The following is a 57671-nucleotide window of genomic DNA, read 5'->3' as shown; positions in this document are numbered from 1 at the left end:
ATTCCAATGTATCCTCTCTCCTCATCTGAGAGTTTAATCTTGGTTTCTTCATTCATAAGCTGTTCAATGATTGGCTTAGCAGCAGAAATTGGAATAGCATATCCCATACCTTCTACAGTGTCTCCACCAATCTTATTTGAATTGATACCAATTACCTCGCCCTGAACATTAAGAAGTGCTCCACCTGAGTTACCAGGATTGATAGCTGCATCTGTCTGAATAAATTCCCTAGTGCTGCCATCATCAAGCTCTACCTGTCTGTTAAGAGCTGAAATAACGCCTGTTGTAACTGACTGGCCATATCCAAGAGCATTACCAATTGCTATGGCAGGTTCTCCAAGAACCAACTGATCACTGTCACCAAGAGTTGCAACCTTGATCGTACTCTTTGTTTCATCTGAAAGATCATCCAGCATAACAGCGATAACAGCCAGATCCATGTCGGAATTAGTTCCCTTTACTACAGCCTCAACTGTAGCATCATCTGAAAAGATAACTTCCAATGTATCAGCGCCCTCAATTACGTGATAATTGGTTGCTATCAAAAGTTCTGTGTCATTCTGTCCTACAATGATTCCACTACCAGATGCAGTAGCTTCCTGCTCCTGTACATATCCAAAATAACTAGCTGATGCTGTATAGTTGTTGTGGATAATAACCATAGCAGGCATAACCTCAGATACAACCGCAGTTACATCAGTAACAACTGTACTGGTCTGAGCTGAAACTGTTGTAGTCTTGACGCTATCCTGTGTCTGCGCTTCAGCTACCTGCTCTGACTCAGCCTGTGTTGTTTCCTGAGTCATTTCTATCTCTGTCTTTGCAGACTTATTTGCAATAGCAAAATATGAGGCACCGATTCCGCCAACCAAAAGTGCAAATATCGCAATAGCTGCAACTACAATTGCTCCGGTGTTTTTCTTTTTAGGAGCCTGTGTTGGAATCTCAGAGGTATTTGTACCATACTGATATGTACCATAGCTGTGGGCACTAGACTGGTTATTGTATGCATAGTTGTTATTGCCAGCATTGTAACCACCGTAGTTGTTCACACCACTGTTGTTACTGCCTGTACCAGCTCCTGCATTGTTATAACCGCCACTATAACTGCTATTCCCATAACCACTGAAAGGACTTGGATTCTGCTGTCCGCTAGCATAGGAATAAGGATTATAAGAATAGGTATTGTTGCTCTTTGCCTGTTCACTTCCATAAGAACTATGCTCATTTGCTGAATTCGCATTATCTGTTGAATTCAAATTGGAATTACTATTTACACCACCCTGTTCCATTTTGTCATCTTCATACATGATAACTACCTTCTTCCTTTATTTGGATTATGGCTCTAGTATAAAGAGATTCTGTGACGGAATTGTGTTTTAATTATTATAAAAATATAATATCTTTTTATAATTAGCCGGTTATGTATCAGTATTCCTCTTCAATCACCTGTATTTCCATATAATCAAAGGGAACCTGCTCTATAAAGGCATCCCTTGTAAAGCGGCATTTTGAGTGCCTTTGGAAGTCCCTGACTGTTGTATCTAGCCATATAGGTTTGGACAGATCAAGCTCATAGCATGCTTTTTCTATAGCGTTCATCACCTTGTGAGTCCTGGTATCCGTAGTATCATCACAAATGACTGTATCCTTTATTAGATGATTATCATCTATCAGCTTAACCCAAAGTCTAAACATTCTGATCCCCTTAAATACTTCTCTTTATAATGTAATCTCTATACCGCAATCAGACAGCCCCTTTAAAAAGCTCTCTTTGGTTCTATTTATAATAAGTTCCTGTGGAAAACCTATTTCCTCAAACATTTTCTGAACTCGCATAGTTTCTCCAATTTCCGGAGACATATGAGCATCCGTATTAACACAGACGGACACTCCAAGCTCAGCACACCTTATGGCAACATCTCTGCAAACCGACTGATGATGTCCCTCCCAGAAAAAGCTATGCTCATTTATCTCTATTGGCTTTTTAAGTTCCTTGGCAACTCTAAGGACTTCATCCATATCAAAAGGCACTCCGGCTCTTCCTATGTGTCCAATAAAGAAAACCTTGGGATTCTCCATAGCCTTTATATACATATCAGTATTCTCTGAAATACTCTTTCCAATTGTATGTCTCTTGGCATGCACTGAAGCTATGACAAAATCAATTCTCTCACATACCATATCAAGCAGTCTCTTCTCAGGATCATAAACATCACCAGTTACAGACTTGCTGATAATAATGTCATGTCCAAAAAGATTCCCATCCATATCTACAATATCTGCCTCGACACCTCGAAGAAGAGTAACATCATTCCAAACTCTTGGCCAATTATTTGAGCAAAAGAGATACTGATAATTTTTAACATTCTCATAATCGCCAAACAACATATCGCTAAAATGATCAGTGCTGGCAAGGAGCTTGATTCCTTTCTCTTTGGCTGCCCTGATATTTTCTTCTATAGTTGAATAAGCATGTCTTGAATATAAAGTGTGTGTGTGGGTATCACATTCAATCTGGTACATATTTCACCTCTATTATCTTATTTCAGATTTCCCCAAATCCCCCACGCTAAATAAATAACAATAAGTCATACGCCATAACAATAATTAGCTATCCCCGACATTTTGTCAAGGATAGCTAATCCTATTCCCATAATAATGGTTTATACTATATTACTCTTCATATCCGTTAGGATTCTGGCTCTGCCATCTCCAGGAATCAGCGCACATTTCCTTGATTCCATTCTCTGCCTTCCAGCCAAGTTCTCTCTCTGCCTTATCTGCATTAGAGTAGCATGTTGCGATATCTCCAGGTCTTCTTTCCTTGATCACATAAGGAATCTTGACGCCTGTAGCTTCCTCGAAATTCTTGACAATATCAAGTACGCTATATCCAACACCTGTTCCAAGGTTGTAGATATTAAGTCCACTGCCTGGCTCAAGCTTCTTAAGAGCCTTAACATGGCCAAGTGCAAGATCTACTACATGGATGTAATCTCTTACTCCTGTACCATCGTGTGTATCATAATCATTACCAAATACATTGAGCTGTGGAAGCTTGCCAACTGCAACCTGTGTAATGTAAGGCATAAGGTTATTAGGAATTCCATTTGGATTCTCACCAATTGTTCCACTCTTATGTGCTCCGATAGGATTAAAGTATCTAAGAAGAACTACATTCCATTCTGGGTCAGCCTTCTGGATATCTGTGAGAACCTGCTCCAGCATTGACTTGGTCCAACCATAAGGATTTGTACATGTTCCCTTAGGGCACTCCTCTGTGATCGGAATAAATGCAGGATTGCCGTATACAGTTGCAGAAGATGAGAAAATAATGTTCTTGCAGCCGTGCTGTCTCATTACATCAACCAAAGTAAGAGTTCCAGCAATGTTGTTTTCATAGTATTCCCAAGGCTTCTGTACTGACTCGCCTACAGCCTTAAGTCCCGCAAAATGGATTACGCTGTCAATCTTCTCACTAGTAAAGATCTTCTCAAGACCTTCTCTATCTCTTATATCTACCTTGTAGAAAGGTACCTTTTTGCCTGTGAGGGCCTCAACTCTTCCGATAACCTTCTCACTAGCATTAGCAAGGTTATCCATAACGACCACATCATAGCCTGCATTCTGAAGCTCTACTACTGTATGTGATCCAATATATCCTGCTCCACCTGTTACAAGAATAGCCATATTCAACCTCTTTTCTGTTATGTATCACCAAGTTTTTTGTTTACTATGGTTTAATTGTATTGATAGGCGTCACTAATTACAACACTCTTATGTTAGGAACACCTGTCAGAATGTTAGATTGTTCCATCACTCGTAAGCAGCTCGCGCCAGTAACAAATTCGCACATTCCTCAACAAATTGCATTACAGCTCAATACCGTTAAGCTTGCAAAGCTCTCTAGCTGACTCTACAGAATCAACGCCTTCTTTATTCTTGATAGGAGCAAATTCATGTTCTCTTACAACCTCATAAGGAAGGCATGTATCAAGCTCATGGATCATATCAAGAACAAGCTGCTCGAACTTGCATCCGTTAGGAGCTTCTGGCTTGATAAGATTTGCATTTTCATCAATATAAGGAATCTTCTTCTCAACAACATGCAGAGGAAGAGTTTTCTGAGCTATATCAAAAAGAGCCTTCTCGTTAAAGAGATAGTTAAGGATAACTCCATAGTTGTAAGCAGGATCGCCGTTTTCATCCTTGGCATCCATCATCTCCTGTGAAAGCTCGTAATACTCAACGATAGAAGGTCTTCCATCCTCAAGACACATTACGCCAACCTTCTCGTCTGGAGCATTCTTTCTAACAACCTTGGCGCCGCAGGAAACACCTGCATTAACTGTTGCACCAACAAAGCAAGGATCTGCGATTCTCTGAAGGACATTATCAACAGCAAAAATATCGATCCACTCGATTCCCTCTTTTAACAGAACATCTCTAAGTCCAGCCTTGAGCATAGAAGAATACCATCCAGCATTACCATTAGGAGATGTGGAAATTCTGCCCTTGCCCTCCATATATACTTTTCCATTGTAATCAGAAGCTGGAGCCATATCCTGCTTGAAGAAAGTAACCTTATCCTCTGGATATCCAAAGAAATTGTGCTCCTTGAGGAAGTTTACTGTAGCATCATTATTCTTTTCACTTGTCATGATGAAAAGATGAATGAAGGCACCACCTGCCTGAGCTACTGTATCCTGAAGGTTCTCGATTATTCTCTGGAAAATATAAACTGGCTTGGTAAGACCAATATCATACATTCCCTTTGGGTTGTCAGAACCAAGTCTGGTTCCCATTCCGCCTGCAAGAAGGACTGCTGCCACCTTGCCAGCCTTAATTGTCTCAACGCCAATCTTTCTAAACTCTTCTTCTCTTTCCTTAATCTCGGAAACCTGCATTGCAGCAAGAGGTGCAAACTGTCCTCTTCCCTCACTCTTTCCAAGATTCTTGCAGTTCTCTAAAACTGCAAAGTCTGTATCCTCTATCTGGGCAAGAAGCTCTTCTTTCTCAGTATCAGAAAGTTCATCATAATACTTAAGTACATGCTCCTGGCCATATTTAGCTAGTTTCTCCTGTGCACTTTGAAAATCCATTGTTCATACCTCTTTCATGATAATACGGGTTTCTGAACCCATGCCGTTACATTGTAACATAATTGTTTGCTTTATACTATTTTAATCAAATAAAAACCTGCGAAGGTATTTTCCCCCGCAGGTCCTTGATGTATCTGTTTATGTATCTGTTTCTATTACTGTGGAGTAGCAGGAGTTGCCGGAGTCTGAGCTGCAGCAACTATTGCAGGATCTACAGGAGCAGGTGTTCCTGGAACCCAGCCAGCAGGTGCTGCCAAAAGTCCGCCCTTGTCGAAAGTACACTCAACATTATCCAGAACAGCAGTTACGCCTGCAAGCATCTTGCCATTGTTGGCATCAAAGTATCTCCATCCATCAGGAAGCTGAACCCAGCCTACAACCATGTGTCCATCTGTAGGATCAAGGAAGTAAACTCCGTCCTTAAGTGGAGCCAGCCCTGTAGCCATAAGTCCATCAGCCCCAAAGTAGAAAGCTCTTCCGTCTATTGCATTCCAGCCTTTTACCATCTTGCCATCTGCGCCGAAATAATATCTGGCACCTACTTCACCTGTCCAGCCTGTAAACATTACTCCGTCATTGCCAAAAAGGTATACATCTTTATCAATCTGCTGAAGGCCTACATAAGCCCTGAAATCCTGTCCAAAATAAAATCTCTGTCCAAGTTCATTGGAAAACCAGCCAGAAATAGCAGCACCATCTGCGCCAAACATGAACTTTCCAACTTCAAAGGCCAGCATTCCTGTCTGCATTACACCCTTTTCATTGAAATAATAAAGCTTATTTCCAACCTGAGTAAGTCCCACGTGCATTAAATACTGATCATCAAAATAGTGAACACCATCCTCAAGAGGAATAAGGCCCTTCTGGCAGACACCATCTGCATTGGCGTAAACCAGTGCCCCGCCAACATCAATAAGGCCAGTACGTCTTACACCATTTGCGTCAAAGAAATATCTTGCCCCTGCAATATCTGCAAAGCCAACCTTGGCAAGTCCGCCCTGAGCTGGATCAAGGTAATATATTCCTGATTCATCCTGGAACCATCCTGCATTAATGATACCTGTAGTAGCATCTGCATGATATCTTCCATTCGAAAGGTTAAGCCAGCCATAGAGCTTTCTATAATTGTGATAATAATATATATTTCCACCATAACTGTTAAATCCCTCTGGAATCAAACGGCTAAAGTAATCTGAATAAAGATGATCGATATCTACTCTTCCAGGGATACCTGCAACCTGTCCATGGCTTGTAGACTGCCACATTGCATACTCTCCAGGATATTCGCACGCTCCGCTGTACTGAGCAACCCACTTAGGTGCAGAAACTACTGGCATTCTGCCCATGAACCAGTTCTTGCTGGCATATACCATAGGCTCATAACCGTTAGCATACATTATTCCGCAGAATGTATCTGCAATAGCCTGAAGCTGAGCTGGATTGAGCCCCTTCTGACATGAGTCCTCAATATCAATTGCTACAGGAAATGATACTGTATATGGCGCAATCCATGCGAGAACCTGATTGGCCTCTGCTGCGGCCTGCTCAGGATTTGTCGCATAAGAATAGATATAGATACCAGTTCTGATGCCTGCTGCATTAGCACCATTTATATTGTTGATGAACTGTTCATCCATTCCCTTTTTAGTTGTTCCAACTCTGATCATGGCGAATTTAACACCAGAATTCTTGACCTGCTGCCAGTTGATCGCGCCCTGATATTTAGCCACATCAACTCCCATGGCAATTTCCGGGCCTCTGGCACTGACTGTAGTCTCAGCTACAGGTGATAAAGACAGAAACGCTACTGCCCCCAGAAGCGCTGCTGCAGAAAGTAAAGCTTTCTTGACACTTTTAAACATACTATTCCCCTCATATGAATTTTAAGTTTTTCTTAACATTTTAATTATAACAAATAAAAGGCACCACCACAATTGTGATGATGCCTTAAAATCTTAGTATTTACTCCCTGTATCTTAGGATTCCGTATGCTCCGGTTCCAGCATGGGCATTAAATGTTATAGTAGCAGGGTCCTCATCCAGATCCGGCAGGATTTCATATACACCGCCACTTCTTACACATACCACAGCATAAGAGGCTCCTTCTTCCTTGAAATCTGCAGGTATTTCAATCATTGTTCCAACCTTCATCTCTTCATTGACCATTGGATATACCTTAGTGGAAAAGAGTCTGCTGACTGTCATCTGAAAAGATGCTCCAAGAGTAGCTTCTTCTGACTGTGCCACAATACTCATAGTGTCGATAGCTGCAGGAGCTGTCCTTGCATCTATGTCCCATGTAGTTACAAAGAAATACTCGAGTATCATAAAATTGGCTTGTTTTTGGAGCTCGTACTCTGGGGTTATAACAGCAAACCCAGGAACAGACCAGGCATAATAGTTGCCAGCTACAGTTGACTTTACCTGCTTGCCATTTGAATTAACCACATTATTCTGAGGAATAACAATCTTTTCTTCCTCTTTTTCCTCTTCCATGTCACCAGTTGAGCTCGTTATATCTGTACTCTGCTGAATACTTGTTTCCTCAGAAATATCCGCATAGGAGGTTGATAGCCCTTCTGTTGCCTCAGACTTCACAGGATTTAATACCAGGCTGCAGACACCTAGTGTAAGTCCTGCCAGTAAACCACCCAATCTTCTTATTTTCATGTCCTCTATTCCTCACATTCTCTTGTTTATTCTTTTATTACGTGTAACTCAAATCCAAGATACTTTCATTGTAGTTTATATATATCCCGAATTCAAAGGTAGATTATATTTTATTCCCAATTTTTACGATTATTGTAATTATCGCCAAAAGAAAGTGCGCATTTTCATACATTTTTACGTTTATGAAAGCGTTTACATCCAGTATTCATGCGTGTTATGATTTCCTTATGTTTTAGCTTGTGGAGGCAAAACTATACTTAACTTAATAAGGGAGGACAAGAAGGTATGTTCAAAAAACTGATCAAAAAGGTTGTTATCGCTATCACGACAGCTTCTGTGATAGTGGCTTCTTCTGCCATAGCAACCACAGCTCCAAAGGCAGAAGCTGCATCTAATATCATCTCAGACGGATGGTATTACATTAAGAACATCAACAGCCAGATGTATGTTGATGTTGCTAATGCTTCCGACGCAAACGGCGCCAATGTCCAGCAGTGGACAGGAAATGGCAATGCCTGTCAGAAGTGGTATGTTACAAACCTGGGTAGCAACTATATCACAATTAAAAGTGGTATGGCTGGTGGCCGTATGCTTGACGTAAACGGGGGCAAATCAGCAGACGGTACTAACATTCAGATTTGGCCAGCTAATGGCAAGGATTCACAGATTTTTAAGGTAGTTAAGATTTCTGACGGAGTTGTAGCTCTTAAGAGCAAATGTGGCTCTGAAAAACAGGCTGTAAGCGTATATAACGCAGCAGTAGATGCTGGCGCCAACATTGTTACCTGGAAGTACAACAAGAAAAACACCTATCAGCAATTCAAATTCGAAGCTTGCTCTAACGGATCAGGCTCCGGGGGTGGTTCCGGTAGCGGTTCAGGTTCTGGATCAGGCTCTGGTAGCGGTTCAGGAAGCGCAAGTGGCAGCACTATTACAGTTAAGAATGGTGGAACATCTCTTTCTTCTGCTATCAGCAAGGCTAAGAGTGGCACCACAATTGTTATTGACGGTACTGTAAAGAGTGGCTCCGTAAAACTTCCTTCCGGTGTGCATATCACTGGTAAGAACAATGCCACAATTGATTTTTCATCCACAAGCGGAAGCTCTGGAAGAGGAATCACCATCTCAGGAAGTGGCAGCAATCTTTCAAACTTTACAGTAAAAAATGCTGCTGACAACGGTATCTTTATCGATGGCAACAACAATACTTTTACCAATGTAACCTGCTGCTACAACAAGGATGCCGGTTTCCAGATCAGTAACGGCGGCTCCAACAACAAATTCTACAACTGCACTTCACATCACAATGCAGATCCCAAGGGTGAAAATGCTGACGGATTTGCTTGTAAGCTCCATTCAGGAACCGGCAACTATTTCGAAGGCTGCGTCGCCGAATATAACAGTGATGATGGATGGGATCTCTATGCAGCACATGGGGCTGTAACCTTTAAGAACTGTAAGGCAAACTACAATGGATATTGCGACGGTATCTACGGTGATGGTAACGGCTTTAAACTTGGCGGAGTTGATAACAAGACTTCCGGTGTTGCCGCTCACCTTGACCCACTTAATCATGTTTTGGAAGGATGTTCAGCAGTTGGTAACTACGCTTCTGGCTTTGACAGAAATAACCAGAGCGGAGTTGTAACTATGAAAAAGTGCACAGCAGACAGCAACAAGAAATACAACTTCAACTGGCCAAAGGAAGGAACACCTTCTGCTCTTGGCAAAAAGGTAACCTTTGGAACAGCGGTAATCCAGGATTGCACATCTAAAAACGGAAAGAATAACATTAAGGGTGCCACATTAAAGGGCAACTGTGTTGGATTCTAATATTATCAAAGGCCTGTATCCATCTGAGATACAGGCCTTATTATATTAGCAAATTTAAAAACCTTTATTTATCTGTTCTATTGTAACCTCTTTATCATTTTTTAAATCATAGAATCCGGTATGCACGCCTTCTTCATATAACCAACATAAGTCCGTTCCATATGGTGCATCAAATATTTCCTTTATGACCTGTGCTTTTTCAAACAACGTCTCCGCTGTTACTATTACAAAATTGTTGGAATCACTCACATATTCGTCATCATCTATATCTGAATAGATTGTCCATCCATTCAGCTCTTTTATGTTACTTTTTTCTCTGTAAGAATATCTGATAGGAATCCCGTTTAACACATTCTTAGAAACAACAAATCCCCCATACAAAGAATTATCAATCCTCATTTTTCATTTCCTCCGCTATCTCTTTTCGCCATGGAAACTGATTAGCGTAATCCACGCACGAATTTCCATAATTATCCTTCTCATGACACTTAACACCGTATTTTTTTAAAACCGATAATAAACTCTTAACCACACCATTACCTAGTTTTCCTGATATCAAGTAAGATAACGGAATAGCACCAAAAGCATCTTTTTGGTTAATATCTATCCCTGCCTCAAGTAAAGTATTAGTGATAGTTATTATGAATTCTTCATCCCTTATATTCAATGAAGAATATAATATATGCAGAGCATTGCGCTTATGTTTTCCACCTTGATAGTTAATATCAATTCCCTCGTCAATCAAAAAAAACACCATTGCCTTGCGTTGTTCATAATTTCCATCTCCACACATAATTGTTTGTAGTAAATTAAGTTTTGTATCCTCATTTATACAATTGACATCACCTTTATACATCTTCATTAATAATTCAAAATCACCCATTAATGCTGCATCAAAAATGGTTATCATATCTATCCTCCCTATTCATGTGCATGTCCTCTATTAGGCGAGGGTATTTCTATTCTAAAGTTTTCCGGATTTTCCTGAAAATCCTTTAATTCTTGCAAAGAAATATCTCTATCTCTGTATTTTAAAAACATATCGTTATAGCATTTCCCCTCTTCATGTCCAAAATCAACTATCCCTTGGCGAGGTTCCATTACTTCATGTGACATTATGTTCCCCCAGTTATTCCCATTTAGCATAGCCAAATATCACAATTCTTAGCCGCCTACAATTATAACAAATAGCACTCTTTTTTGTCTCAAATATTTAATAGCTGAAACTTCGCAGTCGTAAAAATATGTTTAAACCTTTCTGCAAAATTAAGCGATCTCGTAGGCAGGTTCTAGAAAACATTTTCATGTACGAAGTTTAAGTTAATTGAGTTATATCTCAAACTCAACAGTATAAACATTTATATTTTTCATCGCTCATTCCTTCACATTCGCTTAATTCTCTTATATTCTCTGCATATTCCGTTTTCAATCGTGAAGCATATATTATAGAAAATTTTATAGTGTTTTCCTGATTCATTTTTACTCATGAAATCTTAGCAATAAATGGCTAGAGACAAGAAACAAATGGTAAGAGAAAAGTAAAGAAATGCCTTACACTACATATCATTGAAATACTTATATACAGGAAGGATTTGTAAAATGAAAAATAAGGTATTAGCGGGGATATTAGTTATGGGATTATTACTTACAGGTTGTGGTAATGATATTGAGAAAGCAATTGCACAAGAAACATCTTACTCCGAAGAGGCTGACAGTGCTATTTCAGATGAAATATTATTGGAAGATGCAAGCTCAGAGAACACTGATGCCAGCAGTTCTTCTACTACAACACCACAGGAAGCCCATGCAGAAGTTGGAAATATGGTTCTTCCAAGATACACAGCTCTTCGTACTGATGAAGGCGCAGGCACTATAGAAAGGATCACCTATACAGCTCATGATTATGCCGGAGATGGCCATGAATTTACCAAGGAAGCAAATATTTATTTGCCTGCAGGATATAGCGAGGATAAAAAATATAATGTAATGATCCTGCTACATGGCATTGGCGGAGATGAAGATGAATGGGGAATGAATAAGAGCACTTCCAGAGTAAAGGCAATAATGGATAATCTTGCCTATTATGGCGATATAGAGTCCTTTATTGTAGTTACTCCAAATGGAAGAGCAGGTGATTATAAGGCAGAAAACGGTTCATCTGCCATAGATTCTTTCTATGTATTTGGTCAGGAGCTGAGAAACGACCTGATTCCATATATAGATTCACACTACAGCACATATGCTGATTACAAGGAAGGGTATGACCTTTCAGAAGCCAGAGCCCATAGAGCAATTGCCGGGCTTTCCATGGGTGGCATGCAGACTATCAACATTGGTATCGGAGAATGCGTTGATATGTTTGGATATTTCGGTGCCTTCTCAGCTGCCCCAACAAGCAATATTGCCTCCAAGACAGCTAGCATTCTTGAAGGCAATGAATATCCAATCTATTATTTTTATAACATATGCGGTCTTCAGGACAGAACAGCCTATTCTAGCCATTCCGCCGCAGCTAAGACTCTGCCCTCTGTATGCAACCAATTTGTCGATGGTGAGAACTACATGTGGCAGGAGCTTGACGGACAGCATGATTTCCGCATTTGGTATCTTGGCTTTTATAATTTTGCTCAGCTTGCATTCAGTAAAGAGTAATGCAAACTTTACGATCATGGATTTACAATATTTCTTGCTTCGCCCCTCTGGTAAGCCTGAACATTCTTTTTAACCTCCTCAAGGCATCTGCGGCGGGCCTCAGTGCTGGCCCAGGCAAGGTGAGGTGTGACCATGAGTTTTGTGCTATCCTGTATCTGCAAAAGAGGTGAATCTTTGGCCATGGGTTCTGGATATAAAACATCCAGACCTGCGGCCTTTATTTTATTATTTAAAAGAGCATTAGCCAAGTCCTGTTCGCTTACGACAGCGCCTCGGGCAACATTTATGAGGACTGCGGTATCTTTCATCTTATCAAAGACATCCCCGCTAAAGAGATTTCTAGTCCTGTCACTAAGTGGACAATGGATTGAGATGACATCACTTCTTCTCAATAGCTCATCGAATTCAACTCTCTCGTAGTCTGTGCAGGTGCTGTTACCTGATGCAGAGTAAAAGATAACCTTGGCTCCAAAGGCTGTTGCGATCTGAGCAACCTTTCTGCCTATATTTCCCATGCCAACTATTCCATAGGTCATACCATCAAGCTCGTGAAATGGAATATCAAGGCAACAGAAGTGTGGCTGATTTGCATATTCACCACTTTTTACAAATTCATCATAATGTCTCATACTCTCCATAAGGTAGAATAAAAGAGCAAAAGTGTGCTGCGCAACAGATGCTGTGGAATAATTGACCACATTGGCAACCTTGACCCCATGCCTGTTGCAGGCAGGAATATTTGCATTATCAAAGCCTGTTGCGAATTCGCAAATAAGCTTTAAATCCGGGGCATCATCAAGGATCTTATCAGTAATGGCACTTTTATTGATCATAAGTACCTCAGCTCCAGCAAGCCTTTCTTTGGCATTATCTTCTGTTATCTTATCATCATAATAAGTAACCTCTCCAAGCTCATCATAAATGCTATAATCCATATCTGATCCAACGCTGTCTTTATCTGCTACTACTATTTTCATATCTGTTCCTTTCAAAAAGAATATTTTCTGTATATTTATACACTCGCCTGTATATAATTCCATATGGTTCTGCGTTCAAATGATAACATATGCAGAATATGTGTGTAAATATTGATTTTTATGTACTATTAATCATTCTGCAAGTGTATCCGTCCTCCATATTTCTCCGTGATAATGCACAGATTCACTTGGGAAATTTTGTTTATTTTTTCGTATATATTTTACTAATATGTCCTAAGATTAATGTATATTTATTCCGATATAAAAAAAGACAAGGAGTGTCGTTTTAAGAGGATGGAGCCTATGGTAATACAACACAACATTTCTGGAATGAATGCAAATCGTCAATATGGCATGACTACTGTTTCCCAGCGGTACTCAGCAGAAAAACTTTCGACGGGTTATAAATTAACCGGTCTGCTGATGATGCGGCTGGTCTTGGTATTTCTGAAACAATGAGGAGACAGGTAAGAGGCCTCACTCAAGCATCCAGCAATGCTCAGGATGGAATTTCCCTTGTACAGATTGCAGATGGCGCTTTAACTTTTCAAACCTTAACATTCTCTCTAAAGCTGGAGAATCTGTTCTTGCCCAGGCCAATCAGTCAAATTCCGGAGTTCTAACTCTTTTGTCATAAGGAATGAAGAAATTTCCTATATCACAAAAAAGGGATGCATTTCTGCATCCCTTTCTATGTTTATCGCATTATGCAAATGGATTCTCTGTTGGGTATGGAAGAGAAGCTGGCTGATTGTAACCAATAACCTCTGCTCCAACATACTTAAATACTTCGTAAAGAGCCTTTCCGAAGTGACCAAACGCAACTGCTCCGTGGTGAGGGAAGTTGTGCTGGATGAGAATGTGTCTGTAGAATCTTCCCATCTCTGGAATAGCGAATACACCGATACCACCGAATGACTGTGTAGCAACAGGAAGAACCTCACCCTGTGCAACATAAGCCTTAAGATGATTATCAGATGTGCTCTGAAGTCTGTAGAATGTGATGTTTCCAGGAATGATATCTCCTTCAAGTGTTCCCTGTGTAACTTCCTCAGGAAGGTTTCTAGCCATAATTCTCTGGAACTTCATCTCGCAGCTTGAAAGCTTGCTTGTGCATGTGTTTCCGCAGTGGAAGCCCATGAATGTGTCTGTGTGCTTGTAATCGAACTTGCCCTTGATTGACTGCTCGTACATATCAGCAGGTACAGAGTTGTTGATATCAAGAAGTGTTACAGCATCATCAGAAATGCATGTTCCGATGAACTCTGAAATAGCACCGTAAATATCTACTTCACAAGATACAGGGATTCCTCTTCCTGTAAGTCTTGAGTTTACATAGCAAGGAACAAATCCAAACTGTGTCTGGAATGCAGGCCAGCACTTACCAGCGATACAAACGTACTTCTTACCGCCTCTGTGCTCTTCGATCCAGTCAAGAAGTGTAAGCTCGTACTGAGCAAGCTTCTCAAGGATTTCAGGCTTCTTGTTGCCAGCGCCAAGGTCTTTTTCCATATCAGCCTTAACTTCTGCAATTCTAGGATCTCCAGCGTGCTTGTTGAATGACTCGAAGAGGTCAAGCTCTGAGTTCTCTTCAATCTCAGCACCCATGTTATAGATCTGCTGGATAGGAGCGTTACAAGCAAGGAAGTTCATAGGACGAGGTCCAAATGAAATAACCTTGAGGTTTGCAAGTCCATCAAGAGCTCTTGCGATAGGTACGAACTCGTTGATCATCTTAGCACACTCATCAGCAGTTCCTACTGGATACTCTGGAATATATGCCTTAACTCCACGAAGGTGAAGGTTGTAGCTAGCATTGAGCATACCGCAGTATGCATCTCCTCTGCCATCGATAAGGTCGCCCTGTGACTCCTCTGCAGCAGCACAGAACATTACAGGTCCATCAAACTTCTCAGCAAGAAGTGTCTCAGAAATTTCTGGTCCGAAGTTTCCAAGGTATACGCAAAGAGCGTTACATCCAGCCTTCTTAACATCCTCAAGAGCCTCAAGTGTCTGAGTCTCACTCTCGATGATACAAACAGGGCACTCATAAACGTCCTTGTCGTTGTAGTTCTTCTTATAAGCCTCTACCAAAGCTTTTCTTCTGTTGACAGCAAGTGATGCTGGGAAGCAGTCACGGCTTACTGCAACAAGTCCAATTTTAACTTCTGGAATGTTAATCATAAAAATCCCCTTTCTTGCGCTATAGGCGCCTTCATAAAACTTTTATCTCCCAAGAACTATTCGTTCCAAGTGGTCGATACACACATGTGCAATGTAAAAGATCTGCCAATATCCAAGTTGAAAAAATACAACTTTGCACTTGTATACTTTTTCTGACGATACATATTATCTGTCATAGGCATCCAAATTACAAGCTATCAAAACGTAGAAAAATTGCATACAAAATTATTCAAATTGCTTGTAAGTTGTACGTGTTATGTTTCAAAACACGTACATGTTATCTATAGAGCAAAACCATCCTGCGGATCTGGCTCTGAGGTATGTCAAATAGTAAAGTCCACGCTTATGCACTTATGACCTGTAAGTTCCTCTGAGCGAGCATCTGGCTGCTGAGTACCTGCATAGAGTCTGAAGTTCTTGGCAAAGATAGCTCTTTTACCTTCCTCATCTACAGAAGTAAGGGCTCTCTCATTAATAGAAAGAGTAACTGTTACCTCTCCGCCTGCTGGAACATGAACTCTCTTAAATCCGCAAAGGCTTGGATTAAGTGTTGCAAACTCAGAATCAAGGTCCTTGATGTAGAGCTGAACAACTTCATCTGTATCGAACTTGCCATCATTAGCAACTGTCACTGTAATCTCTGCACCTGTTGCCTTATCCGCGTCTTCATACTTGACATTAAAGTTGAAGTCAGGCTTAACATAGCAGTCACCATATGTAAGACCATATCCAAATGGATAAAGAGGTGTGCCTGTAAAATACTTGTAGGTCCTGTTCTTCATGGAATAGTCCTTGAAGTCAGGAAGGTCATCAGCTGACTTGTAGAAGGTTACAGGAAGCTTACCTGATGGTGATACTTCTCCAAAGAGAATATCTGCAACATCTGCGCCGCCTCTTGCTCCAGGATAGAATGCCTGGAGAATTGCGTTGGCATCCTCCTGAGCCTTAGAAAGGTCAATAGCACTACCAGCCATGTTGATAACGATTGTAGGCTTGCCACACTCAAGAACAGTGTAAAGGAGCTGTCTCTGAGGAAGTGGAAGGCTAAGATTGATCTTATCTCCTGATGCAAACTGGTTGCCCGCATCTCCTTCTTCTCCTTCAAGGTTCTCGTCAAGGCCAACTACAACAACTACTACATCTGAGTGGTCTGCAACAGCCTGAGCCTCTGACAATCTGTCTGGAAGATTTGGATCTGCAAGGTTACTTATATTATTCTTAAAGATATCGCAGCCCTCTGAATAGAGTACGCGAACATCATCTCCTACCTTATCCTGGATTCCCTCAAGAACTGTTACATATCTTGAAGCTGTTCCATGGTAGTTACCTATAAGTGACAATCTGGAGTTAGCATTTGGTCCAACTACACCGATTGTCTTTATGTTGTCCTTATTAAGAGGAAGAAGTCCGTCATCCTTAAGAAGAACTACTGACTCTTTTGCTGCTCTCTTTGCAACAGCAAGGTGCTCTTTGCACTCTACCTTTTCAAAAGGAATCTCATCAAATTCTGTCTTATCAAACATTCCAAGAAGGAATCTTGTTGTAAAGAGTCTTACGCAAGACTCAGTAAGATACTTCTCATCTATAAGACCAGCTCTTACACCGTTCATAATGGACTGATATGTGCATCCGCAGTTAAGATCGCATCCCATTTCAAGAGCGAGCTTAGCAGACTCCTCAGGACTTGATGTGACCTTGTGGTTCTCATGGAAATCCTTGATAGCCCAGCAGTCAGATACAAAATGGCCCTTAAAGCCCCACTCGCCACGGAGTTTATCCACCATAAGTGGCTTGTTAGCACAGCATGGCTCGCCATTTGTTCTGTTATAAGCACCCATTACAGCTTCTACGTCAGCCTCTTTTACAAGGGCTTCAAAAGCTGGAAGGTAGGTCTCTTCAAGATCCTTCTTGCTTGCCTTGGCGTCAAAGAAATGTCTCTCGCCCTCAGGTCCAGAGTGAACTGCAAAGTGCTTGGCACATGCTGCAGCCTTCATGTATTCTCCGTCACCCTGCATTCCCTTAACAAAAGGAACTGCCAGAGAACTTGTAAGGAATGGATCCTCACCATAAGTCTCATGGCCTCTGCCCCAGCGTGGATCTCTGAAAATGTTAACGTTTGGAGCCCAGAAAGTAAGACCCTTGTAGATATCTCTGTCTTCTCTCTTAGCCTGCTCATTATATTTAGCGCGAGCTTCCTCTGCTATGATCTCGCCAACCTCGCCCATAAGCTCTTCATCAAATGCTGCTGCAAGTCCGATGGCCTGTGGAAACATTGTGGCTGTACCTGCTCTTGCAACGCCGTGCAGAGCCTCATTCCACCAGTTATATGCTGGTATTCCAAGTCTGTCGATAGCTGGTGCATCATAACGAAGCTGAGATGCCTTCTCTTCTACAGTCATCTTAGCAACAAGTTCCTGTGCACGCTTTTTTGCTTCTTCTCTGTTCATCAACTCATCCTCATAGTTTTCCAAAATAATACTTTCCGTATTATCTATTTTTACATAAGGAGGATTGATGTTCTTACCATTTTTTGCCCTATGCCTCTTAATACTTGCGTTTTATTTTTCAGCTACAATTATGCAGTTTGAAGCAGGGTATTCCACCACATTTCCATTCTCATCAAGAAGATTCAGGTACTGTCCAAGATTGTCAGGATAACCTGGCTCCAAAAGCTCTTTTGCTACTATCACCTTTGCTCCAAGCTCTTCAAAGAACTCCCTGTACTGCTCAAGAGTGAAATACCCAAACTGCTCCTGAACCTCATGGGCATAGCTTTCTATTCCCCATGTATATGTAAAAAGAAATTCCCTGATAAAGTTTATATCGCCTGCAACCGTGAGTTTATCCTCATCTATAAAAAGAACTTTCTTTTCCTCTGGAATGTCCTTAAGCCCCTTAAAGTCCTTCACATAATTTTTGAAGAAATCAAGTCCTGCCTCTGTTTTAAACCTTATTTTCCTTACAGCATTACCACTTGTTTTAACTCCGTCTCTTATAATGATCCTTCCGCCCTTGCCGAGGCTATCGTAGGCATTTCTAAGAGCAAGCTTGACGCTGTCTATATCAAATTTCCCATTTGTCCCTTCTGTATATGAATATATTTCATGAAGTATGGATGAAAAGATTATGCTTCCAACTTCTCTTTCCATGGTACTATCCACAAAGTTGTGCACAAGAACATTCCATTTGTGGCCTTCTCTGTGTTTCTTCTGATCAAGAGTTTCGATGACATTGGTAGATATATCCGTTCCTATGATCTGCTTGTCAGGGAATTTACCTTCAAGCTTATCAAGAAGAATTCCACCGCCTGATCCAACATCCACTACACTTTCTCCAGTGACATAATCAATGATGCTGTCTTTGGTGCTTGCAGAAACATTATTCATAGTCATCAGGTACTTGTCTTCATTATTGAGCCTGTCAAATGCATCTCTTCTAAAGCCAAACATGTCATAGAGAACAATTATGCTCTTTTCAAAGGTAAGAAGACCGCTCCTTTCTGCTTCCACGCAGAATTCAATAAGCTTTTCGCAGACCTTTGAGAACTTGAAATCCACAAAAGCACTCTTATTTTCTATCTTCACGTCGATATCCACATTCTGGACAGATGAATCCAAAAGATATTTTTCGATAATACGCTTTTTGTAGACATTTACATGCTTTTTGCCCTCATAATCATAGAGAAGGCTGTCTGCCAGAGGCTTAAAGTTAAGATGCAAAACCTCCTGCCCTGAGATCTCTATTTCTTTTACAGTATTAGTCAGGATTGTCCTGATCTGTCCCATATCAAAGCTGGAAAGAGCAGCTTCGAAATACCACAGCTCATACTTAGGAAATATCTCTTTTGCAAAAAAGTCCACATCACTTCCAAAGAATTCCATCTCACCAGGACATAGTCTCTGAAGCCTGTACTGAGGAGAAAACTCAGTAAGTTCTCCGGATACTATATTGTCTATAAGAGACTTGGTACTTACTTTTACTGAATCCCATATTTTGTCTGAAACAGCCCTTATGATGCATTCGTTGAGCACAAGTAAGAGCCTCTTCATATCGAGAGCATTATACTTTCGATATGCAAGAAGCTCTTTGTTTGCAGAAACAGAGATCTCACCGCGAATACACTGACCAATAACTCCATGAGTCTTGATCAGTGTATAGATAAGGCCATCATCTCCTGTTTCATCTTTATATATTTCAGCGGAGGCTATATTGTGGATATCTATTGGATAACCCTTTTTCCTCCATTCATTTCTCTCTTTAGACAAACCGCCCTTGGCAACCTCAGACCATTTAAGAACTGTTTCGATCACATCCTTTTCCTGCTTGTTAAGCTCTTTTTCTGAAGATATCTCATCAAGAATGTCCAAAGTGCGCATAACATACATTAAAGTCTCTTTGCCAGAAAGACTTCCAATACTGTCAAGTCGCTCAGCATTAACATATACATTATCTGTATCTGTCAGAAGCTTAAGCCATGTATTGCCTGTAAGAACCCCTTCTCTTATATTCCCATCCTGGTCAAAAAACTTATCAAAACTTGCTGACATATGACTCCTAACCGGTCACGAGCCTTCCAATACGGTCCGAGACGCCAATCTTGATCTCCATACCAGCATTGAAATCAATTGTGTCATCGATAATACCATCTGAAAAGACTACGCCGTTTTCACTCATGTCAGAAGTAACGATCAGCTTCTCGTCTCCGCCAATCTGTCCATAAACAATATCTGCCTGAGTAAATCTGCTAGGATAAGGCTCTCTTACCTGAAATGTCAATTGCCTCGCTCCCCAATCATATGATGGTTCCGGAACACTCCCCATGCCAAAAGCCCTGGCCATTCCTCTAAATTCCGCCATAACTGATTTGTGCCAACCAGTCATTCCAAATCCAGTAGAAATGATAATCCCTGATGAGGACTGATTTTCAACCTGATCACGGTAGTTAATGTGGTATCTTGCAGATGTGTGGTTGGATACGCCGATAAAAAAGTCATTAACCGCGTATAGGACCTGGCCATCCTTAGATTCCACTTTACCCATTGTAACACTTTTGGCATCAAAGCTTCCATCAATAACCTTGGGTAAAATACCCTTAATATCCCCTGTTTCAAATGGTAAAAGAACTCCATCCCATCTGGCAGGATCTGGGTTAACTCCGATCAGAGGCTGTCCATCCAGATATTTCATGGCATTGGCTACGAGTCCATCCTGGCCAACTGCGATAACTATGTCATCCTTGCCAAATATCATATTGGGCAGGTATTCTCTGTCTATTTCCTGAAGTCTGGCCATTGGGCGAACAAGGCTTCTCACACTTTCAAGAGCCGCGTTATAGTTTTTATCCTCTGTTTCATAATCAGAGAAATCTGCTCCCAGATGTTCAATGTAGAACCTGGCCTGTTCTACGGTATTATATCTTCTTTTCAGTTCCTCGTATCTTGTTCGGCGCTTTATGAGAACTACCTTATTCATCCCTCTGTCCATAATTTAAGTATCTCCTGCTTGCTTATTTCTTTTTCTGTCCCAGCACAGCATTTGCTGCGTCCTTCACTTTATCTGCTGTCAGACCTGCAGTTTCCCTTGCGATTCCTCCAGTTAATGTCTGCAATAGATCTGGCGTAAAGTTGATTGTCCCAATCTTGTCTGCGTTATCACCAATGTTCATGAAGGCCTTAGCCATAAGTGTGGCAGGATCCATCTGAGCCATTGCGCAAGCTTCAACAAGAGCCACGTTGAGCTGATTGTATGCCTTAACAATTCCTGCAAGTGCATATGCCTGCTGATCTGCCTTAGCCTTTTCATTTTCAACTTCCAGAGCAGTGTATTCACTGTTCTTCTTCTCAAGTTCTATCTTACCCAGCATTTCCTTATTTTCAATCTGAAGTTTCTTGGCAGCTGCCATCTCTTTAAGAGCGAATTCCTTTTCCTGTTTCTCGGTATTCATGGCAAGTTCGCTTCTAAGAGCCTTAAGGCGCATCTCCTGCTCTCTTTCCTCCTGCTCCTTCTTCATATCCAGGTCGCAGCGCAGCACGTACTGCCTCATCTCCTGCTCTTTTTCTTCCTTCTCTTTCTCTTTTTCAGCTACCTTGATCTCTGTATTGATCTCATTTTCCTTGATAACGCGTTCCTGTTCAATAGCAGCATTTCTACGCATATAAATTGCATCGTCCTGCTCCTTTAAGATCTGCTCCCTGGCTGCTGCCTCCAGAGCCTTTCTGGTCTCCGCTTTAGGATTAATTCCCAGGATGTTTATCGCAACTATGCTAACACCAAGTTTGGCTATAGACTCATCACTTGTAAGCGCTGTCTCTATTGTCTCTGCCATCTCATCTGCAAGTCTGATTATTGTACGAACATCCTTCTTGCTAACTTCTCTGATCACGATAGCTTTAATGATGTTGTTGATTCTCTTTTCCAAAAGAGCCATCTGCTCTGCAATCTTGTCATCTGTCTGGATGGGAGGCTGATACGCAAAATCAAGCATCTTGGCAGCCTTGTTATAATCCGTGATCATATATGTTGTAACCCCCTGAACACATACGCTCTGGTAATCACTTGTTACCACGTCATCAAAAGCGAATGCACCATCAAACGCTGTAGATGGCGCAACCATGATACTGGTTGTAAGGTCATTGTATAATACAGACAGTCCAAGTCCCTCTCTGACAACCTTTCCATTTTTAATCACCATTACATAATCATTTGGTTTAAACTTTTTGAATTTCATAGTGGGCCTCCCGATTTGATTAGTAGTTATTTGCTACTTTCTTTTGTTGATTTTATATTAGTAGCATTTTACTACTTTGTCAAGAAAAAAATAAGACCTGATCATTTCCAGTGATCAGGCCTGAAACGTATCTTTACTATCCTATATATCTATATTCTGCTGACATTTTGTTACTGATAATAGATTTTCTTTTTTCACAGGTAGCTTCTATCTTAGGAGCCACGAGTGCCCTAAAGTTAGTCTTGTACAGCTTCTTGCCAAGAACAAGCTCATAAATAGCCTGAAGATCCGGCAGTGTAAACTTTTCTCCAATCATGTTAAAAGATAAATCTGTATGCTCAAATTCAGCCTTGAGCTTTAAAATAGATTCAATGATGATCTCAATATGATCAAATGCAAGCAGCTCCTTGGAAGCTGGCGTCGAAACCAGGTTCTCGTAGGTTATCCTTCCATTTTTAAAAGACTTACTCTCTATAGAATACTTGATTTCCACATGTCTATTCTGATTGACAAATCTAATCTCGTCCTGATCGATAATCATATCAAACCACGCCGACTCCATAGTCTTATAAGTCCCATCCACTACTTCATCCCGGGTATCCGAAACAAGTGCCAGATAAGCTATACTCATAACCCAGGTCCTGGGATCTCTTCCAGGCCTTGTAAAGGTATAGATCTGATCAAGGTATGTATTTTCAAGGCCGGCTTTTTGAGATAGAACTCTCGCTGCTGCCTGATAAGCAGTTTCATCCTGATGGACAAATCCTCCAGGAAGTGACCACATATCAAGAAACGGATGCTCATTTCTTTTTACCAGAAGAATTCTCATATTTTTAAGATCAGGACTTGTCCCAAGAACAAGAATATCAGTAGATACAGAAGGTTTTTCATAGCCATCAGCCTTGTAATTTCGAAGGAATTCTTTTTCAGTTAACCCGTTTTTATCCTTTTTACTTGTCATGCATCTCGCTCCATGATAGGTATAAATCTCATTTTTTTATATCATGTAATACATTTTACCATGTAGACAGATTAATTTGTATGCAAGCATCCATTCGCTTGCCGGTCTTGTGCAACAAAACGGCGCGGCCAAAAAAGGCCGCGCCAGAAAAATCTGTCAGTATTTAGCTTTTATTATGGGAGCATATCAGCATCGCCGAAGTACTCTGCCCACTTCTGAGTACGCTCATCAATGATAGCCTGTCCACCTGCTGAGAGGTAATCTGAAAGGAAGCTATCCCATGTTGAGTCAAAGCTATCTACAGAAGCAACGACTGCGTTGTCATAAACCTGATCTCTCTTTGATGAAAGAGTATCACCAACACCAGCTTCTGCTGTGATCTCACCAACGTTAACATTCTTTGGCTCAAGACCATCTGCCATAGCAATCTTGTTAGCCTGATCTACAAGCTCAGGATCAGCTTCTGCATAACCATATGCAAGTGAAAGAGCTGCAAGCTTCTCATCGCCAAAGTATGTTCCGTTACATGTGATTGTGTAGTCAATGTTCTTACCAGAGTTCTGGATTGCATCACCTGTTGCTGCAATGATCTGGATAGCACCAGAATCAAGAACTTCATGTGTAACACCCTCATCACCAGCCTGGAGATACTTGATTGTATCTGGCTTTGAAATGAAATCAAGGTAAAGAAGTGATGCAAGAGGCTCTGTGTTTGTTGTAGGGAAGAAGATCTTTCTGTCTCCAGCTGAGCTGTAAAGCCACTTAGAATACTTGTTAGCTGAGTTCTGGAAGCAATCTACAGGAACAAACTTAGCATCTTCGCCAATATTTCTCTTAAGGTTGGCATTGATTGAATCTTCACCATTTCTAAATACATAATCCCAGTTGTGCTGGAAGGCACCAACGTAACCAGCCTTGATCATGTCATCCTCAGTTGTATCTCCGCTTCCATAAAGAGCGAAGTCTTTCCACATGAGGCCGTCGTTGTACCACTTATTAAGAAGTCTTACAGCTTCCTTTGTAGAAGCCTGTGTAACCATTCTGTCATCAAATCCGTTAATATAGTACTCTTTATCTGTGATAGCTGGATCCATGAATGAAGTGATGATATTTGAAGCTCTCCAACCGATATCATAGCTTGTTGAGAAAGGAACCATCTTGGAAGCATCAGCGCCAAGAAGTGTATCAGCGTTGTCTCTGAATGCTACAAGCATATCTTCAAACTCCTGAGTTGTTGTAGGAGCCTTTAAGTTCAGCTTATCAAGCCAGTCCTGACGAACGAAAGTAACGATTCTCTGCTGTTCTGCTCTCTTTCCTTCAAGTGCCCATACAGAGCCAGTCTTAGGATCCTTATCCCAGAGCATATTTGTGTCGCCAAGCCATCCCCAAAGGTTTGGAAGATCACCCTTATATGTCTCGATCATTTCGCTAAGATCGATAACACCGCCCATCTGAGCGTATGTAAGAACTGTAGGATATGAATATGTTACGCAGATATCTGGAGCTTCGCCAGCTGCAAGAAGGTTGTTGATATCATCAACCTCTGTCCATCTTGGAACCTTCTTGAAGGTAACTTCTACGTTGTGCTCCTCAAGCATTCCCTTTTTGATGTACTCTGTGTACATGTTGTTCTCAGGATCTGATCCGCCGTCATTTCCTCTGTCGTAGATCTCAACTGTGATCTTTCTTGTTTCAGCAAACTTACCATCTGTAAGCTCTGAAGAAGTCTCTGGTTCAGCTGGTGTTTCAGCTGCTGCAGTTTCTTCTTTTGTCTCCTGTGCAGGAGTAGTTTCATTTGATGCTGTTGTGTCAGCGCCCCCGTTTGATGATCCGCAGGCAACTACTGAAAGTGCCATTGCAGATGCAAGAAACATGGATAATACCTTTTTCTTCATAACTATACCTCCATTTTTATATACTTTTTCCCACCACGGGATTGGTACCGATTTCTCCGTTTTCCACAGCACATGCACTGTAGATCGGTAGCTCTGGGCATTCCGACGAGCCAATTCAGAGGAATTGTCTCGTCTCCATAGAGCTAAACTCACTCCAGTGCATGTGCTTGTGGAAAACTCCATTTATCTCACCACATATCAGCATGGTTTTATGCAAGCACAAAAAACTATTAGTCGGTTAGTTTTTCAGAGTGTGCTTCTTTTTGATTTCTCTTTTACCCTCTTTTTATTTACTTTACTCTTTTACTGCGCCGAGGGTTACTCCATGGATGAAGTATTTCTGCAGGAAAGGATAGATACACAGGATCGGAACTGTTGAGAACATTACGATTGCAGCCTTTAAGGATGCTGAAAGTCCCGGTGATGAGAATCCTTCCTGAGTTGCTACCTCAACCTGATTTATATTGTTGATGATGTTGTACAAAAGAAGCTGCAGAGTATAGAATCTGTCATCTCTCATGTACATCAGTGCATCTGAATAACCATTCCATCTTCCTACCGCATAAAACAAGGCAAGTGTAGCCATAACTGGCTTTGAAAGCGGAAGATAAATAAGTACAAGGATCTTAAAAAATGTTGCTCCATCTATTTCTGCGGATTCTCTAAGGCTATCGGGTATGCCATAGAAAAAGCTTCTCATGATGATCATGTTATAAACGCTCATAACACCTGGAATAATAAGAACCAGTGGGTTACTGAGCAGGTGGAGCTTCTGCATCAGCAGGTAGTTAGGAATTGTTCCTGCATTAAAGAACATTGTGATGGTGATAAAAATGTTTATTGCTTTTCTTCCCTTAAGATTCTCAAAGATCAGAGGGAATGCACAAAGTGTTGTCATTGTAAGAGAAAGTATTGTGCATACAATTGTCAAAAATACTGTCCAAAAAAATGCTCTGATGTATTTTGGATCCTTAAGTACTGTTGAATAAGCGTTAAAGTTAAAGCCCTTAGGCAAAAGATATACTTCATTTCTTACCAAAAATTCTGTTCCACTGAGTGACTTGGCAAGAAGGTTCAGCATTGGGATGACGCACATTGCACTTACTAAAAGGCAAAATATCACAAACACCACATCCCATGCTCTGTCTGCATTTGATTTGATCTTCATTTTCGTTTGTTCCCCCTTACCATATTCCTCTCTCACCGAGTCTGCGAGAGATAAAGTTTGCCATCAGCAGGAAGAACACACCAACTACAGACTGGAATAGTCCAACCGCTGTGGTCAGAGAGAACTGAAGTCCTTTAATACCAACTCTATATACAAAGGTTGCAATAACATCAGCCACACGCATTACAAGGTTATTCTGGAATGCAAATGGTCTGTCAAATCCGCCGCCCAAGATATTTCCAAGGCTCATGATAAGAAGAACTACGATAGTAGGCTTGATTCCTGGAAGTGTAATATGCCATATCTTGCGGAATCTTCCAGCGCCATCTACTGCTGCAGCCTCATAAAGCTCAGGGTTAATACCTGCAATTGCTGCAAGATAAATGATGGAGCCCCATCCAAAGTTTTGCCAGATTCCAAAGCCAATGTAGCTTCCGATCCAGTGAGTAGCATCATTCAAAAAAGGAATAGCTTCGCCGCCAAAGTTCTTTATTATCATATTTACAAGACCATCGTTAGGAGCAAGGAGCTGGAGCGCCAAGCTGTAGATGATGACCCATGACAGGAAATGTGGCATGTAAGCAATTGTCTGAACTACCTTTTTAAATTTCACAAAACACAGTTCATTAAGAATAAGTGCAAAAATGATTGGTGCCGGGAAACCAAAGAAAAGATCCAAAAGATTCAGTGTAAGGGTGTTTCTAAGGGCATATTTGAAATCATTATTCTTAAATGCCGCAATGAAATACTCAAAACCATGATTGCCAGCAAGTGGAAGTTCCCACACACTCTTTACTAGACTGTACTTTTTAAATGCGATCTGCACATAGATCATTGGCGCGTACTTGAAAATTAGTAGATATGTCAAAGGCAGAAACAGCATAGCATATAACTGCCAGTACTTTTTCATGTAAACGCCAAATTTAACCTTTGACTTCTTCCCTGAATTATTAGCCATTACTCCTCCTTAAGGTTAAATAACAACCCCTATTTTTCATACAACTTTATAATACTGTCTAGGATTTATATATAAATACACAAAAGGATAGAATTATTTTGCAATTTCCGATATAATGTTGCACAACAATGATTGCGTTTGTCATTTTTTGTTTAGAGGTTTTGTACATAATCTAGTGAGGGAAACTTAAATATGAAAAAAGCTCTGGATTGCCCATATAGCATGATAGATCAGGAAATAATTTGTGAACACAAGACAGCACGCGTAACTCCGTCCGATATAAAAACTGTACATAATCACGATGGCTATGAGATTGTTCTTTTTCTTAAAGGGGATGTAAACATAATGATCGAGCCTGATATTTATCAGATGAAGCGCGGTGATATGTTTTTGGTAAGTCCTCTTGTCTTTCACGGGCTTGACCTTGAAGACATCAGCGGATACGAGCGAATTGTCATAAATGTCCAATATGAAACCCTGAAAAGATTAGGCGACGAAGACACAGACTTTTCCACAATCTTTAGAAGTAGTGATTCTCCAAATATGAATCATGTGCACATTCCTAATGACAAGCTTCAGGGTTTTATCGAAATTGCAGACAGGCTTGAGGCCGCTTTAAACAGCGATGAATTTGGCCACACCATCCTCTCCAGAGCCCTTCTAGTGGAATTTCTTATTATGACTAATAAGTTTTCCACAAGTTCCACGCATCAGAAAAAGAAAAGTCTTATGCCTTCAGTCGTATCAAGGATATTTGACTATATAGACTCCCACATAGAAGAAAATATCACTATTAAGGATATGTCAGAGGCTCTTCACTATAGCAGTGATCACTTAAGCCGTGTGTTCTCAGAAGCAACCGGAGATTCTCTAAAGCACTATATCAGTGGAAAAAAAATAGTTCTGGCGCAGAAACTACTACTCCAGAACTATCCACCTTATGATGTTTGTTTCATGGCAGGCTACAATAACTACTCCAGCTTTTCAAGACGTTTTTCCCAGCAGATAGGAATGTCTCCCAAGCAGTATCAGCTCGCCAACAAAGAGCCCTCTGTAATGCCCGATAAAATTGGTGCAAAACTCTGGGCATAACAAAGCTCTAATAAATTGGCCTGTTTTTTTCATCAGGGATTCCGCTCTTACGATAGAAGTAGGAATTAACCTGATCGCACCACTCATGGGCATTATTGACCTGCAGTTCAAATCTATGCATTACGCAGTTATATGTACGCTCAGGGACTTTTCCTTCAAAGCTCTTCCAGCTTTCTAAAAGTTCCTGGGCTTTACTATAACCTTCAAAGTGAACATCATAGATGTACTGTATAAGGCTCTGTCCGCTCTTAAGCTTCCAGGTGTATGGAATATGATGGAAGAAAAGAAGCAGGTTCTCAGGGCATGTCTTTGGGTCATTGTACATCTGAGCATTCTCTGGGTAATACTGCTGGGCATAGCCTGTTCCTTTATCTGTTCTGTCTACGCCAAGTCCAAGATGATCTGCTCTGTGATAAGTTCCCCACCTTGAATACTCGTAGCCATCAACGCTTGGGCCATAATGATCTCCAGGAGTTACCATCCATCCAATTCCAAGAGGACTTGTATACTTCTCATAAATCTCACGGGAATTAAGAAGCATATCTACCAGCTTATCCTCAAGCTCTTTTTCTAAATTAAAGGTGAGTTTAACCCACTCTCTTGCAATTTCTTCAGAGTCAAGGTCGGTATCGTAGGCAAGTCGTCCAAAGCCGTAAAGATTAGCAGCCGCAAGGTCGTTGCCAGTCCAGTTGTAGTCGTTACCAGTATTTATGACTGCAGCCATTCCAGCAAGGCTGTTGCCCATGGTCCTACCACTTACAACATCAGCAACTGTATCATTTTCCTCAGCGCAATAGGTCTTAAACTCCAGGATTTCTTTAAACATAGGGATCAAATAGCAAAGATCTATCTGATGTCCTGTGTACTCCTGAGCAATCTGAACCTCCAGCATCTGATTGGTCCTGGTAAGTCCACCAATGAGTGGAGATATGGGCTCTCTTATCTGGAAGTCCATTGGTCCATTCTTTATCTGAAGTATGACGTTGTCATGATACTCTCCATCAAGTCCCTTGAAGTAGTCATATCCAGCCCTTGCCCTGTCAGTCTTGGTATCGCGCCAGTCCTGAGTGCAGTTATATACAAAGCATCTCCAGATTATGATGCCGCCATAAGGAGCAATAATGTCTCCCAGCATATTTGCGCCATCTGCCTGAGTTCTTCCGTAGGTAAAAGGTCCGGGTCTTCCCTCAGAGTCTGCCTTAACAAGGAAGCCTCCAAGCTCAGGAAGGTGTTCATATACCTCTTTTATCTTATTTTTCCACCACTCGGTAACTTCTTTATCCAGCGGGTCGCATATAGAAAGCCCTCCAATTTCAATAGGAGATGCAAAATTAAGTGAAAGATATAGCTTGATCCCATAATCTCCAAATATATCAGAAAGCTCTTTTACCTTGTCAAAAAATCTAGTGGTGATAAGGTCAGATGCTGCCCATTTAACATTTACATTATTGATGACAACACCATTTATACCAATACTGGCCATGAATCTTGCATAGTCAACAGTTCTCTCGTTAATTACAATATCATCGTTCTCATAGAAAAAAGATCTGCCTGAATAGCCTCTCTCTATGCTGCCATCCATGTTATCCCAGTGATCCATCATTCTAAAAGGATTAGATGGTGTCTTTATAGCGCACAAGTTATCAAGGTCCTCACCCATGAGCATGCTTCTGATAATATGGAACGCTCCGTAAAGTGCACCATTTTCATCTGCAGAAGAAACTACAAGTTCAGTAGTATCAGCGTCTACCTTTCTGTTATCGCTTCCGCCTATAACACCGCAAGCGCTATAGCCTTCCTTTTTGATCTCATCATTCCTGACAAAAGAGATCACTATCTTCTTGTCAGTATCTGCAAAAGCCTTATTTAGCTCTTTAACAGCGCTTTTAATAACGCGATTTTCAGGATCAAAACCTTCAAAATCTATTTTAAGTTTGTCTTCCTCTGCATTTTTTGCAGCGCCTTTTTTTGCTTCATAATCAAGCCACAACTGTGACCATTTTTTATCGCCCATAACTATCTTCTCCTAATATTTCCAAAATATAAGCGTTATTATTTTAATATGAATGTTTTCGTCTCAACTATTCATTTTCCGACAATTAATGATAAAATTACTACAACTTTTACTTAGTTTACGTAAGGAGCACCAATGATCAACGATATCAACGCGCAGTCAAGAGAACATATCTTTTACGATACCTTAAAGGGCGTCTTGTTATATCACAATGACCTGGCCAATTATCCACTCCACTGGCACAACGAAGTGGAGCTTATATTGGTTTTATCAGGTTCTCTTAAGGTTAAGTTTCACAATGACTCTTCTGCTGTCGTAAACTGTATGCCTGGCGATATTATGCTGATCGCACCAGGTACACTCCATGAATATATATCAGATACCCCAGGAGGAGAAAAGCTTATTCTCCTGTTTGATCTTGCAAACTATTCACAGGTTTCATCATTGATACCGCTCATAAAGGGTCTTCCACCCTATACGCATATCAGTCAGAATCTGTATCCGGTTGAAGTTGCTCGTCTTCAGAATTATTTCTGGGAAATTGACAGGCTCTATGGCCAGCAGGATGAATTCCTTCAGATTTCTGTTTATTCCCTGGTATCTCTGATCCTTGCCCAGATAGGCAGCATGCATCTTAACAATGCCGTCGCAGGCAAGGATACACCAGATAACCAGCGCAAGAATATCGATAAACTTGTTGAAGTCACCAACTACATCGACTCTCACCGCTCTGATGATCTTACAGTTGAGCAGCTGGCTGACCTTGCAGGATTCTCCAAGTTCCACTTCGAGAGACTCTTTAAGGCTTACATGGGAATCTCCTGCTATCAGTATATTACCAAACGCCGTGTTCTCATGGCCCAGGAGCTTTTAGGTGACACAGACCTGTCCGTTATGGACATAGCCCTTCAGTCCGGCTTCTTTAGTCTGTCCACCTTTAACCGCGTATTCAAGGATATAAATAAATGCTCTCCCACAGAATACCGTAAGCTCTACAGGACCGGAGCAGATCTTATTTCAAAAACCTAAATGAATCAAAGTCAAAGTCACTTCCTGGAAGGAACACAAAGGTAATGTCCCATTTTCCTTTTCTTTCTCCTATCTGGAAAGTGACTTCTTTATATTCAGAGCTTTGTGGGAACTCCAGGATTTCCTTTATCTCTGTGCCAGCTTCGTCATATGTTTCCATCGCACCTGTATCACCAGTTTCGGCGCTGGCATTTTCATTTATCTTAACAAGTCTCAAATGAATTGTATTGGCTGCTGCCCTGGCTCTTCCACAGATTGTGACTTTTCTTGTTCCCTCTGCTCCAAAATCTATGTCATCAAAGCCTACCGTTACGTTATTGCCAATTCCCTCAACAGTATTTTTTGTCCTTGTAAAGGTATCTCCGTAAATTGAATCAGCATCCAGGGCTCTTATCTTCGTAAATGCCCTAAGCTGCCTTTCAAAAGAAAAGCCCTTTATATGGAATTTGTTAAATGCCTTAAAGCTTATAGTCTGAACTCCCGTAAGCCTCTCTGAGAGTTTCCAGCTATCCTCCTGATATACATTCCAGATAGATTTTTTCTGATAAACTGCCGCCTTTAAGAGTGTCGCGCCATCCTCACCAGGAATACCCTTCCAGATTTCTATATCATAAGCATCGTCATTTAAGGTAAAGATAGGAACAGTGATCACATCAGATCCCTCTTTTCCAAAATCGATGCCTGCATAGGTTATAACAGTCTCCTCTCCTTTGGCAGAGGCTACACCAAACTCGTTGCCGCTTCCAACAAGGCCAATATATGAGGTATAAAGACTTCCAGGAATAAATCCATAAGGATCCAGGAATGCTGCCCCAAGCCCAGTAACCTCAAATTCAAGGCAGGACATGACAGCTACAGTATCTCTTCCATTTGACGCTTCGTATCTTAAGGTAAAAGAACCATCTCCAAGAGCTGTTATCTGGCACATACCGCTTTCTTCATCTATTACGCTGATCTTAGCTATATTAGTTTCAGTTCCGTTTTTATTTAGAGCTCTGAAAACAAGCTTCTTATCCGTAGCATCTGCAGGATAAACCTTAGCCTGAACTATGGCAGTCTTAGTATCACTATTTAAAGACCTTGTGCCCTCTTTTACAGTAAGCTCAACCTTTCTTACTGGAACTGTGGATGCTTTCTTAACTTCAATCTTCACGTTATCCACAGGACCCTCAGGCAGAACTATAGCAAGAAGTTTGCCATTAAAGAGTTTTCTGGTAGCTGCCTTGTAGCTGTCATAATCAGTACTGTCGCCGTTATCAAGGCCTATGAGTCTTCCACCAGACACAGCTACATCCACATAGTCAGATGCATTCTCTACAGGGTTTCCGTCCTTATCAATTGCACTTATTTCTGCAAATACAAGCTGTGCATCGGCAAAAGATCCCTCGCGATAGCAACTCTTATCAGATTTGCCGCATCCAAAGCCGGCTAATCTATCATCAATCTCAACCACGAACTTATCTGTATCCCCAAAGGACTTGTGGATATCTTTTGCTACTTCTTTTCCCGAAGCGTCATAGCAGATAGCTGTGATCTCGCCCTTTTCATAGGGCACTTTATAGTCTGCAAAAATCTTGTTGCCACTGTGAGGCTTATGTGTCAGTTCCTGTCTTCCAAGGCTCTTTCCATTTACGAAAAGTTCAACCTCAGGGCAGTTACTACAAACTCTCACATCAATAAGCTGACCTTCATTGAAATCCCAATATGGGAACACATGGACAAAGGGATCCTTGTCAGGGCTAACCCAGGCGGATTTCCAGGCATAAAAGGCGTCCTTATAAAAGCCTGCTGTATCAATAAGTCCAAAATAAGAATTCTTGGTATGGTAAGGTGTTGGCTCTCCTATGTAGTCATAACCTGTCCATATAAACTGTCCCATGGAAAACTCCATGTCTCTGTCCTTGCAGATACAGTTTTCTATGCTGTCAGCTCCCCAGCTGGTTGTGCTGTTTCCAAGAGATGAACACTGCTCATCTGTATCTGATAAAATAGGCGCAGAAAGAGGGAAATGATAAACGCCTCTACTCTGAACGATAGAGTAGGTCTCACTTCCGTAGATAACCCAGTCAGGATGCGCCTTGTGATGCTCTTCATAATAGTTTTCTGCATAGTTATAGCCTGCAACCTTAAGGATATCCGCGCACTTCTGAGCCATCTCCCAAGGCATATAGTTTGAGCCTATTGTTGCTCTTGCATTCTTTAAAGGATCATGCTTTTCCACAAGACTCTTTAGATCTCTTGTAACTTCCTGGCCTCTTTCGCTGGAATGTGTATCGTAAATCTCATTACCAATACTCCACATTATTACAGAAGGGTGGTTTCTATCTCTTCTAACCCAGCTGGCCACATCTTTGTCATGCCATTTTGGGAAAAATCTTGCATAGTCAAATTCCGTCTTGGCACCTTCCCACATATCAAAAGCTTCTGAGATCAAAAGAAATCCCATCTCATCAGCAAGTGCAATCACATGAGGATCATACATATTGTGAGTAAGCCTTATAGCATTTACTCCCATTTCACGCAGCTGAATAAGCCTTCTGCGCATAGCAGAGTTATTGTAGGCTGACCCTAATGCTCCAAGGTCATGGTGAAGGCATACACCATTTAACTTCATGTTTCTGCCATTTAGGAAAAAGCCCTTCTGCGGGTCCATGCGGACATCTCTAAAGCCTATCTTGATTTCTTCTGTCTGAATAGTTATTCCTTCTGATGACTGTAGTTCAACCCTCAGAGTGTAAAGGTGAGGCTCCTCTATATTCCACTCAGATACGCCCTTTACATTGTAAATTCCCACTTGAATGTCCGAAGCTTTATCCACATCTGCAGGTCTATTGACGCTTTCTATAGTAGTTGGAAGGAGATCTGCAAGTAGTTCGTCATTGTCGCAGGCTTCAAGAGTAATTTCTTTTCCCTCAGAATCAAAAAGAGAATAGCGCACCGATGCCTTCTCATTGTCTGCAGAGCAGATTTCTGAAGTTACGATCATTTTATAATCACAAAGACCTGTTTCCTGACTCTCTGCGTCTGGCAGCTTCTGGCTGTGAACATATATACCATTTTCAGGAATATAGGTCTTTTCATAGTCACAGATCCATACATTTCTGTATATTCCCGCTCCTGAATACCACCTTGTATTTGGGAATTTGCATCTTGCGGCCACAACTATTTCATTAAGTCCTGTCCTTACAAACTCCGATATTCCAAGGATAAACTGTGAGTATCCATACTTCCACTCACCAGCGATGTGGCCGTTTATATAGACAAGGCTATCCATATAGATCCCGTCAAAGATAAGAAAAAGTTCTTTTGACAGATCCTTCTCTGTTAGCTCAAAGCTCTTTTTGTACCATCCTGTACTGTCCCTATAAAGGTTCTTAGGATCAGTTATCATATAGTCATGGGGAATTACCACATCTTCAAATTCTGAAACATGGCTCATAGCCTCCTCGTAACTTACTCCATATTCTGATTCCCAAAACTTCCATCCGCTGGTAAATAGTTTCTTCATTCCTGCCCTTTCCAAAGCTCTTACTCAAGCTGGTCTTTTGCTTTTTTTATCCTCGTCGTTTCCTGTTCCTTCTATAATTTCCAGAAATGGTCCCATAGGTATTTCTGTCTCGTTTGTTATAAGTCCCCCGCTGTAGGTGTTATCGCAACACCACATTATCTCTTTGGCCTCTTCATAGGCCTCTTCGTTCTCGATGTAAACTAGTAATCCCCCGTTGTCTGTATCGATTATCACTTTTGATTGTACCTTTTCTTTCTTAGTAATTACAAATAAATCTGTTATTTCTGTTCCTTTTCCGGCATCCATGACCTTGAGGCCACCCGCATGAGATAGCTTCACTTCTATGGCCTTTTTGCCATTTCTATCTACTTTCTTTTGGGCACTTACAACTTCAGGTCCCATATACTCGCCGTTATAACCATATTTAAGATGTGATGCCCAAAGAGCCAGCCTCTTTCCAATAGGCTCTTTTGTAACAGGATGAAGATCATTATCTTCGCCAAGTCCCAATGTCACAACAAGTCCCGTTCCCGGAATATCAAGAATCTTTCGCTGGGTTAGCCTGAACCTTCCCCAGTCATCATCTACAGGGCAGTCAATTGTAAAGTTTGGAAGCTGAACCCCGATAAAGGGCAGGTTTTCTTCATTCCAAAGCTTTCTGTAGCCTTCTATCTGACGCTTTGTCAGCTCATTGTAGTCATAGCCGTCCTCTACGTTGGACTCACCCTGATACCATATCACTCCATCTATCGGGAAATTATGGCAAGGGTATGTCATGGCGTTATAAAGGCCTGTAGACTTCCAGTTAATAAAATCTGTAGGAGGGATCATGTCACACTTTGCGCCAATCCTGTATTTCCAGTGTTTGTCCCAATTCTCAGTTGTCTGACCATCAAAGCTATCAAGTCTCACTGAGCATTTATCATTAAAAATCTTGTAATCCTTACCAGGAGTAAATCTTCCAAGACCTGTTTCTACACATACTCTTATGACTATTGTGTTATCTTTTTCCCTGGTAAGACCTTCTGGAATATCATATTTGCGTGGCGGATACTGATAAGGAGTATCTCCGACTCTCTGTCCGTTAACAAATACCACATCATTATCAACAATTGTTCCCAGGAAAAGACGAGCCTTCTGCCCTGCAAGTTCCTTGGGAAGGTCGAATTTTCTTCTAAACCAAACACTTCCTATAAAGCCTTCAAGCTCTGTTCCCTTGAAAAATGATGGAATTGCAAATTCTTTCCACTGATCATCAATATCATCGCTGCCATCCCAGGCTTCCCAGTGCTCGCTTATGCCAAGATCTGTCTCATAAAGATTCTTCCTCCAGGCATCGCCATTTTCCATGTTGCTCTTTGCAACCTGTTTCCTGAATTCTGCATCAGAATACTTGTCTGCCTCTGCTAAAAGCTCATCATAGCCCTCAAGCATTTCTCTTCCCATCCAGGAAGAAATCCTGGAGCCACCAAGACTTGCGTTTATAAAACCAATAGTTTGTCCTGTAATGTCCTGAAGATTCCTGGCAAAAAAGTAAGCTGTAGCAGAGAAATTTATGATTGTCTCTTTATTGACACTAGTCCAGCTTCCTGAGTTAAGCTCCTCAAGCGGGCCTTCAAAGCTACTGTCTTCTATGATCTTGAAGGTTCTGATCATGTTGTTATCTGCAATTTCCAAAAGTTCTGGATATTTATCTTTTACCCTGTTTACCGGAAGCTCCATGTTGGACTGGCCTGTGCAGAACCACACCAGACCTATCATAACATCATTTATGATAATGGTCTCTCCTCTGTCATCAGAAACCACCAGATTATATGGGCCGCCGCTTTCACGGGCTGGAAGATAAATATCAAATCTGCCATTATCTGCGCAGCTGATACTGGCTGAACTTAAAATATTTTCCTCAGATATACTATCCTTTATTTTCTCCCTAAGAGAAACTGTTATCTGAGCATTCTTTTCATCCCATCCCCAGATATGTATTGCCTTTCTGCGCTGAAGAACCACTCCATCAGACAAAAGACGAGGTAAAATAAGTTTTGACATTGAACAGACTCCTTATTTTTCAGATTATTTTTTATTATACAAAGCCCCTTTTCATTTCTCCGCGTATATAATGCGGGTATTTTATCAATTCATGCCTTTTAATCTGCTATAATATTTCTGTACATTTGTTTCTTGTTGTCCGGAATCCGATTGGGGGAGGAATCACCATGACAAGTAATCTTACTATTGGGGAAATAGTTCTACTCAACAACCTTATGTACTGCGAACAGCTGGGGGAACCTGATGGCACCTTTGCTTCAGACGTCTGGAATGGTAAAACTGTTGGTGACTACATAAATTCTGTACTATTCAACGCTTCCAAAATAAAAGATGATCACGAATACAGTACCGGCGTTACAGGCGCTGAGTACAAAGAGATCCTGTGGGCAATAAGGCCAAACGAACACCTAAAAAGCCTCATAGTCCGCGACTCTCATAGGGAAGATATTTCTGCAGGTGAAAGCCGAAGTGCCTATTTGTTCGACCCTTCCTGTAATGAAGCTGTTATTGTTTTTAAAGGAACTCAGGGAGATGCTGAATGGATTGACAATGTATCCGGGCTTTATCAGGTACCAACTGCATTTCAGGAAAATGCCTTAAAATGGTTCCAGTCCCTTGACCTCAGCGATTGCCAGTGCATCACTGTCACAGGCCACTCCAAGGGCGGTAATAAATCAAAGTTTATTACTATAATGGATGACAGGGTTGATAACTGCTATTCCTTTGATGGTCAGGGATTTTCTGATGAATTTATAGAAAAATACGCCTCCAACATAATAAGGAATCAGGGCAAAATTCTTAATATCATTGCCCAGAGCGATTTTGTAAATATTCTTCTAAATGACGTTGGTAAAAGACAATTCTATCTGGGAACAAACTTTGGAAGAATGGGTTTTGCCGAAAACCACTGCGCAAATGCTATTCTCTTTTACGATGACTTTGGGGGAATGAGCGTTTGGAAGGCAGATTCCCAGGATCCCAAAATGGCAGATCTTGATATCATGCTAAACAGCTTTATAAGGTCCACCAGAATGTCCACAAGAGAAGGCGTTGCCAAGATGCTGGGGGCAGTTATCGTATGCGCTGAGCATGGGGATACAAATGGCCTTATAAATATCTTTTCCGACGAGCAGCATTCAGATAGCGCAGCCAAACTTGTTGCGTATATCCTGAGGTATAAACAGGAAAAGCCAAAGATGGTACAATCTGTAAGAGAGATATTAAAGCAAAACGGATTCAACACTGGAATCCTTGGCCTTATAAATTTTGTCACCAACTATGATCTTTTGATGGAGCTTATTGGCAAGCAGCCAAGTGCCGTTATATCTCTTCTTAAAATGAATCACGTAAACGACTCAGTTGTAACCTTCCTAAACAAGCATATGGAGCTCTTTGATTTCCTGGTTCGTACAGCCAAGTACATGCGCAAGGTTGATCCCAACAAATATAGCGGCGAAGATTTAAAGGCTGAGGATGTAGGAACATTTATCGGCAGAAGAAAAAAAGTCTTCATATCCAGAAGGATGCTCATCAGGATCGCTATTATTGCTGCTATAATAGCCATCATCATCCTATGCGTGGTCATTTTCTAGAATTTTAACATTGTATTTTTACTAGATTGGAGTTTTATTATGTCTATCAGTGCTTACTTAAACCCAAACTTTACCTTGGGGAAAAAACTAATTTTTCTTCTTATTACTTTCATCGGAGTAGGTATAAGTATTGGAATCATCTACCTTTCAGCCAGTCTCGTATTAAACAAAAAGCTTCATGGCAAAAGCCGTGAAATAGCTATGGACCTTGCCTTTGTGGACAAGGTCCAGCGCTTTTTTGAAATGCTGATTGCAGGAGTTTCCGTTCTATCCTTTTCTTGCTCCTATGTCATTATCAATCACATCTATACCCTTGCCCAGTCAGGTGCCGCCGGCAAACTCACCAGCACTGAGCACATGCTCTTTGACATGTGGTCTGAGGGTAAGGATTTTCTGCTTCTTCTCCTTATTTTGATGTCATGCGTTATCAACACTCTTCTGGACACTTTTATAATCCCACTAAAAAAGATCACAAGAGAAGAAAAAGCTACAATTCGCATGCTAGCTATGTTCTACGTCATTGTGATCTTAATGTACTTAAATACTATTGGTGATGAAAGCCAGTACAGCCCAGTTATGATGTACTACTTTGGTCTTATGATAGGTAGATTCGTCTATTTCGACGCATCCTTTAAGGACTTTTTGGTTGCCCTTAAGAATATGTTCTTCAACCTTCCCTACATGGCTCTCACCCTGATACTTATAGGCCTTTTAAATCTCTTTGGCTTTAATATGGGATACCTTCTTGAGCGAAACTACTACATAGTTGGTATCTTTTATACACACCTGTTCCTCATCGTGTGCATTTTTGTTGTGCACGTTGTATGGATGATTGCTGGCACCAGAAATGGACCTGTGGTGACGGAGTCATAGGGCTATTTTCAGTTCATACAATCTTATTGAATGTCTCAGCAAGTGCAGGATAAATAGTCTTGAACTGCTGATATCTTGCTTCATACTTCTTAACAAGCTCTGGATCTGGCTTCTCTGTCTTATCAACCTTAACAATTGCAGCTGCTGCATCTTCTACAGTCTTGTAAGCTCCGCAGGCTACCATTGCAAGCATAGCGCCTCCCATACCAGGGCCTTCCTCGCAAACAGGAACGTCAACCTCTACATTAAGGATGTTTGCGATCATCTTTCTCCAGAGAGGGCTCTTAGCACCGCCGCCACAGATCATTGTTCTAGAAGGAGCAACTCCAATAGATTTTGCTACCTCGAACATATCTCTAGTTGCAAATGCAACGCCTTCAAGTACAGCCTGTGTCATATCCTCTCTTGTTGTATCCATTGTGATACCTGTAAAAGTAGCACGTGCATTAGGATTATTCCAAGGTGATCTCTCACCCATAAGATATGGCAGGAAGAATACGTGGTTCTCGCCAAGCTTCTCGATTCCCTTCTGCTCTGCAGCATAATCCTTGGTCTTAAGAATTTCATCATTCCACCACTTGTTACAGCTGGCTGCACTGAGCATGCATCCCATAAGATGGAACTTGCCATCAGCGTGGTCAAATGAATGAAGAGCATTGTTACTGTCTACAGCAAATGAGTCTGAAGACATGAAGATTGTTCCACTTGTTCCAAGAGAAACATTACATTTATTAGGTCCAACTGTGCCTGTTCCAACAGCTGCGGCTGCGTTGTCACCAGCACCTGCGGCAATAACAACATTCTCAGAAAGTCCAAGCTCTTTTGCAAGCTCTGCCTTAAGTGTTCCAACCTTCTCAAAACTCTCAAAGAGCTGAGGAAGCATATCTTCTGTAATTCCGCAGATATCACACATCTCTTTTGACCACTTGCGGTTCTGAACATCAAGCAACAGCATTCCTGAAGCATCAGAATAATCTGTGCAGAAGGTTCCTGAAAGCTTATATGCAAGATAATCCTTAGGAAGCATTATCTTTTTGATCTTCTTGAAATTCTCAGGCTCATTTTCTTTTACCCAAAGAATCTTTGGAGCTGTAAATCCTGCAAAGGCGATATTTGCAGTGTATTTGGAAAGTGTCTCTTTTCCAATCTCTCCGTTAAGGTAATCTACCTGTTTCTGAGTTCTTCCATCATTCCACAAAATAGCAGGTCTTAAAACGTTGTCATTTTCATCAAGAATTACAAGGCCGTGCATCTGGCCACCAAAGCTGATACCTGCAACCTGTGACTTGTCAGCATCCTTCAATAACTCCTTGAGTCCCTCGATTGCCTGGGCATACCAGTCCTCAGGTTTCTGCTCTGACCAGCCTGGCTGTGGGAAAAATAAAGGATATTCCCTTGTTACTGTTCCATGGATCTTGCCTGTTTCATCCATAAGCACAAGCTTAACAGATGATGTCCCCAAATCTACACCAATGTATAACATTTATGTACCTCCTCGCATATGATAAATATACATTATTTTACATATTTTGCTTCTTATGCGCACTCCGTTTGTTGCTATTTACTACTTGATTATTGTTACTTGATCCTTATGTCAGTAATAGCCACCATATCTCCGGAAAGAGCTGCATAAACCTTGTCTCCGCCATCAACTACAGTGGTAATATTTTGGATCTCTATGCCCATATTTGTTGTCTTAAGCGACAGAGTATTTCCTTTGTAATGTAATTCAACCTCATACTCTAAGCCTGCCTTATTTGTTTTCTTCCATGCATCCCATCCAGGGAATTCTTCAAGCTTTCTCATGGTAAAACTATTTCTGGCATAAAGGTCGTTTTTATCTATCTCACCATTTAGCTTTATAAGTGCATATTCCCTGTAACCAGGGCCACTGACCTTTCCATCTTCTGAATAATAAAGTACAATCGACGGACAGTGCCACACAAGATTCGATGCAGGAAGAGACATGCTGTGGAAAGCAATCTCCATAAATCCATCTATCTCAACCCCTTCAGTATAAGCAGATCTATAGCTGTCAATCTGAACATTAGGGATGTCTGATTCCATGCGCTGAATATAGCTGACCATATCAGCAATCCTTGTAATATCTCCCTCAGTAGTTTCCTCATCTGATCTGTCAACAGTGATATTGCTTATATAGCAGTTCTCACCCGTTATTGCTATTGCAGCAAACTTAGAACTATCAGGTAACGCTATCGTCACATCTATATCCTTTTTGCCATCTGTCATGCTGATCTTCACATGATCCTCATATCTTGTGGCAAAAATTACATACTTTCCGCTTTCCCAGTCAGAACTATCCTCTGAAATATCTTCTACAAAAGCCTCCATGTTCCTTGCTTCTGTAGAAACATAATGTCCATCAAACCACACTTCACCATACTCAGTATACTTGTAGGCATCTATAGATCTGGGATTTGTATGTATCCTTCTGTCATAGGAATCAAATACGATTATTGAAGGCGCGCTAAAATCGCTATCCTTATTCTTTCTAGGTTCAGCAAAAAAGCTGATGCTAACTGGTGAATTGGCTATAAGTATGCCTTTCGTTATCTTATCTCTATAGGCTGAGCACAGAATTGCCTTCTCTATCTCATCCTCTGACTCTTTCTCTGTCAGAGCCTGCTCTGCTGCCATTCTGTCCATAATTTCAACCATAATATCCGTAAATACAGGATCAAGCGTAGTTCCCGATGCCTTTATCAGTTCCTCTCTCACAATGGGTTCCGGGAGAGGATTACTAAACTTACTCCGTGTGGTCATTGAATCATAAGCATCTACAACAGCCATGATCCTTGCTACCTCTGGAATAGCCTCACCTTTAAGCCCCTCCGGGAAGCCTGATCCATCATACTTTTCATAGGCGTATCTGGCTGCTACTGCCAGTATCGGGTACTCTCTGATATTTGATAATATCTCTTCACTGTAGATAGGTGCCCTCTTAAATACTTCGTATTGTTCAGGGGACAGCTTATTGGCATTTTCTATGATTCCATCAGGAATTCCCATTACTCCTACGTTGTGTAAAAGAGCTGAATAATAAATCTCATCAATCTCATCGTTGTTCTTACCTGCTGCTTTTGCTATTCTTCCTGCCATTTCTGCCGCCTTGGCGGAGTGACCTTTAGGAAAAGCATCCTTCATCTCCATTGCTGCAACAAAAGCAGTCGCAGTCTGGTCAAACAGCCTTTTCATACTCTTTTTATCTTCTTCAAGAGCCTGCATCTCTATCTCATGGGCGTGAAGAACAGTTGCGTTTACGTCCAAATAAGTAAATACGTACAGGAAGATTGAAACCATCACCATAGCCATATTTACTATTGAAATTCCATAAGTAAATATTTGTAGTATTCCCACAGCCACAGGGAACATAAGATATATTACAAGTGCTGTATATATGATCTTGCTAAAATATCTTTTATATTGTCTTACGACAGAGAAGAGAATAAAGGGACATACAACCGGAACAATATAGCTTATAAGAAATCCTGGGCCTCTGTGATAAACATTCATACTGTCAAAACTATAATACAGCCCTGTAAAAGCAGCTATAACAGCCAGGGCCATTCCAATTATGGATAATAGTGCAACCAGGCGAAGTCTCTTTGGTATCTTCTCGAGCTTGCCCTCTTCTGTTAAAAGATCTGTCAGATACAGGTTGAATCCAAATACAACTGCAGATGTCAAGAAGAAAACTACGAAGTTGCTGACTCTGACCATTACAAGACCAGTCCTTGTTACATTACCGCTATACATATAGGCCTGTCTGTCAAACATAAGAAGGGAGGTGGCTACAAGCTCCATCATTACAAGGATCCATTTTCTCCTTTTTGAAAGAAACTTGGTAATGACAAGCAGCAATGCCATAGTAAAACAGACCGCGCTAAGTGCCAGCATAATATCAAGTTGATGAGTTCTAATAAAATCAAACATCAATCTGCTCCCTGTAAATCAATTCATTCAAACAATTCTTCCATTTTATCCCAGTCAAAAGTCTTAAGAAGTTTTGCAAGAGTGTTAAGCTTATCCTCATCCTCTTTTGGCAGACGGAACTCTTTTAGCTGCCCAAGGATCATTTCAACAGCGTCATAATCCATCTGAGAGATAACATCTTTAAGTGCACTATAGGCATCATTAAGGTCTTCCTCAGATATCATCTCTTTTCCTTCATCGTCAGCACTTGTGTCAAATTCCTGATCCATCTTCTCTAGCTTTTCCTTGAAAGCACTATAATCACTGATCAGCTTATTTGTATGAAGATCTATGAAACTCTTATCTCCGTCTTTTCCAGCCTTTTCAAGATCTGCTGCCTCTTTTGAAAGTTCAAGCGCACCAATTATCCTTGCAGAACTCTTTAAAGCATGAACTTTTATTGTGTAAAGCCTTATATCTCCGCTCTCATAAGAGTTTGTGATAACTGAAATGTTGTCGTCAATAGTGTCAAGGAAAAGTCCAAGGGCAAAGATATAACCTGAAACACTTCCTGAATTCCTGATACCATCGTCAACTGATAGTCCTTCTACTTCATTGAGCCACAGCATGTTATCAGGAAGCTCTTTTAACTCTTCTTCATCTTCTTCATCTTCTCTTGTCATGACCATTTCAGGTGGAAGATGTTTTAATATCGTGCTCTCAAGTGTGGCACTATCTACAGGCTTGGCAAGATAGCCGTTAAAGCCTTTTGACTTATAGAATTCCTCTCCAGCAGCTGCGTTAGCAGTAAGTGCATACACTGGAAGATCAGGATATATTTCTCTTATCTTGGCACAGGTCTCTATTCCGTCCATTCCTGGCATCATATGATCCAGAAGTACCACGTTAAACTTGCTCTCTTTGATCTTTTCAAGAGCCTGCTCACCACTGTCTGCTGTGGTAACAAAGACCTTTGTAGCCTTTAGCAGTCCCTTTATAACGCTAAGGTTCATCGGTGTATCATCAACTACCAGAATATCTGCGTCAGGAGCAATGAATTTAGGAACATATGGACCACTACTTGTATCGTGCTCAATAAATACGCCTATAGGAGTAGAGTCCACGATTCTCTGCTTAAAAGTCAGGATAAACTCTGAGCCTTCGCCATAAACACTTTCACACCAGAGATTTCCTCCAATAAGCTCTGCAAATCTCCTTGAAATATCAAGTCCAAGTCCTGTACCCTGGATGGCACTGTTCTTTTCCTCGTCAAGTCTTTCATAGGCCATGAAGAGCTTATCCATATCTTCTTCTTTTACGCCAATACCTGTATCCTTGACTGATATTCTGACATCACAGATATCATCCTTCCTTGCTTCCATCGATACAGTAAAGGCAATTCCACCTTGCTCAGTATATTTAACAGCATTTGTCAAAAGATTAAGGATTATCTGCTTTATCTTTCCTGCATCTCCGTAAAGTCTTTTTGGAATTATCTCATCTACTACAACTTCAAATATCAACTCTTTTTCCGTACTTCTTGATCGTATCATGGATACAATTGAGCGCAGCTGATCCTGAACATCATATTCCTGCTCCACAAGATGCATCTTTCCAGACTCGATCTTGGACATATCCAGAAGGTCGTTGATAAGTCCCAGCAGAGATTCCGTAGCATTTCTTATATCAAGAGAATAGTTCATCATGGACAGGAAATAATTCTTGGGAACATTTGAAGCATCTTCCCTTAGGATCATTTCATTCATACCCATTATGGTATTGATAGGAGTTCTGATCTCATGAGACATATTCGCAAGGAATCTGGACTTAGCTGTATTAGCTCTTTCGGCCTCTTCCTTGGCAGCTTTTATTTCATTCATCTGCTTGGAAATAACAGTGGATTTAAGTACTCGCCATACTATATATCCTGTTGCAAAGGCTACCAGCAGAAGGATAAATATCTTTACAATGAACAGCTCGAAGAAACGAGGTTTCTTGACAATCAGAAATCTCTCATCATGAGTCACTTCATCCCTGTGATTGATGAGCTGGATGTGCAGGGTATAAGTTCCATAACTTAATGATGTGTACTCAAGTGTAGATAGTTCACTTCTGGGCGTGGTAAGACCCTCACTTTCTTTTCCCTCAAAGAAAACCCTGACGTTAGGATTAAGCATTGTATAATCCATAACTGAAGGGGTTATCTTAATACGCGCTGTATCTGCAGGTATTATATATGTGCCTTGAGAATCCGGATAAATAACCTCATCATCACAACAAACTGAATTAATTGCTATTTTGACTGTGTCACTCTTTTCAAAGTACTTATTTATATTTACCCTGATAACGCCCTCTCTACCTGGCACGTAGAGGTTCCCATCTTCATCCATGCACCCATACTCCTGGGAAGTCACAGCATAGGGCATACCATTAGATATAGTATAGAGTTTGTAAGTATGTACATTGTCATCGAGCATTTCCTGGGCCTTAACCCTGTAGATGCCATAAGAAGACAAAATCCACATATTTTCATAGTCATCATAGTAGATGTCATAATTATTGTTAAAGGGAAAAGAGGATACGATAGTCACCTTATCTTTACTCAAATATTCCATAGAGTTGGATGTAATAACCCAGTATACATCTCTTTCCTTGTCCTCCTTTATTCTGAGGACCACATCGCTTGTAAGCCCATCCTCGAGGCCTACATGCTTAATATCATCTCCGTCTATGAGGTATAGTCCACCACCATCAGTTCCTGCCATTATGACGCCGTCTTCTCTTTCAATAAGAGTGAGGATCGTGGCATTTGATAAGCCCTCTTTTACACCATAGTTCTTTACGATCTTGTCGTCCTTTATTATAGATATTCCGCCATTTGTTCCAGCAATAATGGAACCATCTTTTTTTTCTGCCAAGCATCTTACTGAATTATCACCAAGTCCATCTCCCGTAGTATAGATCCTGAATTCTCCGCTATTTGAATAGCATATCAGGCCCTTACCTCTCGTAGAGGTCGCGACCCAAATATTCCCCTTACTGTCAGCCATTATGTTTTTTACTCTGGCATCTCCTACGTATCTTGTAAGGTTATTATTCTCCAGTACACCCTCTTCATTCAGGATAAAAAGCCCATTGTCAGTTCCGACATATAGCTTGCCATCATAATAGCAAGTAGCATTGGTTACATATTGTGGAAAGCCGTCAGATTTTGTCATGTCCACAAAATTATCTGTAACAAGCTTCATTACACCCTGGGTAGAAGATGCATACCACATATTCCCCTGGTAATCTGAGGTCATCATCTCAATAGCACTATTCATTGGAAGATCATTAAGTTCAGTATAACTACCATCTGCATCTATATAGCCTGCTTCGGAAGTTGTTGAAACCCAAATTCTTCCACATTCATAGGAAATCCAATGAGCAGCCTTGTTTCCTGGAATAGATGTGGTTTTAAGGCCAATTGCCTTTGTCCCCAGCTTTCCGTGGTAAATGTAACCTTTTTCAGTACAAATATATAAGCTCCCTCCATGATATGGATCTGTCATCATGGTAGTTATCTTTGCCATTCCAAGGTCTTTGCCACTGTATATGCTTGTCACAAGACAATTCTCAATTGTAAAAATATACCCATTAGCGGTATGACCATATATTTTTCCATCAGCACCTAGTTCAAGCTTAAGAATTCGCTCTGTATTTAGAATTCCATTTTCTATTTTCTTAATCTTAAAATTTTCATCGATATAGCATAATCCCTGAGTTGTACCAATTATGAAATTTCCTCGGTAATCCTCTGCAATGCTTCTTATTGATGAAGAGGGAAGACCATCAAAAACAGTGAATTGAGTCCTCTCTTTACCGTCAAGGAGAACCACTCCGTTATCATTGGTTCCAACCCATATCCTGTTTTTGCTATCTTCAAAAAGAGTCCTGGCACTAGTTAATCCCTTTGACGTATCAAGTCTTTCAAAAAGAATGCCGTCATAGCGCACAACGCCACTATAGCCGCCTATCCATATATGTCCATCACTTGATCCTAGAATACACATAGCATCAGAAGTTGGAAGGCCGTTGGTAGCATCATAAATGTACGCAGCATAGCCAACTCCCTCAAGTTGCCTTGTTACTGCATATCCGCCGCCGTACTTATTTACTTTTTCATAGGGCAACACCCCGCTTCCATCGGATGCTGCAGCGTTTAGTGAAATGTGGACTATTTCGCATATCATTAGCACTACTGCGATGGCGTAAATGTATTTTTTCTTTAAGTTTTTCATTTATACACTCTTTCCACCATATTTCATCATGATGACCTTTATTTCAGGAAGTGCATCCATAAAAGCCTCCAGGCACTTAGGGTCAAAAACTGTTCCATTAAAATCTCTCATGATATCAAGAGCCTCATCAAGTGGGTATGCCTTTCTATATACCCTGTCCGATGTAATATCATCAAAAACATCTGCTATGGCCATTATTCTTGCAGATAGAGGAATAACCTCTCCATGAAGTCCTTCAGGATATCCACCGCCATCCCAATGCTCATGATGGTATGTTGCCATATTTCTTGCTTCTTTCAGGTAATTATCACCATTTGAGGTACTGATGGCGTTGTCCAATATTTTTTTACCCTCAATTGTATGTGTCTTTATCACTTCAAACTCTTCCGGGGTCAGTTCTCCAGGTTTTTGAAGTATTCCATCTGGAATCTTGATCTTGCCTACATCATATAAAGGCGCTGACCTGACAACATCAGATAAAAATTTAGGTGTCAGTTTTTCTGCGTAGTAGCCCTTTTTCTTGAGGCTCTCCATTATTATCCTGACGTAGGCAGTAGTTCTCTGTATATGTGCCCCCATATCAAGGTTTCTGTTTTCAACCATGTCAGCCATTGTCATGATAAGACCATCCTGCATCTTGGCTGTGGATTCAGACAGTCTTCTGATGCTTCTCATCTGCTCTGCCTGATTTAAAGTCATGCTGCAGATACTCTTATATAGCTTTTCTGTTTCATCTCCTGTATGTATATCCAGTGCACGTATTTCCCTTACATTAGAGTCAAGCTGGTCCTGTGAATCATCCCCTTTACTGAATCTGTCAAGCATTTCAGCCATACTACTAATGGGGTAAGTGTCATAAACGTCAGTTGTCCATAAGGCATAAGCTACTATCAGCACAAAATATCCAGACAGGATGATCACAACTTTGAGAATGAAGGTTCTCATATAGCCTGCCATGTATGCCAGAGAAACTTCCGCAACAACGTAGCATACACAAGTTCCCTCCGCATCATACACAGGGTTAAACACTATCATCTTCCATCCAAGAAGTGAGCCCGACTCTACATAGCCTGCCCTTCCAGTTACAGCCTTCTCTTTTACTTTTGTCATTCCAAAATCATCGTAGGATACAAATTCTCCCAGCCCGTAAGGATCTGGCTTTTTCTCTGTAGGAAGGTCGAAAATATAAATGAAACCATCCTCCTGGGGTTTAACAATATACAGATTTTCCAGTCCATAGGCATTATCTCTTATTGTGGATAAAAGATTATGAAACAGCAAATAACTTTCGTCTTCTTCTCCTTTTTCCAGGAAATTTTCAATAGACTCCGGGTCTATCATTTGAGTCGTGAAGCTGGTTGCATTCCAGGCACTATCAATTCTCTCAGTTTTTTGATTTTCAAAGTAAAGACTTACTCCAATCCATCCCATAATAAACACGAGGATGATTGAAGCCCCAACAAGTGTATAAGCCATCCTTGATCTGGCGGTTACCTTAAGATCCTTGTCCCAGGCCTTTATTTTTTGAAGTTCATCGATTGATAATGGTCTTTGTCTCCATCCTGCATCCTGAACAGTTTTCAGTTCTTCCATAGGCGTATAGTAAATAACTATAAATGCTAAGATAGACGCGATCATCTTATCAATAATGTTTATAAGTGCATTCCCAGTATATAAAGAAAGCTGATCTGAAACATGAAGGTTATCATGTATAGGTGTCATTATCTCTACAAGTATGCCATTTTGAATTTCTCCAAATAATACATCCTGGATAAAAGCACCCATGAGGCCGGAAAAAGCACCTGCAATCAAGGCATATATGATTACTCTTTCTATTTTGATAAAGGAATATTTTCTGAAATACCAAGTGGTAAAGATAGCGACAGCAACATTGACAATCATGAAGAAAACAGAATTATAATCAACCACTGCACATAGTGTATTTGATAAAACAGCCGTCAGAATTCCCGGGAAAAGACCTCCTATTACCGAAGACATTATTGTACCTACAGTATCAAGAAAAATAGGAAGCCCAAAATGATGAGTTATGAAAAAAAGCAGCACATTAGTAATAACCCCGGTAATAACCAGGATAACACGCCACTTTCCACTATCTTTTTTCATCTTAACTTCATTTCTCAAAAGTCGCCCCTCCGATCCTTGATCAATGTGATAGCATAGCGTTAATTTTCATATCCCAGGAAACATATTTCCTGGGATATGAAAGTTAACGCTGACTCCGATTCCGGAGTCAGCGTTCCATAAATCAAAACTTATTGATCATTAAGATGATCGTGTCCGGAAGAAGAACCTATTCTGACTAAGGCTCTGTACAACTTGGCTTCAGCTCTTATCCTAGCCTCATTGTCAAGCTTTTTGTCTTTTAGTCTCTCCTCCGCCTTTGCCTTAGCGGCCTTGGCACGCTCTACGTCAATGTCCTCACTCCATTCCCAGGTAGTTGGAAGGACTCTTACTTCTCCGTTCATGACTGAGAGCATTCCACCGATACAGGCTGCTTTTCTCTCCTTGCCATCTTCAAGGACAACCTTGGCAGTTCCCATTCCAATGGCAGTACAGTAGTTGGTATGACGAGCAAGAATCTCAACATCACCATCTATTGTACGAAGCAGTATCTTCTGGACTTCGCCTTCATATTCAAGACCATCTAAGGATACAACCTGTAAATGATATGTTGCAGCCATATTGCACTCCTTTTACATATTATGGGCTAAAAGCATTACTGCTTTTTAGCCTTCTCGAATACTTCGTCGATAGTTCCAACAAGAAGGAATGCTGACTCTGGGAGATCATCGCACTCACCGTCAAGAATCATCTTGAATCCACGGATTGTCTCCTTAAGAGGAACGTATTTTCCAGGAAGACCTGTGAACTGCTCAGCAACTGAGAAGCTCTGTGACAGGAAGTTCTGGACTTTACGAGCTCTGTAAACTGTAAGCTTATCTTCCTCAGAAAGTTCGTCCATACCCATGATAGCGATGATATCCTGAAGTTCACGATATCTCTGGAGCACCTGCTGAACACCCTTGGCTACTTCATAATGCTCTTTTCCTACGATATCTGGTGAAAGGATACGGCTTGTTGAATCAAGAGGATCAACAGCTGGATAAATACCCTTTGATGCGATATCTCTGGAAAGAACGGTTGTAGCATCAAGGTGTGTGAATGTTGTAGCAGGAGCAGGGTCTGTAAGGTCATCAGCAGGTACATATACGGCCTGAACTGATGTGATAGAACCCTTCTTGGTTGATGTGATACGCTCCTGAAGAGCACCCATTTCTGTAGCCAGTGTAGGCTGGTAACCTACGGCTGAAGGCATACGTCCAAGGAGGGCTGAAACCTCTGAACCAGCCTGTGTGAAACGGAAGATGTTATCAATGAACAGAAGCACGTCCTGATTCTTGACATCACGGAAGTACTCAGCCATTGTAAGTCCTGAAAGACCAACTCTCATTCTGGCTCCCGGTGGCTCATTCATCTGTCCATAAACTAGTGCAGTCTTATCCAAAACTCCACTTTCCTTCATTTCTCCGTAAAGGTCATTACCTTCACGAGTACGCTCACCAACACCGGTGAATACTGAAATACCACCGTGTGCCTTGGCAACGTTGTTGATAAGCTCCATGATAAGTACGGTCTTACCTACGCCAGCACCACCGAACAAACCAATCTTACCACCCTTAGCATAAGGGCAGATAAGGTCAACGACCTTGATACCTGTCTCAAAGATCTCTGTTGCAGGAACCTGTTCCTCATAAGCAGGTGCAGGACGATGGATTGGCCATCTCTCTTTTGCACCAGGATCTGGTCCATTATCAACAGGATCGCCCAAAAGATTGAAAATTCTACCCAGACACTCTTCACCAACCGGTACAGTGATAGGGCTTCCAGTATCTACGGCATCTGCGCCTCTGACAAGACCATCTGTTGAACTCATGGCAACGCATCTAACTACGTCATCTCCAACCTGCTGAGCAACCTCTGCAACCAGCTTGCGGTCTTCGATCATGATTTCTATGGCATTGTGAAGATCTGGAAGTTCACCCTCTTTGTATCGGATGTCAAGTACAGGGCCTGTAACCTGTATTACCTTTCCAACATGATTTTCACTCATTGTTAAACTCCTTATTCAAAGTTGTTATATCCTAATGAAGTTCTGCTCTCGCACTTCGTGCATGGAAGTTCTGCTCTCGCACTTCGTGCTCGACAGAACAAGCTTCGTACCAAGGCTCAATAAAACTTCGCCTGGTTCTCAGCTTTCGGCACCAGCAACGATCTCAGTGATCTCCTGCGTGATGCTTGCCTGACGAGCTCTGTTATAGTACAGACTCAAGGTCTCGATCATTTCTTCTGCGTTGTCAGTTGCGGCTTCCATAGCAGTTCTACGAGCAGCAAGCTCACTGGCATAAGAAATATTGATACTGGTATATAGAATACCCGCCAGATACTCCGGAACTATAGCATCGAACACTGTCTCACTGTTTGGCTCATATAGAATAAGATCCCTTGGCTTTCCATCACTCTTTTTATTATCAGATGAAAGATCTGACAGTGGTAAAAGAGATGTAGACATTGGAACCTGGGACAGCATGGACACGAAGTTTGTATAACACAAGAATACATGTCCAAATCCGCCACCACCATATGATCCACAGATAAGCTTGGCTATCTGGAAACAGTCAGAGATAGTAGTTTTGGCAACCTCGGCATATTCCTCAGTAAGGATCGGAATATTTCTGTGCTTAAAGAACTCCACAGATTTTTTACCGATTGGAAGAACTGTCACGTCCTCTTTATCCTTGATCTCAGCTTCAACAAACTTGAACAGATTAGAGTTGTAACCACCTGCAAGACCTCTGTCTCCGGCGATAACAACATAGAGCCATTTCTTATCATTTTCACCTGGCTTGGTGTAAATGGAGCGGTAATCAGTGTTACCATTGGCTATATCTGTAAGTGTTTCAAGCATTGTCTCAAGGTAAGGCTTTGACTCATCAGCTCTTTCCTTGGCTTTACGAAGCTTTGATGCAGCAACAAGCTGCATGGCCTTCGTAATCTGCATTGTGCTCTGGACGCTCTTGATTCGGAGTTTAACAGCTTTCATTGATCCAGCCATTATTTATCCTCCTTATCTGCTCTTAATGAACTTGTCTGTATAAGCGTCTAATGATGCCTTTAACTTATCCTCTGTTTCCTTTTCAAGCTTGCCGCTCTCACGAATCTCACGCATAGCAGCAATTCCGGAAGGATCCTGATCAAGGAAATCATAAAGACCTGCCTCATATTCAGCAACGTCGCTTGCTTCAACCTTCATCAGGATGTTATTAACAACCGCATAGAGAATAGCAACCTGTTTTTCAACAGGAACTGGCATATTCTTGTTTTGCTTGAGAACTTCCACGATACGTTCGCCCTGTGCAAGACGGTTCTTGGTGTCTTCATCAAGGTCTGAACCGAACTGAGCGAAGCTCTGCAGCTCACGGTACTGTGAATATACAAGTTTAAGTGTTCCGGCAACCTTCTTCATAGCCTTGATCTGCGCATTACCACCTACACGGGATACGGAGATACCAGGGTTAACCGCTGGCATGATTCCTGAGTGGAAAAGCTCTGTCTCAAGGAATATCTGTCCATCTGTGATAGAGATAACGTTTGTAGGAATGTAGGCTGATACGTCACCGGCCTGTGTCTCGATGATAGGAAGGGCTGTAAGTGAACCTCCTCCATTCTCATCAGAGAGCTTAGCTGCTCTCTCAAGTAGTCTTGAGTGCAGGTAGAAAACGTCTCCAGGATAAGCTTCACGTCCTGGTGGTCTTCTGATAAGAAGTGAAAGTGCTCTGTATGCTACGGCGTGCTTGGACAAGTCGTCATAGATACAAAGTACATGTTTGCCCTTGTGCATAAAGTACTCACCCATAGCACAGCCTGTGTATGGTGAAATGTACTGAAGTGGGCTAGGCTCTGAAGCTGTAGCTGCTACAACGATTGTGTAGTCCATAGCTCCGCCCTTCTTAAGATCCTCAACCAGTGATGTGACTGTTGAACGTTTCTGTCCGATAGCAACGTAGATACAGATAACATCCTTGCCCTTCTGGTTAAGAATTGTGTCAACTGCGATAGTTGTCTTACCAGTCTGTCTATCGCCGATGATCAGCTCACGCTGTCCTCTTCCGATAGGGATCATGGAATCGATAGCCTTGATACCTGTCTGAAGTGGTTCTTTTACCGGCTGTCTGGCAATGATACCAGGAGCTGGTGATTCAACTGGTCTATATTCTGCAGCTTCGATTGGTCCCTGGCCATCAATAGGCTGGCCGATAGCGTTTACTACACGTCCAATCATCTGCTCGCCTACAGGAACAGATACAACTCTTCCTGTACGCTTTACGGTCTGTCCTTCGCTGATTCCTACATCTTCGCCGAACAATACCGCGGATACTACTGTTTCCTCGAGGTTCTGAGCCATTCCAAAAGTACCATTTTCAAACTCCAAAAGCTCTCCGGACATACAGTTCAAAAGTCCGCTAACTCTGGCAATACCATCACCAACGGTAAGAACTGTTCCAGTCTCGTTCTGGATAATTGCATTCTGATAATTCTTTATCTGGCTTCGAATGACCTCGGATATTTTTTCTGGTTTTAGTTCCATATCATCCTCCGATGTTTATTATTAGATGACCGTTTCATCAACACGTCTGCGAAGCTCGGATAACCTACCCTTGACTGTGCCGTCAAAGAGCTGTCCCTCCAGATCCACTCTAACGCCGCCCAGGACTGATGGATCTGTCTTCTGTTTCAATAAAATCTTCTTACCGCTGATCTTTTCAAGTTTTTCTTTGAGAAGATTCAGCTCTTTTTCATCAAGAGCTATAGCTGTTGTAACGACCGCATCTGCTATTCCATGTGCCTCGTTGTAGCTCTTTCTAAAGCGTTTCTGACAAGCAGAAAACTCTCTCAAAAGACCCTTCTCAATGAGAATCTTGATAAAGTTCAGAAGATATGGCTGCAGGCTTCCAGCAAATGCCTGATCTACTAGCTGCAGTCTTTCATGTTTTGGGACTGAAGGTTCCGATAGGAGGGTTATGTAATCAGGGTTTTCCTTGAATATCCCTTTTACAGCCTCCATTTCGCCCAGTATTTCATCCGTAAGGTTCTCTTCCGCTGCCAGATCATATAGGCTCTGCCCATAAAGATCTCCAGCTGCGCTCATAAATTTCTCCTTTTACCTTAACCTTATGCTCCAACCTTATTGATAAAGTCATCAATAAGCTTTCTATGATCGGCTTCGTTGATTTCTTTCTCAACTACCTTTCCTGCGATATCCATCGCAAGACCACCGATTTCATCCTTGGCCTCGTTAATAGCTTTCTTCTTCTCCTGCTCTATGTCAGCAGCAGCTCTGGACTTGATTCCGGCTGCTTCCTCCTGAGCCTCCTGCACAATTGTGTCTGCTTTTTTCTGTGCTTCCTTCTGTGCTTCGGAAACGATCTCAGCAGCTTCTGCATGTGCCTTTGTCAGGCTGCTTTCATATTGCTCTTTAAGAGAATCAGCTTTATCCTGGGCCTCTCTTGCCTCTCGGATCGTTTTATCTGCAAGTTTTTTTCTCTTTTCAAGAATGTCATTGATAGGTTTGAAAAGAAATTTCTTAATCAGGTAAACCTGGATAAACAGGTTGATTATCTGAATGATAAACGTCCAGGGCACTAGTGTAACCAGATCCTGCGTCTCTTTAACGTCCGCAATGATCATCATTAGGGCCTGTATATCCATATGATTTCTCCTTGTTTTTGTATTTACCACTACTTGCCTACAATAATACGAATTGCTCCGCTGCTACACAGCTCTCGCAATTCTACAAGTATTCGGAAATCGTAATTTTTATTTCATAAAAATTCCTTTTTTCCTCATACTTGTTTGGTCTTCAAGGTCATAAATTTTTTCATGCAAGCATGAAAAATTTATGACTTTGAATCCCTTATTGTAGGTAATTCATGAACATACCTGGTGCAACGAAGATAAGAAGAAGACCTGTAACGAAACCATAGATACCAGTTGTCTCAGCAACCGCACAACCAAGGAGCATGGTACCTGTAACATCGCCCTTACACTCAGGCTGACGTCCGATAGCTTCAAGAGCCTTAGAAACAGCAGTTCCTTCACCAATACCAGGACCAATACCTGCGATAAGTGCACATCCTGCACCTAATCCACATCCTGCAAGTGCTATACCTTTTGCTAGTACCTGAAAATCACCCATAATTCTTTGCCTCCTAAATGAAGTTTTATTGTTTTTTGTGTATTTATATTTAATTGTATTTTTAGGCGTGATATCGGATTGCTCCATTTCATTCTCGCAATCCTGCATACATTCGTAATCCGCACTATCGTGCTACTTACTCATGTATGTTCGGTCTTCAAGGTCATATTTTTTCTCATGCAAGCATGTAAAAATATGACTTTGAATCCCTATATCACGCATCCTCTGCGGCATTAGCTATATACATAACTGTCAGCATACAGAAGATAAATGCCTGCATACAGCCTGAGAACCAGTCAAAGTAAACACCGGTTATGGCAGGAATACCTACTCCAAGAATCGGTATCTTGGAAAGGAAATCACCTACAGCTCCTGGAATAAGTCCAAACAAAGCTGCTGATGCAAGTCCAAGTGCCCAGTAGATAAGTCCGTCAATAACTACACCGGAAAGAATATTTCCAAAATGACGGCAAGCCATACTTACTGGAGTAGCCAACTCTGACAGGATATTAAACGGCGTCATAACTGCAATAGGAGTAGTGAATCCCTTCAAATATCCGCCAAATCCGTTGGTCTTAATCTTGGTGGCAGTGATCATTATGAAAACAACTACTGCCCAGGCTGCTTCCGTTGATAGGTCTGCTGTTGGACTTCGCAGTCCTATAAGGCTTATAAGGTTTGATACTACACTGGTAGCAAAAAGAGCTGAAACAAATGGGATCAGCTTATCAAACTTATTGCCTCCTGTGTTGTTACGGACAAAATTATTACCCGTCTCAACAAGCATTTCCGCAAAAGCCTGTCTTTTCGAAATGTTCTCGACCCGAAGGTCTCTGGTCAGGAATATACATAGTCCTGTGATGATTATCATCACTATCCAGCTGACAATCAGCGTTTCTGTAAGCTTAAAGTCTCCCAGAATCGGAATGCCAGTATGGAAGGTCTTGTATATGACCGCATAATCGACTTCGAAACCATTACTCATGCTTTCGCCTTCAACCTCCTTTCCCCGCAGACATGATCCCGCGTAGTTTTATTGTGATGCTAGGTATAAACAGCGGAACAATGCCCGCCACCAGATTAAAAACTGGAACCATTATAGCAAGTATCACCCACAGAAGCTGCATCATGGTTCGGTAACGAAGGCTAACGCCCATGGTTTCCCTGGCCCTTTTCTCATCATCTATGGATGTAACTTTCTGAACTGTAAGCGCCATCCAGAAAAAATTCCCGACAGCAACCAAAAAACCTATTATTCCAGCCAGAATCACTCTGTAATCAAAGGGTACACTCCATCCAAAGGGTGCATCCTCTGGTATTACCATATGTAAAACAAAAAATATTAAAAACATGATCAGCACGCCAATGCCTGTGCCAATAGCTATATTTCGGGTTTCCTTTTTTACTGCATCCTGTAATTTAAACATCCTGTCTCTCCCCAAATGATTCTCTGATCCAAACAAGCCTTATAAGCGCATATTTCACTAATAAAGCTCAAATATGCTTGTTGAAATAGACTTCCTTTGGATCCCTTACTCTTTTCTTTTTCTCTTCCCTGCGAATAACTGACAGATAAACCTTATAGGCGGTTGTCATAGAACCACCGAGCCCCAATATAAACCCCGGTATATAAACCCAGGCACCAACAGAAAGCTTGGTGCATAGAAGATAGCATGCAAACATACATAAAAGAAGTGGCATAAGAAGCGACAATCCCAGTTGTCCTACCATAGCAAACTGACTTAATAGCTTGGATAAATCTTTAAATTGCATATGGTCTTACCCTACTCCTTCCTGTCTCAAAATGTTTCGCGATTAACGTTATACCGATTGCTTTTTCTCTTGCAATGTACTGAATATTACATTAAGGCATAATAATTGCGCATAACATAACAGTAT

General features: G+C 41.3%; 43 protein-coding genes and 1 pseudogene (1 of these 44 only partly in view). 7 read left to right on the top strand and 37 right to left on the bottom strand.

All coding sequences use genetic code 11. The features are described from left to right. From BLO53_RS08440 to BLO53_RS08410, 7 genes are all read right to left on the bottom strand, one after another. Positions 1–1310: the 5' portion of a S1C family serine protease gene (locus BLO53_RS08440; RefSeq protein ID WP_092060514.1), read on the bottom strand. The gene continues 406 nt to the left of window position 1, outside the view; 1310 of the gene's 1716 nt are visible here — the first part of the coding sequence; the start codon lies at positions 1308–1310; its stop codon lies beyond the left edge, outside the window. A 118-nt stretch (positions 1311–1428) separates the two neighbouring features. Further along, positions 1429–1698, bottom strand: coding sequence for a hypothetical protein (locus tag BLO53_RS08435; RefSeq protein WP_092060512.1), 270 nt, complete (start codon positions 1696–1698; stop codon positions 1429–1431). Positions 1699–1722: 24 nt separating this feature from the next. Beyond that, positions 1723–2526 carry a phosphatase gene (locus BLO53_RS08430; protein WP_092060510.1) on the bottom strand — a complete coding sequence of 268 codons (804 nt, stop codon included), beginning with the start codon at positions 2524–2526 and terminating at the stop codon, positions 1723–1725. Positions 2527–2676: 150 nt separating this feature from the next. Beyond that, positions 2677–3693 (bottom strand): UDP-glucose 4-epimerase GalE, encoded by a 1017-nt coding sequence (galE, locus tag BLO53_RS08425; RefSeq protein WP_026490051.1) that lies wholly within the window; start codon positions 3691–3693, stop codon positions 2677–2679. Between the two features lie 182 nt (positions 3694–3875). Then, the gene (locus BLO53_RS08420; RefSeq protein ID WP_026490050.1) at positions 3876–5105 is read right to left on the bottom strand and encodes a UTP--glucose-1-phosphate uridylyltransferase; all 1230 of its coding nucleotides are present in this window, start codon (positions 5103–5105) and stop codon (positions 3876–3878) included. A gap of 155 nt (positions 5106–5260) precedes the next feature. Continuing rightward, entirely contained in the window at positions 5261–6967 is a 1707-nt protein-coding gene (locus BLO53_RS08415) for a GH25 family lysozyme (protein WP_092060508.1), read from the bottom strand. A gap of 100 nt (positions 6968–7067) precedes the next feature. Further along, positions 7068–7775, bottom strand: coding sequence for a hypothetical protein (locus BLO53_RS08410; RefSeq protein ID WP_092060504.1), 708 nt, complete (start codon positions 7773–7775; stop codon positions 7068–7070). Between the two features lie 285 nt (positions 7776–8060). Here BLO53_RS08410 and BLO53_RS08405 point away from each other — a divergent pair, with 285 nt between their 5' ends. Beyond that, positions 8061–9608, top strand: coding sequence for an RICIN domain-containing protein (locus BLO53_RS08405; RefSeq protein WP_092060502.1), 1548 nt, complete (start codon positions 8061–8063; stop codon positions 9606–9608). A 54-nt stretch (positions 9609–9662) separates the two neighbouring features. Here BLO53_RS08405 and BLO53_RS08400 read toward each other — a convergent pair whose 3' ends face one another. From BLO53_RS08400 to BLO53_RS08390, 3 genes are read right to left on the bottom strand one after another with little or no spacing between them, the layout of a single operon-like run. Continuing rightward, the gene (locus BLO53_RS08400; protein ID WP_092060500.1) at positions 9663–10007 is read right to left on the bottom strand and encodes a DUF2185 domain-containing protein; all 345 of its coding nucleotides are present in this window, start codon (positions 10005–10007) and stop codon (positions 9663–9665) included. After that, a complete protein-coding gene (locus BLO53_RS08395; RefSeq protein WP_092060498.1) occupies positions 9997–10518 on the bottom strand; it encodes a hypothetical protein in 522 nt (173 codons plus the stop codon). The genes BLO53_RS08400 and BLO53_RS08395 overlap by 11 nt, the downstream gene beginning before the upstream one ends. A gap of 11 nt (positions 10519–10529) precedes the next feature. Then, complete coding sequence (locus BLO53_RS08390) at positions 10530–10724, bottom strand: GH-E family nuclease (RefSeq protein ID WP_207648470.1); 195 nt, start codon at positions 10722–10724, stop codon at positions 10530–10532. Between the two features lie 483 nt (positions 10725–11207). Between BLO53_RS08390 and BLO53_RS08385 the strand changes: the two genes are divergently transcribed. After that, positions 11208–12260, top strand: coding sequence for an alpha/beta hydrolase (locus BLO53_RS08385; RefSeq protein ID WP_092060494.1), 1053 nt, complete (start codon positions 11208–11210; stop codon positions 12258–12260). 14 nt (positions 12261–12274) lie between these two features. On the opposite strand, the gene BLO53_RS08380 is transcribed toward BLO53_RS08385, so the two are convergent. Further along, the gene (locus BLO53_RS08380) at positions 12275–13237 is read right to left on the bottom strand and encodes a D-2-hydroxyacid dehydrogenase (RefSeq protein WP_092060588.1); all 963 of its coding nucleotides are present in this window, start codon (positions 13235–13237) and stop codon (positions 12275–12277) included. Between the two features lie 303 nt (positions 13238–13540). Between BLO53_RS08380 and BLO53_RS19945 the strand changes: the two are divergent. Further along, positions 13541–13782 (top strand): annotated as a pseudogene (locus BLO53_RS19945) (flagellin N-terminal helical domain-containing protein); the annotation flags it as partial. Positions 13783–13942: 160 nt separating this feature from the next. Here BLO53_RS19945 and BLO53_RS08370 read toward each other — a convergent pair. The 9 genes from BLO53_RS08370 to BLO53_RS08330 all read right to left on the bottom strand — a co-directional run bounded on the left by BLO53_RS08370 (position 13943) and on the right by BLO53_RS08330 (position 27130). Beyond that, a complete protein-coding gene (locus tag BLO53_RS08370; RefSeq protein ID WP_092060492.1) occupies positions 13943–15421 on the bottom strand; it encodes an L-fucose/L-arabinose isomerase family protein in 1479 nt (492 codons plus the stop codon). 323 nt (positions 15422–15744) lie between these two features. After that, positions 15745–17868, bottom strand: a complete 2124-nt coding sequence (locus tag BLO53_RS08365) for a glycoside hydrolase family 3 C-terminal domain-containing protein (RefSeq protein WP_092060490.1) — start codon at positions 17866–17868, stop codon at positions 15745–15747. 111 nt (positions 17869–17979) lie between these two features. After that, positions 17980–19968, bottom strand: a complete 1989-nt coding sequence (locus BLO53_RS08360; RefSeq protein ID WP_092060488.1) for a methyltransferase domain-containing protein — start codon at positions 19966–19968, stop codon at positions 17980–17982. A gap of 7 nt (positions 19969–19975) precedes the next feature. Then, positions 19976–20905 (bottom strand): sugar kinase, encoded by a 930-nt coding sequence (locus BLO53_RS19625; RefSeq protein ID WP_092060486.1) that lies wholly within the window; start codon positions 20903–20905, stop codon positions 19976–19978. Between the two features lie 22 nt (positions 20906–20927). Then, positions 20928–22148 carry an SPFH domain-containing protein gene (locus tag BLO53_RS08350; RefSeq protein WP_026489423.1) on the bottom strand — a complete coding sequence of 407 codons (1221 nt, stop codon included), beginning with the start codon at positions 22146–22148 and terminating at the stop codon, positions 20928–20930. A 136-nt stretch (positions 22149–22284) separates the two neighbouring features. Next, positions 22285–23109: an NUDIX domain-containing protein gene (locus BLO53_RS08345; RefSeq protein WP_092060484.1), complete on the bottom strand. Its 825-nt coding sequence runs from the start codon at positions 23107–23109 to the stop codon at positions 22285–22287. 173 nt (positions 23110–23282) lie between these two features. Then, positions 23283–25004, bottom strand: a complete 1722-nt coding sequence (locus BLO53_RS08340; protein ID WP_092060481.1) for an extracellular solute-binding protein — start codon at positions 25002–25004, stop codon at positions 23283–23285. 295 nt (positions 25005–25299) lie between these two features. Next, complete coding sequence (locus BLO53_RS08335) at positions 25300–26172, bottom strand: carbohydrate ABC transporter permease (RefSeq protein WP_092060479.1); 873 nt, start codon at positions 26170–26172, stop codon at positions 25300–25302. 16 nt (positions 26173–26188) lie between these two features. After that, complete coding sequence (locus BLO53_RS08330) at positions 26189–27130, bottom strand: ABC transporter permease (RefSeq protein ID WP_092060477.1); 942 nt, start codon at positions 27128–27130, stop codon at positions 26189–26191. Between the two features lie 192 nt (positions 27131–27322). Here BLO53_RS08330 and BLO53_RS08325 point away from each other — a divergent pair, with 192 nt between their 5' ends. Further along, on the top strand, positions 27323–28222 hold the full coding sequence (locus BLO53_RS08325; protein WP_092060474.1) for a helix-turn-helix domain-containing protein: 900 nt from the start codon (positions 27323–27325) through the stop codon (positions 28220–28222). Positions 28223–28229: 7 nt separating this feature from the next. Here the strand turns inward: BLO53_RS08325 and BLO53_RS08320 are convergent, their stop codons facing one another. Beyond that, positions 28230–30236 (bottom strand): alpha-glucuronidase, encoded by a 2007-nt coding sequence (locus BLO53_RS08320; RefSeq protein WP_092060472.1) that lies wholly within the window; start codon positions 30234–30236, stop codon positions 28230–28232. A 135-nt stretch (positions 30237–30371) separates the two neighbouring features. Between BLO53_RS08320 and BLO53_RS08315 the strand changes: the two genes are divergently transcribed. Beyond that, the gene (locus tag BLO53_RS08315; protein WP_092060470.1) at positions 30372–31265 is read left to right on the top strand and encodes an AraC family transcriptional regulator; all 894 of its coding nucleotides are present in this window, start codon (positions 30372–30374) and stop codon (positions 31263–31265) included. On the opposite strand, the gene BLO53_RS08310 is transcribed toward BLO53_RS08315, so the two are convergent. Next, positions 31249–34773 (bottom strand): DUF4982 domain-containing protein, encoded by a 3525-nt coding sequence (locus BLO53_RS08310; protein WP_092060468.1) that lies wholly within the window; start codon positions 34771–34773, stop codon positions 31249–31251. The genes BLO53_RS08315 and BLO53_RS08310 overlap by 17 nt on opposite strands. 24 nt (positions 34774–34797) lie before the next feature. Next, positions 34798–36819, bottom strand: coding sequence for a sialate O-acetylesterase (locus BLO53_RS08305; RefSeq protein WP_092060466.1), 2022 nt, complete (start codon positions 36817–36819; stop codon positions 34798–34800). 167 nt (positions 36820–36986) lie between these two features. Here BLO53_RS08305 and BLO53_RS08300 point away from each other — a divergent pair, with 167 nt between their 5' ends. Both BLO53_RS08300 and BLO53_RS08295 read left to right on the top strand, forming a co-directional pair. Continuing rightward, positions 36987–38411 carry an Mbeg1-like protein gene (locus tag BLO53_RS08300; RefSeq protein WP_092060464.1) on the top strand — a complete coding sequence of 475 codons (1425 nt, stop codon included), beginning with the start codon at positions 36987–36989 and terminating at the stop codon, positions 38409–38411. A gap of 39 nt (positions 38412–38450) precedes the next feature. Further along, complete coding sequence (locus BLO53_RS08295; RefSeq protein WP_092060462.1) at positions 38451–39284, top strand: hypothetical protein; 834 nt, start codon at positions 38451–38453, stop codon at positions 39282–39284. 13 nt (positions 39285–39297) lie between these two features. On the opposite strand, the gene xylB is transcribed toward BLO53_RS08295, so the two are convergent. The 14 genes from xylB to BLO53_RS08225 form a co-directional block, all read right to left on the bottom strand. Beyond that, positions 39298–40767 carry a xylulokinase gene (xylB, locus tag BLO53_RS08290; protein WP_092060460.1) on the bottom strand — a complete coding sequence of 490 codons (1470 nt, stop codon included), beginning with the start codon at positions 40765–40767 and terminating at the stop codon, positions 39298–39300. A gap of 95 nt (positions 40768–40862) precedes the next feature. After that, on the bottom strand, positions 40863–43238 hold the full coding sequence (locus tag BLO53_RS08285) for an HD-GYP domain-containing protein (RefSeq protein WP_092060458.1): 2376 nt from the start codon (positions 43236–43238) through the stop codon (positions 40863–40865). Between the two features lie 23 nt (positions 43239–43261). Beyond that, positions 43262–47497, bottom strand: a complete 4236-nt coding sequence (locus BLO53_RS08280; RefSeq protein ID WP_092060456.1) for a hybrid sensor histidine kinase/response regulator — start codon at positions 47495–47497, stop codon at positions 43262–43264. Then, positions 47498–49639, bottom strand: coding sequence for an HD domain-containing phosphohydrolase (locus BLO53_RS08275; protein WP_092060454.1), 2142 nt, complete (start codon positions 49637–49639; stop codon positions 47498–47500). A 131-nt stretch (positions 49640–49770) separates the two neighbouring features. After that, positions 49771–50199, bottom strand: coding sequence for an ATP synthase F1 subunit epsilon (gene atpC / locus BLO53_RS08270; protein WP_026489439.1), 429 nt, complete (start codon positions 50197–50199; stop codon positions 49771–49773). 35 nt (positions 50200–50234) lie between these two features. Next, positions 50235–51629, bottom strand: a complete 1395-nt coding sequence (gene atpD, locus BLO53_RS08265) for a F0F1 ATP synthase subunit beta (RefSeq protein WP_092060452.1) — start codon at positions 51627–51629, stop codon at positions 50235–50237. Positions 51630–51767: 138 nt separating this feature from the next. After that, on the bottom strand, positions 51768–52631 hold the full coding sequence (atpG, locus tag BLO53_RS08260) for an ATP synthase F1 subunit gamma (RefSeq protein ID WP_092060450.1): 864 nt from the start codon (positions 52629–52631) through the stop codon (positions 51768–51770). A gap of 12 nt (positions 52632–52643) precedes the next feature. Beyond that, the gene (atpA, locus tag BLO53_RS08255; RefSeq protein ID WP_092060448.1) at positions 52644–54164 is read right to left on the bottom strand and encodes a F0F1 ATP synthase subunit alpha; all 1521 of its coding nucleotides are present in this window, start codon (positions 54162–54164) and stop codon (positions 52644–52646) included. 21 nt (positions 54165–54185) lie between these two features. Continuing rightward, a complete protein-coding gene (gene atpH / locus BLO53_RS08250; protein ID WP_092060446.1) occupies positions 54186–54725 on the bottom strand; it encodes an ATP synthase F1 subunit delta in 540 nt (179 codons plus the stop codon). A gap of 23 nt (positions 54726–54748) precedes the next feature. Continuing rightward, a complete protein-coding gene (gene atpF / locus BLO53_RS08245) occupies positions 54749–55285 on the bottom strand; it encodes a F0F1 ATP synthase subunit B (RefSeq protein ID WP_242875346.1) in 537 nt (178 codons plus the stop codon). A 205-nt stretch (positions 55286–55490) separates the two neighbouring features. Continuing rightward, positions 55491–55772 (bottom strand): ATP synthase F0 subunit C, encoded by a 282-nt coding sequence (gene atpE / locus BLO53_RS08240; protein ID WP_026489445.1) that lies wholly within the window; start codon positions 55770–55772, stop codon positions 55491–55493. 214 nt (positions 55773–55986) lie between these two features. Further along, complete coding sequence (locus tag BLO53_RS08235) at positions 55987–56757, bottom strand: F0F1 ATP synthase subunit A (RefSeq protein WP_092060444.1); 771 nt, start codon at positions 56755–56757, stop codon at positions 55987–55989. A gap of 10 nt (positions 56758–56767) precedes the next feature. Further along, positions 56768–57199, bottom strand: coding sequence for an ATP synthase subunit I (locus tag BLO53_RS08230; RefSeq protein WP_092060442.1), 432 nt, complete (start codon positions 57197–57199; stop codon positions 56768–56770). A 67-nt stretch (positions 57200–57266) separates the two neighbouring features. Continuing rightward, a complete protein-coding gene (locus BLO53_RS08225; protein ID WP_092060440.1) occupies positions 57267–57545 on the bottom strand; it encodes an AtpZ/AtpI family protein in 279 nt (92 codons plus the stop codon). Between the last annotated feature and the right edge of the window lie 126 nt (positions 57546–57671).

This window comes from Butyrivibrio sp. INlla14 (genome assembly GCF_900102515.1).
Lineage (GTDB): Bacteria > Bacillota > Clostridia > Lachnospirales > Lachnospiraceae > Butyrivibrio.
This window is presented reverse-complemented; position numbering and strand designations above follow the sequence as displayed.

What these genes read in the sequence shown, in the direction of transcription:
- atpD (WP_092060452.1), bottom strand. Translation starts at nt 51,629, where the DNA reads ATGAGTGAAAATCATGTTGGAAAGGTAATACAGGTTACAGGCCCTGTA.
- BLO53_RS08340 (WP_092060481.1), bottom strand. Translation starts at nt 25,004, where the DNA reads ATGAAGAAAAAGGTATTATCCATGTTTCTTGCATCTGCAATGGCACTT.
- BLO53_RS08365 (WP_092060490.1), bottom strand. Translation starts at nt 17,868, where the DNA reads ATGAACAGAGAAGAAGCAAAAAAGCGTGCACAGGAACTTGTTGCTAAG.
- galE (WP_026490051.1), bottom strand. Translation starts at nt 3,693, where the DNA reads ATGGCTATTCTTGTAACAGGTGGAGCAGGATATATTGGATCACATACA.
- BLO53_RS08320 (WP_092060472.1), bottom strand. Translation starts at nt 30,236, where the DNA reads ATGGGCGATAAAAAATGGTCACAGTTGTGGCTTGATTATGAAGCAAAA.
- BLO53_RS19625 (WP_092060486.1), bottom strand. Translation starts at nt 20,905, where the DNA reads ATGGACAGAGGGATGAATAAGGTAGTTCTCATAAAGCGCCGAACAAGA.
- BLO53_RS08380 (WP_092060588.1), bottom strand. Translation starts at nt 13,237, where the DNA reads ATGAAAATAGTAGTAGCAGATAAAGACAGCGTTGGATCAGATATGGAT.
- BLO53_RS08225 (WP_092060440.1), bottom strand. Translation starts at nt 57,545, where the DNA reads ATGCAATTTAAAGATTTATCCAAGCTATTAAGTCAGTTTGCTATGGTA.
- BLO53_RS08370 (WP_092060492.1), bottom strand. Translation starts at nt 15,421, where the DNA reads ATGATTAACATTCCAGAAGTTAAAATTGGACTTGTTGCAGTAAGCCGT.
- BLO53_RS08330 (WP_092060477.1), bottom strand. Translation starts at nt 27,130, where the DNA reads ATGGCTAATAATTCAGGGAAGAAGTCAAAGGTTAAATTTGGCGTTTAC.
- atpA (WP_092060448.1), bottom strand. Translation starts at nt 54,164, where the DNA reads ATGGAACTAAAACCAGAAAAAATATCCGAGGTCATTCGAAGCCAGATA.
- BLO53_RS08335 (WP_092060479.1), bottom strand. Translation starts at nt 26,172, where the DNA reads ATGAAGATCAAATCAAATGCAGACAGAGCATGGGATGTGGTGTTTGTG.
- atpG (WP_092060450.1), bottom strand. Translation starts at nt 52,631, where the DNA reads ATGGCTGGATCAATGAAAGCTGTTAAACTCCGAATCAAGAGCGTCCAG.
- BLO53_RS08405 (WP_092060502.1), top strand. Translation starts at nt 8,061, where the DNA reads ATGTTCAAAAAACTGATCAAAAAGGTTGTTATCGCTATCACGACAGCT.
- atpH (WP_092060446.1), bottom strand. Translation starts at nt 54,725, where the DNA reads ATGAGCGCAGCTGGAGATCTTTATGGGCAGAGCCTATATGATCTGGCA.
- BLO53_RS08350 (WP_026489423.1), bottom strand. Translation starts at nt 22,148, where the DNA reads ATGAAATTCAAAAAGTTTAAACCAAATGATTATGTAATGGTGATTAAA.
- BLO53_RS08285 (WP_092060458.1), bottom strand. Translation starts at nt 43,238, where the DNA reads ATGTTTGATTTTATTAGAACTCATCAACTTGATATTATGCTGGCACTT.
- BLO53_RS08230 (WP_092060442.1), bottom strand. Translation starts at nt 57,199, where the DNA reads ATGTTTAAATTACAGGATGCAGTAAAAAAGGAAACCCGAAATATAGCT.
- BLO53_RS08310 (WP_092060468.1), bottom strand. Translation starts at nt 34,773, where the DNA reads ATGAAGAAACTATTTACCAGCGGATGGAAGTTTTGGGAATCAGAATAT.
- BLO53_RS08315 (WP_092060470.1), top strand. Translation starts at nt 30,372, where the DNA reads ATGATCAACGATATCAACGCGCAGTCAAGAGAACATATCTTTTACGAT.
- BLO53_RS08435 (WP_092060512.1), bottom strand. Translation starts at nt 1,698, where the DNA reads ATGTTTAGACTTTGGGTTAAGCTGATAGATGATAATCATCTAATAAAG.
- BLO53_RS08430 (WP_092060510.1), bottom strand. Translation starts at nt 2,526, where the DNA reads ATGTACCAGATTGAATGTGATACCCACACACACACTTTATATTCAAGA.
- BLO53_RS08390 (WP_207648470.1), bottom strand. Translation starts at nt 10,724, where the DNA reads ATGTCACATGAAGTAATGGAACCTCGCCAAGGGATAGTTGATTTTGGA.
- BLO53_RS08345 (WP_092060484.1), bottom strand. Translation starts at nt 23,109, where the DNA reads ATGACAAGTAAAAAGGATAAAAACGGGTTAACTGAAAAAGAATTCCTT.
- BLO53_RS08400 (WP_092060500.1), bottom strand. Translation starts at nt 10,007, where the DNA reads ATGAGGATTGATAATTCTTTGTATGGGGGATTTGTTGTTTCTAAGAAT.
- BLO53_RS08360 (WP_092060488.1), bottom strand. Translation starts at nt 19,968, where the DNA reads ATGTCAGCAAGTTTTGATAAGTTTTTTGACCAGGATGGGAATATAAGA.
- BLO53_RS08410 (WP_092060504.1), bottom strand. Translation starts at nt 7,775, where the DNA reads ATGAAAATAAGAAGATTGGGTGGTTTACTGGCAGGACTTACACTAGGT.
- atpC (WP_026489439.1), bottom strand. Translation starts at nt 50,199, where the DNA reads ATGGCTGCAACATATCATTTACAGGTTGTATCCTTAGATGGTCTTGAA.
- BLO53_RS08280 (WP_092060456.1), bottom strand. Translation starts at nt 47,497, where the DNA reads ATGAAAAACTTAAAGAAAAAATACATTTACGCCATCGCAGTAGTGCTA.
- BLO53_RS08300 (WP_092060464.1), top strand. Translation starts at nt 36,987, where the DNA reads ATGACAAGTAATCTTACTATTGGGGAAATAGTTCTACTCAACAACCTT.
- BLO53_RS08415 (WP_092060508.1), bottom strand. Translation starts at nt 6,967, where the DNA reads ATGTTTAAAAGTGTCAAGAAAGCTTTACTTTCTGCAGCAGCGCTTCTG.
- atpE (WP_026489445.1), bottom strand. Translation starts at nt 55,772, where the DNA reads ATGGGTGATTTTCAGGTACTAGCAAAAGGTATAGCACTTGCAGGATGT.
- BLO53_RS08235 (WP_092060444.1), bottom strand. Translation starts at nt 56,757, where the DNA reads ATGAGTAATGGTTTCGAAGTCGATTATGCGGTCATATACAAGACCTTC.
- atpF (WP_242875346.1), bottom strand. Translation starts at nt 55,285, where the DNA reads ATGGATATACAGGCCCTAATGATGATCATTGCGGACGTTAAAGAGACG.
- BLO53_RS08325 (WP_092060474.1), top strand. Translation starts at nt 27,323, where the DNA reads ATGAAAAAAGCTCTGGATTGCCCATATAGCATGATAGATCAGGAAATA.
- xylB (WP_092060460.1), bottom strand. Translation starts at nt 40,767, where the DNA reads ATGTTATACATTGGTGTAGATTTGGGGACATCATCTGTTAAGCTTGTG.
- BLO53_RS08395 (WP_092060498.1), bottom strand. Translation starts at nt 10,518, where the DNA reads ATGATAACCATTTTTGATGCAGCATTAATGGGTGATTTTGAATTATTA.
- BLO53_RS08385 (WP_092060494.1), top strand. Translation starts at nt 11,208, where the DNA reads ATGAAAAATAAGGTATTAGCGGGGATATTAGTTATGGGATTATTACTT.
- BLO53_RS08305 (WP_092060466.1), bottom strand. Translation starts at nt 36,819, where the DNA reads ATGTCAAAACTTATTTTACCTCGTCTTTTGTCTGATGGAGTGGTTCTT.
- BLO53_RS08420 (WP_026490050.1), bottom strand. Translation starts at nt 5,105, where the DNA reads ATGGATTTTCAAAGTGCACAGGAGAAACTAGCTAAATATGGCCAGGAG.
- BLO53_RS08295 (WP_092060462.1), top strand. Translation starts at nt 38,451, where the DNA reads ATGTCTATCAGTGCTTACTTAAACCCAAACTTTACCTTGGGGAAAAAA.